The sequence below is a fragment of the Flavobacterium sp. CLA17 genome (genome assembly GCF_013112255.2).
Taxonomy (GTDB): domain Bacteria; phylum Bacteroidota; class Bacteroidia; order Flavobacteriales; family Flavobacteriaceae; genus Flavobacterium; species Flavobacterium circumlabens.
On the sequence record NZ_CP068294.1, the window covers coordinates 1,384,113 to 1,441,783 of the forward strand.

The 57,671-nt window shown below is 37.7% G+C and carries 39 protein-coding genes, 4 tRNA genes and 3 rRNA genes (2 of these 46 cut by a window edge); 28 read left to right on the plus strand and 18 right to left on the minus strand.

The window, feature by feature from the left end:
* Positions 1–1,970: the 3' portion of a radical SAM protein gene (locus HAV12_RS06190; protein WP_171568886.1), read on the plus strand. Its footprint begins 256 nt before the window's first position; 1,970 of the gene's 2,226 nt are visible here — the last part of the coding sequence; its start codon lies beyond the left edge, outside the window; the stop codon is at positions 1,968–1,970.
* Here the strand turns inward: HAV12_RS06190 and HAV12_RS06195 are convergent, their stop codons facing one another.
* The 3 genes from HAV12_RS06195 to HAV12_RS06205 are packed head-to-tail and all read right to left on the minus strand — an operon-like array spanning position 1,971 to position 4,735.
* Positions 1,971–2,735 carry an MBL fold metallo-hydrolase gene (locus HAV12_RS06195; RefSeq protein WP_171568887.1) on the minus strand — a complete coding sequence of 255 codons (765 nt, stop codon included), beginning with the start codon at positions 2,733–2,735 and terminating at the stop codon, positions 1,971–1,973.
* A gap of 57 nt (positions 2,736–2,792) precedes the next feature.
* Complete coding sequence (locus HAV12_RS06200; RefSeq protein ID WP_171568888.1) at positions 2,793–3,476, minus strand: response regulator transcription factor; 684 nt, start codon at positions 3,474–3,476, stop codon at positions 2,793–2,795.
* Positions 3,473–4,735: a sensor histidine kinase KdpD gene (locus tag HAV12_RS06205; RefSeq protein ID WP_171568889.1), complete on the minus strand. Its 1,263-nt coding sequence runs from the start codon at positions 4,733–4,735 to the stop codon at positions 3,473–3,475. The genes HAV12_RS06200 and HAV12_RS06205 overlap by 4 nt, the downstream gene beginning before the upstream one ends.
* 162 nt (positions 4,736–4,897) lie before the next feature.
* On the opposite strand from HAV12_RS06205, the gene HAV12_RS06210 reads away from it, so the two are divergent.
* Positions 4,898–5,320, plus strand: coding sequence for a DUF1573 domain-containing protein (locus tag HAV12_RS06210; RefSeq protein ID WP_171568890.1), 423 nt, complete (start codon positions 4,898–4,900; stop codon positions 5,318–5,320).
* A gap of 152 nt (positions 5,321–5,472) precedes the next feature.
* Entirely contained in the window at positions 5,473–7,050 is a 1,578-nt protein-coding gene (locus HAV12_RS06215; RefSeq protein ID WP_171568891.1) for a murein L,D-transpeptidase, read from the plus strand.
* Between the two features lie 118 nt (positions 7,051–7,168).
* On the opposite strand, the gene HAV12_RS06220 is transcribed toward HAV12_RS06215, so the two are convergent.
* Positions 7,169–7,672: a C40 family peptidase gene (locus HAV12_RS06220; protein ID WP_132037965.1), complete on the minus strand. Its 504-nt coding sequence runs from the start codon at positions 7,670–7,672 to the stop codon at positions 7,169–7,171.
* A gap of 234 nt (positions 7,673–7,906) precedes the next feature.
* Between HAV12_RS06220 and HAV12_RS06225 the strand changes: the two genes are divergently transcribed.
* The 6 genes from HAV12_RS06225 to HAV12_RS06250 all read left to right on the plus strand — a co-directional run bounded on the left by HAV12_RS06225 (position 7,907) and on the right by HAV12_RS06250 (position 15,952).
* The gene (locus tag HAV12_RS06225; protein ID WP_240345239.1) at positions 7,907–8,962 is read left to right on the plus strand and encodes an SGNH/GDSL hydrolase family protein; all 1,056 of its coding nucleotides are present in this window, start codon (positions 7,907–7,909) and stop codon (positions 8,960–8,962) included.
* On the plus strand, positions 8,952–10,331 hold the full coding sequence (locus HAV12_RS06230; protein WP_171568893.1) for a sialate O-acetylesterase: 1,380 nt from the start codon (positions 8,952–8,954) through the stop codon (positions 10,329–10,331). The genes HAV12_RS06225 and HAV12_RS06230 overlap by 11 nt, the downstream gene beginning before the upstream one ends.
* Positions 10,332–10,688: 357 nt before the next feature.
* Positions 10,689–12,983, plus strand: a complete 2,295-nt coding sequence (bglX, locus tag HAV12_RS06235; RefSeq protein WP_171568894.1) for a beta-glucosidase BglX — start codon at positions 10,689–10,691, stop codon at positions 12,981–12,983.
* A 359-nt stretch (positions 12,984–13,342) separates the two neighbouring features.
* Entirely contained in the window at positions 13,343–14,299 is a 957-nt protein-coding gene (locus tag HAV12_RS06240; protein ID WP_171568895.1) for an aldo/keto reductase, read from the plus strand.
* Between the two features lie 4 nt (positions 14,300–14,303).
* Positions 14,304–14,885, plus strand: a complete 582-nt coding sequence (locus HAV12_RS06245; RefSeq protein ID WP_240345240.1) for a Crp/Fnr family transcriptional regulator — start codon at positions 14,304–14,306, stop codon at positions 14,883–14,885.
* 98 nt (positions 14,886–14,983) lie between these two features.
* Positions 14,984–15,952: a zinc-binding alcohol dehydrogenase family protein gene (locus HAV12_RS06250; RefSeq protein ID WP_171568896.1), complete on the plus strand. Its 969-nt coding sequence runs from the start codon at positions 14,984–14,986 to the stop codon at positions 15,950–15,952.
* 75 nt (positions 15,953–16,027) lie between these two features.
* Here HAV12_RS06250 and HAV12_RS06255 read toward each other — a convergent pair whose 3' ends face one another.
* From HAV12_RS06255 to HAV12_RS06285, 7 genes are all read right to left on the minus strand, one after another.
* Positions 16,028–18,016 (minus strand): glycoside hydrolase family 97 protein, encoded by a 1,989-nt coding sequence (locus HAV12_RS06255; protein WP_171568897.1) that lies wholly within the window; start codon positions 18,014–18,016, stop codon positions 16,028–16,030.
* Between the two features lie 66 nt (positions 18,017–18,082).
* Positions 18,083–19,384 carry a cellulase family glycosylhydrolase gene (locus HAV12_RS06260; RefSeq protein ID WP_171568898.1) on the minus strand — a complete coding sequence of 434 codons (1,302 nt, stop codon included), beginning with the start codon at positions 19,382–19,384 and terminating at the stop codon, positions 18,083–18,085.
* A 139-nt stretch (positions 19,385–19,523) separates the two neighbouring features.
* Positions 19,524–20,756, minus strand: a complete 1,233-nt coding sequence (locus HAV12_RS06265) for a glycoside hydrolase family 26 protein (RefSeq protein ID WP_171568899.1) — start codon at positions 20,754–20,756, stop codon at positions 19,524–19,526.
* 18 nt (positions 20,757–20,774) lie between these two features.
* Positions 20,775–21,965 (minus strand): AGE family epimerase/isomerase, encoded by a 1,191-nt coding sequence (locus HAV12_RS06270; protein ID WP_171568900.1) that lies wholly within the window; start codon positions 21,963–21,965, stop codon positions 20,775–20,777.
* A 6-nt stretch (positions 21,966–21,971) separates the two neighbouring features.
* The gene (locus tag HAV12_RS06275; RefSeq protein ID WP_171568901.1) at positions 21,972–23,162 is read right to left on the minus strand and encodes a glycosidase; all 1,191 of its coding nucleotides are present in this window, start codon (positions 23,160–23,162) and stop codon (positions 21,972–21,974) included.
* 29 nt (positions 23,163–23,191) lie between these two features.
* Complete coding sequence (locus HAV12_RS06280) at positions 23,192–24,583, minus strand: MFS transporter (RefSeq protein WP_132037955.1); 1,392 nt, start codon at positions 24,581–24,583, stop codon at positions 23,192–23,194.
* A 38-nt stretch (positions 24,584–24,621) separates the two neighbouring features.
* A complete protein-coding gene (locus HAV12_RS06285; protein WP_171568902.1) occupies positions 24,622–25,758 on the minus strand; it encodes a glycoside hydrolase family 26 protein in 1,137 nt (378 codons plus the stop codon).
* Between the two features lie 302 nt (positions 25,759–26,060).
* On the opposite strand from HAV12_RS06285, the gene HAV12_RS06290 reads away from it, so the two are divergent.
* The 8 genes from HAV12_RS06290 to HAV12_RS06325 all read left to right on the plus strand — a co-directional run bounded on the left by HAV12_RS06290 (position 26,061) and on the right by HAV12_RS06325 (position 38,410).
* On the plus strand, positions 26,061–26,939 hold the full coding sequence (locus HAV12_RS06290) for an AraC family transcriptional regulator (RefSeq protein ID WP_089478690.1): 879 nt from the start codon (positions 26,061–26,063) through the stop codon (positions 26,937–26,939).
* Positions 26,940–27,250: 311 nt separating this feature from the next.
* On the plus strand, positions 27,251–30,418 hold the full coding sequence (locus tag HAV12_RS06295) for a TonB-dependent receptor (RefSeq protein WP_171568903.1): 3,168 nt from the start codon (positions 27,251–27,253) through the stop codon (positions 30,416–30,418).
* An 11-nt stretch (positions 30,419–30,429) separates the two neighbouring features.
* Positions 30,430–31,989 carry a RagB/SusD family nutrient uptake outer membrane protein gene (locus HAV12_RS06300; RefSeq protein ID WP_171568904.1) on the plus strand — a complete coding sequence of 520 codons (1,560 nt, stop codon included), beginning with the start codon at positions 30,430–30,432 and terminating at the stop codon, positions 31,987–31,989.
* Between the two features lie 19 nt (positions 31,990–32,008).
* On the plus strand, positions 32,009–33,070 hold the full coding sequence (locus tag HAV12_RS06305) for an IPT/TIG domain-containing protein (protein WP_171568905.1): 1,062 nt from the start codon (positions 32,009–32,011) through the stop codon (positions 33,068–33,070).
* Positions 33,071–33,154: 84 nt separating this feature from the next.
* Positions 33,155–34,402: a fasciclin domain-containing protein gene (locus HAV12_RS06310; RefSeq protein WP_171568906.1), complete on the plus strand. Its 1,248-nt coding sequence runs from the start codon at positions 33,155–33,157 to the stop codon at positions 34,400–34,402.
* 95 nt (positions 34,403–34,497) lie between these two features.
* Positions 34,498–35,730: a glycoside hydrolase family 27 protein gene (locus tag HAV12_RS06315; protein WP_171568907.1), complete on the plus strand. Its 1,233-nt coding sequence runs from the start codon at positions 34,498–34,500 to the stop codon at positions 35,728–35,730.
* 12 nt (positions 35,731–35,742) lie between these two features.
* Positions 35,743–36,702 carry a glycoside hydrolase family 5 protein gene (locus HAV12_RS06320; protein ID WP_171568908.1) on the plus strand — a complete coding sequence of 320 codons (960 nt, stop codon included), beginning with the start codon at positions 35,743–35,745 and terminating at the stop codon, positions 36,700–36,702.
* 631 nt (positions 36,703–37,333) lie between these two features.
* Positions 37,334–38,410 carry an outer membrane beta-barrel protein gene (locus HAV12_RS06325; RefSeq protein ID WP_171568909.1) on the plus strand — a complete coding sequence of 359 codons (1,077 nt, stop codon included), beginning with the start codon at positions 37,334–37,336 and terminating at the stop codon, positions 38,408–38,410.
* Positions 38,411–38,734: 324 nt separating this feature from the next.
* Here the strand turns inward: HAV12_RS06325 and HAV12_RS06330 are convergent, their stop codons facing one another.
* The 5 genes from HAV12_RS06330 to HAV12_RS06350 form a co-directional block, all read right to left on the minus strand.
* Positions 38,735–39,640, minus strand: a complete 906-nt coding sequence (locus tag HAV12_RS06330) for an N-acetylmuramoyl-L-alanine amidase (RefSeq protein WP_171568910.1) — start codon at positions 39,638–39,640, stop codon at positions 38,735–38,737.
* 33 nt (positions 39,641–39,673) lie between these two features.
* Positions 39,674–40,228: a hypothetical protein gene (locus HAV12_RS06335; RefSeq protein WP_171568911.1), complete on the minus strand. Its 555-nt coding sequence runs from the start codon at positions 40,226–40,228 to the stop codon at positions 39,674–39,676.
* A 41-nt stretch (positions 40,229–40,269) separates the two neighbouring features.
* Positions 40,270–41,583: a 30S ribosomal protein S12 methylthiotransferase RimO gene (rimO, locus tag HAV12_RS06340; RefSeq protein ID WP_171568912.1), complete on the minus strand. Its 1,314-nt coding sequence runs from the start codon at positions 41,581–41,583 to the stop codon at positions 40,270–40,272.
* A 244-nt stretch (positions 41,584–41,827) separates the two neighbouring features.
* Entirely contained in the window at positions 41,828–43,408 is a 1,581-nt protein-coding gene (locus HAV12_RS06345) for an OmpP1/FadL family transporter (RefSeq protein ID WP_171568913.1), read from the minus strand.
* Positions 43,409–43,461: 53 nt separating this feature from the next.
* A complete protein-coding gene (locus tag HAV12_RS06350; protein WP_171568914.1) occupies positions 43,462–44,481 on the minus strand; it encodes a hypothetical protein in 1,020 nt (339 codons plus the stop codon).
* A gap of 101 nt (positions 44,482–44,582) precedes the next feature.
* On the opposite strand from HAV12_RS06350, the gene proS reads away from it, so the two are divergent.
* From proS to rrf, 10 genes are all read left to right on the plus strand, one after another.
* On the plus strand, positions 44,583–46,061 hold the full coding sequence (gene proS / locus HAV12_RS06355) for a proline--tRNA ligase (RefSeq protein WP_171568915.1): 1,479 nt from the start codon (positions 44,583–44,585) through the stop codon (positions 46,059–46,061).
* Between the two features lie 77 nt (positions 46,062–46,138).
* Positions 46,139–46,210, plus strand: a tRNA-Glu gene (locus tag HAV12_RS06360).
* Between the two features lie 43 nt (positions 46,211–46,253).
* Positions 46,254–46,325 (plus strand) — tRNA-Glu (locus tag HAV12_RS06365).
* Between the two features lie 116 nt (positions 46,326–46,441).
* Positions 46,442–46,693 (plus strand): 30S ribosomal protein S20, encoded by a 252-nt coding sequence (gene rpsT, locus HAV12_RS06370; protein ID WP_132037938.1) that lies wholly within the window; start codon positions 46,442–46,444, stop codon positions 46,691–46,693.
* Between the two features lie 606 nt (positions 46,694–47,299).
* Positions 47,300–47,536, plus strand: a complete 237-nt coding sequence (locus HAV12_RS06375; protein ID WP_370528479.1) for a DUF4294 domain-containing protein — start codon at positions 47,300–47,302, stop codon at positions 47,534–47,536.
* Positions 47,537–48,470: 934 nt separating this feature from the next.
* Positions 48,471–49,984 (plus strand): 16S ribosomal RNA (locus HAV12_RS06380).
* A 121-nt stretch (positions 49,985–50,105) separates the two neighbouring features.
* Positions 50,106–50,179, plus strand: a tRNA-Ile gene (locus HAV12_RS06385).
* A gap of 98 nt (positions 50,180–50,277) precedes the next feature.
* A tRNA-Ala gene (locus tag HAV12_RS06390) sits at positions 50,278–50,351 on the plus strand.
* A gap of 185 nt (positions 50,352–50,536) precedes the next feature.
* Positions 50,537–53,420, plus strand: a 23S ribosomal RNA gene (locus HAV12_RS06395).
* A gap of 150 nt (positions 53,421–53,570) precedes the next feature.
* Positions 53,571–53,680: ribosomal RNA gene (gene rrf, locus HAV12_RS06400) — 5S ribosomal RNA — on the plus strand.
* The 16S, 23S and 5S rRNA genes sit together here with 2 tRNA genes alongside, the layout of an rRNA operon.
* Positions 53,681–54,005: 325 nt before the next feature.
* Here rrf and HAV12_RS06405 read toward each other — a convergent pair.
* Both HAV12_RS06405 and HAV12_RS06410 read right to left on the minus strand, forming a co-directional pair.
* Complete coding sequence (locus tag HAV12_RS06405; protein ID WP_171568916.1) at positions 54,006–54,419, minus strand: response regulator; 414 nt, start codon at positions 54,417–54,419, stop codon at positions 54,006–54,008.
* Between the two features lie 8 nt (positions 54,420–54,427).
* Positions 54,428–56,140: a PAS domain-containing sensor histidine kinase gene (locus HAV12_RS06410; RefSeq protein ID WP_171568917.1), complete on the minus strand. Its 1,713-nt coding sequence runs from the start codon at positions 56,138–56,140 to the stop codon at positions 54,428–54,430.
* 167 nt (positions 56,141–56,307) lie between these two features.
* Here HAV12_RS06410 and typA point away from each other — a divergent pair, with 167 nt between their 5' ends.
* Positions 56,308–57,671, plus strand: partial view of a translational GTPase TypA gene (gene typA / locus HAV12_RS06415; protein ID WP_127339470.1) — the 5' portion only. It continues 433 nt past the right edge of the window; the window shows 1,364 of its 1,797 coding nt (coding positions 1–1,364); it begins with the start codon at positions 56,308–56,310; the stop codon falls past the right edge of the window.

Here is a 57,671-nt window from a genome sequence, read left to right on the forward strand (position 1 = left end):
AATACATCAAAACAATCGATGCCGTTATTCCCTTTTTGCAGGGGAAAAATCCAACTTTGGCATTGCAGATTTGTCAGGAAGATTTTCTGCCGGAAGCTTCGCGGTTTGCACAATTGGAAGAACTCGACTGGGCATTCGGAACCATGGGAACTCAAGACAAAGCGAAACATTTAGCGACTTTGTATCTCGAAGATATTTCGGATTTTATTGTGGAATGTGTCGATGAAAATTTTGGTTTCAGCCGCTACGCCGAACGTTTAGGCCGAAGTGCCAATTCGTTTGATGAATTGTACGAAGCCCTGCAGCAAAAACCGACGTATATTGATGCCATTTTAATTTCCTTATTGAAAGCTAAAATCGAAGCAGTTCAGCCTACTTTATTTTTGATCTCCGTTCCCTTTCCAGGGAATTTATACAGTGCTTTTCGATGTGCGCAATGGGTAAAACAAAACCATCCCGAAATTAAAATTTCGATGGGTGGAGGTTTTCCGAATACCGAATTACGATCTCTTTCGGATGCCCGTGTTTTTGAGTTTTTCGATTTTATTACGCTGGATGATGGTGAAGTACCTATTGAAGAATTAATATTCAATTTAGAAAACCCAAATGCTGACACTTCGGGCGAAGTCGGGAAGCGCTACAAAAGAACTTTTTTGCTGGAAAACGGAAAAGTCGTTTACAAAAACAATTCCTTAAAACACGATTACAAACAAGCCTACGTTGGAACGCCCGATTATTCTGATTTGCCTTTGGATAGATACATTTCGGTAATCGAAATCGTAAATCCGATGCACCGAATGTGGAGTGACGGACGCTGGAATAAACTCACCATGGCCCACGGCTGTTATTGGGGAAAATGTACTTTTTGTGATATTTCTTTAGATTATATAAAAGTATACGAACCTGTTGCGGCCAATTTATTGTGTGACCGAATGGAAGACCTGATGCAGCAAACGGGTCAGAATGGTTTTCATTTTGTAGATGAAGCGGCCCCGCCGGCGCTAATGCGTGCTTTGGCGCTCGAAATTTTACGCCGGAAATTAGCCGTTACCTGGTGGACGAACATCCGTTTCGAAAAAAGCTTTTCTGCAGATTTATGTTTGTTGTTGAAAGCTTCAGGCTGTATCGCGGTTTCCGGTGGTCTGGAAGTGGCTTCCGACCGACTGTTGAAATTAATCGACAAAGGCGTAACCGTAGAACAAGTCGCAAAAGTAACCCGTAATTTTACCGAAGCCGGAATTATGGTACACGCCTACCTAATGTACGGATATCCGACACAAACAATTCAGGAAACGATTGACAGCCTGGAAATGGTACGTCAGTTGTTTGAAGCGGGAATTTTACAATCCGGATTCTGGCATCAGTTTGCCATGACGGCTCATAGTCCGGTTGGATTGTATCCGGAAAAATTTGGTGTAACAAAAGCAACGGAAACGATTGGAACTTTTGCGAATAACGATATTGACTATACCGATGCTACCGGTATCAATCACGATAAATTCAGTTTCGGATTAAAGAAATCACTCTTTAATTTCATGCACGGAATCTGCTTTGACTACGAATTGCAGGATTGGTTCGATTTTAAAATTCCGAAAACCAAAATAGATCCCGATTTTATTTTTAATGCGCTTCAGGAAGGAAATGATTTCACTACAAAACCCAATGCAAAAGTGGTTTGGTTAGGAGGGAAGCCCTCTTTGGAACATTTTACCAAATCTAAAAAAGGACAAACCTGGGAAATGATGATGTTGACTTTTCACGATAAAAAAGAAAGTTTTACAATTCAGACCAATAAAAATGAAGGCGACTGGCTGGTAGAAATCCTGAAAAAAATCACAGTTTCCAATAGTAAAAACTACACTTTTCAGGAAGTAAAAACAGATTTTGAAACCCAATTTGAAGATTTTGAATTGTTCTGGTATTCCAAACCTGTAAACACTTTACGCGAATTTGGATTATTGGTTTTGTAATCAATACTCCACGCATTCCCCATCATTCGGAACCACAGTTTTTGACATAAGATTATTTTGTATCAAAGCCTGTTTTAGCTCTTCTCGGGTAGTCGGACAATGGTTTAAGGCTTCTAAATGATTGGCGAAAACTTTCCCCGGCGCAAGAACGGCAAATTTCAAAATGTCATCCATTCGCATCAATAACGGCTGACCCAAATCTAATCTTGCCGTACCGCAGGCAACTGTTGCAATATCAGGTTTAAGCTCGGTTAGCACTCTTTGTACATGCTCTGTGAAAATCGTATCGGAACTTATGTAAACCGACTTTTCATTTTGAAGCTCGATATGAAAACCCATTACATTTCCCATCAGTTTGGCAATAAACCCATAACCGTGAACGGCCGGTATACCGGTGATTTTACCATCCAGAAAATACTGGGGCTGCCAGTAATCCAAAGTCTGAATAACGGTTAAGCCTCTTTGTGTCAGTGCTTTTTCATCTTTGATACTGCAGATTACCGGAATCGAATTTCTTTTCAGGAAAACTTCGCCGGCCTTATCAATATGATCCGGATGCAAATGTGTTATAAGGCAATGTGTTACCTTGCTTAGTATGTCCCTGCTGTTTTTTGGCAGTGCGGTAAGCGGGTTTCTTTTAGGCTTATAACGAAATAGCGTAAATGGCGCAATAGTTTTTCTTTTCCCCAGCATAGGATCAATTAAAATCACATGCTTTTCTGTTTCAATAACTAAAGTAGCGTTACGCAAATGATGCAGTCTCATATTCTGTAAGTTTGTCTATGTTAAAAATACAAAATTTTATACTTTTAAGTGTATAAATTACATTGTAAATCGAAAACCGATTCCATGAAGATTTTCAATTGAAATTCCTTTTTCGTTAACCAGAATCTTGCGAAGGCGGGAAATAAAGACATCCAGGCTTCTTCCCATAAAGTAATCATCGTCACCCCATAGTGAAGTTAGGATTTGCTGTCTTTTTAAAACCAGGTTTTTATTGTCGACAAAGAGCTTCAAAAGTTCGGACTCCCGTTGTGTCAGGCTAATTTTTTCTGTTTCATTAAAAAGGATAAAATTTTCGGTATCAAACTGATATTTGCCAATTTCGTAAACCGATTTTTTGATTGCGTTATTTTTTTGTGAACGCTTCAGGAAGATTTCTATTTTCAGCAGCAATTCCTCAATGCTGAACGGCTTAACGAGATAATCATCGGCACCTAAACGCAATCCTTTTATGCGGTCTTCTTTTAAAGTTTTGGCAGATAGGAAAATAATAGGAACATCAACATCAATTTTCCTGATCTCAGTTGCCAGTTCAAAACCATCCATTTTTGGCATCATGATATCCAGAATACAAATATCAAAAACTTCCTCTTTGAAAGCTTCTAAACTTAATTTTCCATTAGAACAATGTGTGACATCATAGTTGTTTTGTTCTAAATTATCTTTCGTCAGAAACGCTAATGTTTCATCGTCTTCGGCGTATAAAATTTTAAAATGTTTCATTTTCTATATGGAATTGTCAGCGTTATGGTAATGCCTTTTTCTAAATTATTCACGGCATTTATTTTCCAATATTGTAAGTTACAAATTTCTTTTACATAATACAAACCAAGACCAAATCCATTTACTTCGTTACTCTTCTCATTTTGAATGCGATAGAATTTGTCAAAAATAGAAGCTATATTTTTAGGCGAGATTCCAATTCCGTTATCGATGAATTCTAATTTTAAAAATTGATTTTCTTTTGAAATGCGAATCAGGATTTCCGGTTTTTCATTGCAATATTTTACCGCATTGTCCAGTAAATTATAGACTAAATTGGTAAAATGAAAAACATCTGTTTCTATGCTGTAATCAGGAGCATTTGTTTCTGTTTTTATAACGGCTTCCGGATATTTTAACTGAATGTTTGTAATCGTTTCTTCGATAACCGGAACAATTAAAACCGATTCTGTTTTTAATTCCAGAGACGTATGATCCGATTTGGCCACATTCAGGATTTTTTCAATGTGGTTGTTCAGTTTATGACTCTGATTGATAATGATATCGGTATAAGTGTGGAGTTTTTTATCTGCTTTTATGGCATTCTGTTCAATTAGATATTGGGAAGCAATTAAAATAGAAGATAAAGGTGTTTTGAATTCATGCGTCATATTATTGATGAAATCACGCTGCAGTTCGGAGTATTTTTTTTGTTGCAAAAGCGTAAAAATCGAATACACGTAAATCAGTAAAATAAGAATCAGCACGGTGGAAAGTACAAACCAAAAACGCATCGAACTGAATAAATAAGTCGTTTCATTGGGAAAACGAACGGCAAAATAATACACCAGGTTTTTATGCTTTGGAAAGTAAACCGTTTGTTTTGATTTTCCTTTCTGGGACAGCGAAATATAATTACCATACACCATTTCATCGCTCTGGCAGTTGTACATCGCATATTCAAAATCAGTCGTGATATTCATTTTTTTGAATTCTGATTTTAAATAAAATTCTAAAATATCAGGTTCAAAATCATTTTCGACATTTACGATATAATAATCATTGGCAATTTTCTGAACCGGATTTACAGCCGGCAATTCGTGATTAGTGCCTTCATATAATTTTCTGGCCACTTCCAGTAAAGCAATGTGCGCTTTCTGGCTCAGTTTTTTTTGTTCCAGATTAAAGGCCTCTTTGGTCCAAAGTAATTGTGCGACCAATATGCTGATAATGGCAACAAGTCCAAGAAGGATAATGCTATTGAGTTTGTTTATTTTCAAAAGAAATAGGTTTTACAAGTGTAATATTAGTCAAAATTTAAATGAAAAACACCCATTAACAAGTCGTTAACAAAGATTTGAAACCGCTTAACATGCCATTGGATTCTTACAAACTACCTTTGAAATATAAAATGTAACCATTAACCATTTAAATAAAATACTATGAAAATTATTAAAATTTCAATGTTGGCTTTAGCATTAGGATTAATGTCCTTTTCGGCTATTGCTCCGGTAAAAACATTAGTTTCTAATGTGAAAACAGAAACTACAAAAACTACAGCAACTACAATTGTATGGAAAGCAGAAACAATTGATGTTGGTGAAATTCCACAGGGAACTCCAAAAGCAATTGTTTATGAATTTAAAAATACCGGAAAAACAGCAGTTGTCATTACTAGTGTTCAGGGATCTTGTGGCTGCACAGCAACAGATTATACCAAAGAACCAATTTTACCGGGTAAATCGGCTAAGGTGACTGCAACTTACAATGCGGCTAATAAAGGCGGATTTACTAAAACCGTTACGGTAACAACAAGCGCGGAGACAACACCAAAAGTCCTTACATTAAAAGGAACGGTGATCTAAAATAAAAGGTTGAGATTATAAAGGGGGAAACTCCGGATATGTAATGTATCCGGAGTTTTTTTGTTCATAATGCTGTTGTTAAGTCCGGATTATTTTTTCTCCAAATAAGGCATTTTTGTAAAAACTTGTTTATTTTTATTAAAAATATGATTATGAAAATTTTGTACCCGCTTGTTACGTTGATGATGCTTTTAACTTTTGTTTCCTGTAATTCTAAATCGGGCGATAAAGAAGAAAAAAGTACTGCAAAGCAGGTAGTTCCGGAACTTAAAATCCCTATTGACAGTGTTGATATTTCTAAATTTTACCAGACCTATCCGAAATTAATTAAATTTCAGGGAGACGTTTCAGCGTTGTACAAGAAAAAGAATTCTACTCAGTTATGGCAGGATAATAAAGGAATCGTGGAGTTTGGAAGTACTTTATTCAATAAATATAAAGGCCTGGAAGCAGAAGGTTTAAAAGCCAATTTTCCGTATAATGAAAAAATCAATCCCATTTTTGAACGCATTTCAGACAATAAATTATCTCAGGTCGATACCGATCTGATGATTACAAATTTATATTTCTATTATGCTGAAAAAGTATTTAACGGTGTGGACGAGAAAACGTCAACTTCTTTACAATGGCTTTTACCAAGAAAAAAAGTAAATTATCAGGTGTTTTCGGATTCTATTTTCAAACATGCTACGATTAATGATGATAATAAAAGTAAAATGTTCAGTCAGTATTACAAACTGCGTGATGTACTTAAAAAATACAGGGAGATTGAGAAAAAAGGAGGCTGGAAAAGGATTGAAGCCGCGGAAGATTTCAAAAATTTAAAAGTTGGGGATTCAGCAGCGACCATAGCTCAAATTAGAGAAAGACTTTCTGTAACAGGAGAACTAAAAGAAAATAATAAAAGCGCCGTTTGCGATTCGACCTTAATTGCGGCGATGAAAAACTACGAAATACATCACGGAAAAACGCCTAAAAATATCATTTTAAAGGAACATATTGACGAATTGAATGTTCCCGTTGCCGACAGAATCAAGACGATTATCGTAAACATGGAACGTTGCAGATGGATTGATCCCGAATTGGAAAAGGGAAAGGAATATATCGAAGTCAACATTCCTGAGTTTAGATTATATCTGATCCGCAATCATGAAATTAGTTTTGTTTCAGCCGTTGTGGTGGGAAAAGCAATGACCAAAACAGTTATTTTCAGCGGTATGATGAATAATATTGTTTTCAGTCCGTATTGGAATGTACCTCAGAGTATAATTAATAAGGAGATTAAACCCGGAATGGCTAAAAACAAAAATTATCTGGCAGAAAAACATTTAGAATGGAACAACGGAGCCGTTCGGCAGGCGCCGGGCGTAAATAATTCCCTTGGTCTGGTAAAGTTTTTATTTCCAAATTCAAATAATATCTATTTGCACGATACACCTGCAAAAAGTTTGTTTGAAAGAGAAAACAGAGCTTTTAGTCATGGCTGCGTACGTGTTGCTAAACCAAGAGAATTAGCAATTGAGCTTTTGAAAAACGATCCCAAATGGACACCCGCACGAATTGATAAAGCAATGCATGCCGGCAAAGAAAGCTGGTATACGCTAAAAAAGAAAGTGCCCGTTTATATTGGTTATTTTACCGCCTGGGTAGACCGAGACGGACAATTGAATTTCTACAACGATGTCTACCACAGAGATGAAAGTCTACTGAAATTATTGACTGAAGAATAGAATAAAGGAGAAATAATTGCAAAGGCAAAAAATGCTGTGTCATGATTAAGGGCTTACAGACAAAACATTCAGAATTAATTCGTGTTAATTCGTGTAATCAGTGGCAAAAAAAAGCACTCTACTTCGATAAAACAGTAATACATTTATAAAAACGTTTGGTATAATGTTCCGTGTCTAATGCCGTAATCGTTACACTATTTGCTTTTCCGGAAGAAGCATGTATAAATTTGGAGTGCATGCCATCGGCTTCGCAAATAATGCCGAGATGCCCCACAACTGTTCTGTCTTTATAGCCGTAAAAAACTAAAATATCGCCAACCTTAAAATCTTCAGGAGCCAGCGCAACTCCCAGGTTTTTATAACTATTGGAACTTCTGGGTAAGCTGATATTAAAATTCTTAAAAACATAACTGACAAACCCGGAACAGTCGAATCCTTTTTTAGGGTCACTACTGGCATATAAATAAGGCGTTCCCAGATATTTTTTGGCATAATCAATGATGGAATCCCGGTTAGCGATTTGACTTTTTTGATTTTGTTGAAGAACGGTTTTATTTTCTTTTTCACAAAACGAAAGAAATAAAATTGAAAAGGCAAATACTATATAAATGGGGAATTTCATAAGAAGAGGGGTTTAATCGATAAAGATAGGATGTTGTTCTCTAAAATCAAAGTCATGATGCTAAGTATGATTAGAAACAGGAAATAAGAAAAAGAATATGGTATTTTTTTATTGCTTTTTGACATTTTAGTATCTTTCTGAACCCTTTACTTCTGGTATCTTTGTGAATCTCATTTATATTTTAACAGATAAATTATGTTTCTTAAAAAAATATCGCTTTTAATTTTGTTTTTGATGATTTGGACTGTTTCGACTTCACAAAACAAAAGCAACACATTTCTTTACGAAGGACGGGTTGATAAACTTCAGGATAATAATGTCATTTTGATTGGAACCGCTTCTTTGGTTTCATTCAATTTTACAGGTACTGCATGTTCGGTTTCTTTGCAAAGTGTTGATGCTTATGAGCACCATAACTACGTTGCCTTGGTTTTGGATGGAAAATATATTGGGAAATTGAGAATTGAAAAAGGTCCTGCACAATCCTTTCCGATAAAAATTACTTCAGCTAAGAAAGTTCATAATCTTACCATTTATAAAAATACCGAAGCACAAAGCGGAAACATTTTATTTGCCGGAACAACAGCGAAACTAACGGGTATTACTTCAAAAAAGAAAAAGAAAATTGAGTTTATTGGGGATTCAATTACCTGTGGTGCGGCGAGTGACGCTTCAGATGTGCCTTGTGATAAAGGAGAATATTTCGATCATCATAATGGTTATTATGCTTACGGTCCGGTTCTTTCCAGAGCAATTGATGCTGCTTATCTAATGAGCTCTGTTTCGGGAATCGGAATCTACAGAAACTGGAATGACGAAAATAAAGAAGAAGGTATTATGCCCGATTTATATGGGAATTTGTACTTGACAAAAGATCCTTCCAAACCTAAATATGATTTTGCTTTTCAGCCGGATGTTATCAGTATTGCGCTGGGAACTAATGATTTTTCAGGCGGAGACGGCAAGAAAGAGCGCCTGCCGTTTAATGCCCAAAAGTATATTTCGAACTACATTGATTTTATAAAAATGTTGTATACGCACAATCCAAAAGCACAAATTGTGATTACCAACAGCCCGATGGTTGGTGGCGAAAAAGGAGTTGTTTTTGAAGATTGCCTGCACAAAATCAAGGATGCTTTTAAAGAAGATAAAACGCATAAACCGATTGTGATTTTCAAATTTAAACCCATGACACCAAAAGGATGTTCCGGACATCCGGATGTTGCCGATCAAAAAGTGATGGCTGATGCCTATGCTCCGTTTTTAAAAAAATTGCTAAATGAAAAATAATATATTTAAGTTTGCTTTCTTTCTGTTGATTTCCAGTACTATGATGGCAAACGTTTCCCTTCCGAATATTTTTGGTGATAATATGGTTTTACAGCGCAATTCCGAAGTTAAAATTTGGGGCTGGGCAAATCCAAAAGAAGAAATCAAATTAATTTCAGGCTGGAACAATCAGGAATACAAAGTTGTGACTAACAATCAGGCACAATGGGAACTGAAAATAAAAACGCCAGAAGCCGGCGGACCTTTCATCATTTCGATAAAAGGATACAACGAAGTGATTTTAAAGAATATCCTGATTGGTGAAGTCTGGGTCTGTTCCGGACAATCGAATATGGAAATGTCGGTGAGCTGGGGAATTGAGAATGGCGAGGAAGAAGCAAAAAATGCCACGAATCCGAATATTAGATTTTTTACCGTTCCGAAATTAACAGCAACAACTCCACAGAATAATCTATTGGGAAACTGGACCGAATCGACTCCGGAAACCATGAAAAATTTCAGCGCTGTCGGATACTTTTTCGCGAAACGCTTAAGAGAAGATTTAAAAAATGTCCCAATCGGATTAATTTCCTCGAATTGGGGCGGAACTCCCGCAGAAATATGGATACCGGAAGAAGTAATCAATAACGATCCTCTTTTGTTGGAAAATGCCAAAAAACTGAACGAGCAGGAATACGGACCCAGACAACCCGGACGTGCTTACAATGCCATGATTTATCCTTTTGTTGGATTTAAAATCGCAGGAACACTCTGGTATCAGGGAGAATCGAATGTGGGGTCTGCCGTTTACGACAAAACACTTTCGGCTTTGATCACTTCGTGGAGAAAAGTGTGGCAGGATGATTTTCCGTTTTATTATGTGCAGATTGCGCCTTATAAAACAGGAAGCAATAATTTCTCGAATGTTATGGTAAGAGATTCCCAAAGAAAACTATTGAAAGAAGTTTCGAATACCGGAATGGTGGTCATAAGTGATGTTTCGGATACGATCGATATTCATCCTAAAAATAAAAAGGCGGTTGGAATTCGTCTGGCGAATTTAGCATTGAAAAACACCTATAAAACCAATTCTAATTTGGTTGAGAGTCCGCTTTTTAAAGCTTTTAAAACGGATAAAAATAAAGCGATCCTCTCCTTTGATTATGCGGAAGGATTACATTTTGCCGGTAAAACATCCAATCAATTTGAATTGGCGGGTGCCGATGGTGTTTTTTATACCGCAGAAGCGTTAATTAAGAACGATCAGGTGATTTTGACAAGCAAAAAAGTTTTGGTCCCGCTTAAAGTTCGCTTTGCATGGGGCAATACAATACAATCAGATTTGTTCAATAAAGTCAATTTGCCGGCATCCTGTTTTATTACGGAGTAAGAAGATTTTAGATTTTTGCCCACGGGTTTTACAGGTTTAAACAGATTGGCGCTGGTTTTTTTGTTGTTTTATCGCATTTTTTGTCATTTCGACGGAGGAGAAATCACAGTCATAATTCGACAAGGATTGACGATTATTTGTGAGGAGTTTCTAGTGTGATCCTTCGTTCCTCAGGATGACAAGATTGAGGAAATTGGGATAGCTCTTTAAAAAACAAAATTATCTCATTACCCATTCGCGTGAGGGATAGCAGCGGAAAGCCCACAGCCTGACGAAGGAAGTGCGAGGACTTGCAGCGGATAGCCCGACCCGGAGGGACACGCCCAAATTATGAAACTATTTGACCATTATACGATCATGAATAATAAAAAAATAATAACAATCGGGGTCTTTACCCTGCTTACCGTTGGAAATATGAATGCACAGAAAAAAGCCTATCTCGATAAAAACAAAACAATTGAACAACGTATTGATTTGCTTCTGCCCTTGATGACGCTGGAGGAGAAAGTGGGACAAATGAATCAGTATAATGGTTTTTGGGATGTTACGGGACCGGCTCCAAAAGGCGGAACGGCTGAGTTGAAATATGAACATTTACGAAAAGGACTGGTCGGTTCGATGCTTACCGTTCGTGGTGTAAAAGAAGTTCGTGCCGTACAGAAAATTGCCGTGGAAGAAACCCGTTTAGGAATTCCGCTGATTATTGGCTTTGATGTCATTCACGGATATAAAACGCTAAGCCCGATTCCACTGGCAGAAGCTGCAAGCTGGGATCTGGAAGCGATTAGGAAATCGGCGGCAATTGCTGCAGACGAAGCTTCGGCGTCCGGAATTAACTGGACTTTTGGCCCCAACGTAGATGTTTCGAACGATGCGCGCTGGGGACGTGTGATGGAAGGAGCAGGAGAAGATCTGTATTTGGGCAGTAAAATTGGCTATGCAAGAGTAAAAGGTTTTCAGGGAGAAACAATTGCCGATTTAGCTAAAGTGAATACCATTGCGGCCTGTGCGAAACACTTCGCAGCATATGGTTATGTTGAAGCGGGATTGGAATATAATATCGTGGACATCAGCAATTCTAAATTGTACAATTCGGTTTTGCCTCCGTTTAAAGCAACTGTAGACGCGGGAGTCCGAACGTTTATGAATTCATTCAATACCTTAAACGGAGTTCCGGCAACAGGAAATGTTTTCCTGCAAAGAGATATCCTGAAAGGAAAATGGAAGTTTGACGGTTTTGTGATTTCGGATTATGCTTCTATCCGTGAAATGATCGCACACGGTTATGCCAAAGACGAAGCCGACGCGACTTTGAAAGCAGTTGTGGCGGGATCAGATATGGACATGGAATCGTATTTGTATGTGACAAAATTAGCTGATTTAGTGAAGGAAGGAAAAGTAAAAGAATCTTTGCTGGATGATGCCGTTCGCAGAATATTGCGTGTGAAATTTGAATTGGGTCTTTTTGATGATCCGTATCGATATTGTGATGAAAAACGAGAAAAAGCAGTCGTCGGAAATAAAGCCAATACTGAAGGCGTTCTGGATATGGCGAAAAAGTCGATTGTACTTTTAAAAAATGATAAAAACCTGCTTCCGCTAAAGAAATCCGGACAAAAAATTGCCTTAATCGGAGCACTGGCAAATGATAAAAACAGTCCATTGGGAAGCTGGAGAATTGCGTCTGAGGACAATACGGCCGTTTCGGTTTTGGAAGGAATGCAGCAATATAAAGGCAATACGCTGACTTTTGAAAAAGGAACTGATCTGGTGGTTGGAAAAACGTCTTTCTTAAATGAAGTTGTTTTTAATACAACTGACAGAAGCGGTTTTGAAGCCGCTAAAAAAGCCGCAAAAGAAGCAGATGTTGTCGTAATGGTGTTAGGAGAACACGGTTTTCAGAGTGGGGAAGGGCGCAGCAGAACCAATCTTGATCTGCCGGGTCTGCAACAGGAATTACTGGAGGAAATTTATAAAGTGAATCCGGATATTGTTTTGGTTTTAAATAACGGGCGTCCGTTGACCATTCCATGGGCAGCGGAACATATTCCGACAATTGTAGAAGCCTGGCATTTAGGAACTCAAACCGGAAATGCCGTAGCGCAGGTTTTATACGGGGATTACAATCCAAGTGGAAAATTACCAATGTCTTTCCCGAGAAATGTGGGGCAAGTACCGATCTACTACAATAAATACAGCACCGGAAGACCAACAGACAGTGATAAAAATGTATTTTGGTCACATTATTCAGATGTAGAGAAAACACCTCAGTTTCCTTTTGGTTTTGGTTTGAGTTATACCAAATTCGACTATAAAAACCTGAAAGTAAACAAAGCATCTTTTGCAAAAGGAGAAACTGTTGAGGTTTCGGTTGAACTTACGAACTCCGGAAATTATGACGGAAAAGAAGTGGTGCAATTGTATATTCACGATGAATTTGCCAGTATCATCCGACCAGTAAGAGAACTAAAAGGTTTTGAATTAGTGGACTTGAAAAAAGGGGAAACGAAAACAATATTTTTTACGTTAACCGATGCAACACTTGGTTTTTATGATAATGAAGGAAACTATCTGGTTGAACCCGGAACTTTTAAAATCATGGTTGGAGGAAGTTCTGACAAAGGTTTAGAAAGCGGTTTTGAATTAAAATAAAAAAACTATTTTTCGATATTTAAACCCGACCCGTTTTTAAAAACCTGTCGGGTTTGTTTTTTTAAAAGAAGAAAATATTTTTCACGCAGATTTTTTAATCTCCATGATCTGCAAAATCTGCGAGAGTTTTGAAGCTGGATTTTTTACGATAATGAAGGAAATTATCTAGTTGAACCGAAAACGTAAACCCGACATGTTTTTAAAACCTGTCGGGTTTACTATTTTACGTTAAAGAAGAAAATATTCTTCTCGCAGATTTTGCAGATTCGGCAGATTTTTTAATCTCCATGATCTGCAAAATCTGCGAGAGTTTTTTGTATTTTTAAAACCTAAAAATTTCAAACCATTAAACCAAAAAAATGAAATACAACAGATGTGGAAAAAGCGGGTTATTATTACCTGAAATATCTTTAGGATTATGGCATAATTTCGGATCAGTAGATAATTTTGAAAACGCTGAAAGTATCGCTAAAGAAGCCTTTGATAAGGGAATAACGCATTTTGATTTAGCGAATAATTACGGACCGGTTCCGGGTTCTGCAGAGGAGAATTTCGGTAAAATTTTATGGCATAATTTTCAGGGAAACCTGCGCGATCAAATCGTAATTTCAACCAAAGCCGGCTACACCATGTGGGACGGACCTTATGGAGACTGGGGTTCCCGCAAATATTTATTGTCAAGCTTAGACCAGAGTTTAAAACGCATGAATGTGGACTATGTAGATATTTTTTATTCACATCGTCCTGATCCCGAAACACCAATTGAAGAAACAATGATGGCTTTGGATCACACCGTAAGATCCGGAAAAGCATTGTATGTTGGAATCAGTAATTATTCAGCAGAAGAAACAAGAGTTGCCGTTGATGTTTTAAAACAACTGGGAACACCTTGTTTAATTCACCAGGCCAAATATTCGATGTTAGAGCGTTGGGTAGAAAATGGTCTGCTCGATGTTTTAGAAGAAAAAGGAGTGGGCTGTATCGCGTTTTCGCCTTTGGCACAGGGTCTTTTAACGGATAAATATTTAAACGGAATTCCGGAAAATTCCAGAGCACATAATCCAAATGGACATTTAAAAGAAGATGAGGTTACATCCGAACGCATTCAGAAATTAGTGCAGTTAAACGAAATTGCTCAGAACAGAAACCAGTCTTTGGCGCAAATGGCTTTGGCCTGGCTGCAGAAAGACAAACGAATTACTTCTGTTTTAATAGGTGCAAGCTCTGTTCGACAATTGAATAATAATATTGACTGCCTGCAAAATCCTGACTTTTCTGCAGACGAAATAAATGCAATCGAAAGCATTCTGAAATAATTTTATGAACGCTTCCATGTTTGATCATCTTAAAAATAAATTCCCGATAGAAGACCAGAAATGGGAGCGTTACCTCAATTGTTTCAACAAATTGGAGGTTCCTTCCAAAACCGTTCTTTTAAACGAAGGCGAAATTTCAGAACGAATATTTTTTATTGAAAAAGGCTGTGTGAGATGCTGGTTTAACAGAGACGGAAAAGACCTCACCCTGCAATTTTTTTTAGAAGGCGGAATGGTGGCTTCTATTGAAAGTTTTAGAAAGAAAATCCCAAGTCCTGTGACTATCGAAACTATCGAACCCAGTGTTTTGTGGTATGTGGATAAAAAAGATATGGACAGCATTCTTACCGAATTAATTGAGATTCCCGAAATACGAGAGAAATTTATAGACATCCTCTTTGAACGTACCTTCGATTATATGAAACACTTCGTTTCTTTTATAAAGGATTCGCCGGAACAGCGCTACCAAAATATTTTAAAAGAAAAGCCACAGCTAATTCAACGCATTCCCCAGCATTATATCGCTTCTTATCTCGGAATAACTTCCGTTCATCTAAGCAGGATAAAAAATAAAATGCTGAAATAACCCCAATCTGCATTTGATAACATATGTTATCGTCGAACCTTTTACTGCGGGCTAATTTTGCTTCATAAAATTTAAATAACACTTAAAAATTTAAAAACATGAAAGCAGCAGTAGTTTATAAAAAAGGAGAATTGCCACAATACACTGATTTTCCGGATCCAATTGTCGAAAATGAAAACCAGGTTTTAATCGCTGTTAAAGCCGCCGCAGTTAAAAATTTAGACAAAAATATAGCAAGCGGGAAACATTACTCCGCAGACGAAAAAGAGACAGCAAAAGTGGCAGGAGGCGATGGTGTCGGTCTGCTTGAAGACGGGACCAGAGTTTATGCCTTAGGTGTGACCGGAATGATTGCTGAAAAAGCCATTATAGATAAAAATAAAATGGTAAAAGTTCCCGAAGGCCTTGACGATTGCACAGCAGCGGCATTACCGAATGCAGTTGCAGGTTCTGCCATGGCGTTGCGATTCAGAGCAGATATTCAAAAAGGAGAAACGGTTTTAATCAACGGAGCTACAGGAGTGACAGGAAAAATAGCCATTCAGCTGGCCAGACATTACGGGGCAAAAAGAATAACTGTTACCGGAAGGAATGAAGAAGCATTAAAAACATTGTTAAATTTAGGTGCAGATGAATATGTTGTACTGACGCAGCCGGAAGAAGAATTTATCGCGGAGATAAAAAAGATTTACAGTAATACACCAATCGATATCATAATCGATTATTTATGGGGACCTTCAGCGGAATTAATTCTGAAATCTTTAAAAGGGGATGGTTCATTTACTCCTAAAACCAGATTTGTTTCAGTCGGTTCTCTGTCCGGAGATACAATTCAGTTATCGTCGGAAATTTTAAGAAGTGTCGATCTTCAATTGTCGGGTTCGGGTTTTGGAAGCTGGACAAAAAAGGAAATGATGCAGTTAATAACCGAGATCTTACCGGAAATGTTTGACTTGGCGGTATCGAAAAAGTTAGTGATTGAAACGGTTGCTGTTGCTCTAAAAGACATAGAAAAAGTCTGGAGTGAAACTATTCCTGACGGGAAAAGACTGGTAATTACAATTTAAAAGTGTAGTTTTTAATGTAAATAGGTACAAATGTACCGCCTAGAACAATGTATTTCTGCGCGGTACGTTTGTTTTTTAATTTTTTAACTGAATAATAGCAGCCAGTCCGCCACCGTTTGCTAAATGAAATTTTAGTTTTGTGTCAGCATCTATCGTTATGATTTCTCTTTTGTAATCTGTCGCAGCTTTATCAGCATTTAAGCCGTCGGAGAAAATTTCAGCTTCAAATTTTTTGCCTTTTTCAAGGAAAGAAAAGTCAATGGTAATATCTCTGGAATCCCAGTTGGTAATGGCACCTAAATACCAGGTTGTATTTTTTCTTCTCGTTATTGCTACGAACTTTCCAACTTCTCCGTCTAAAGCTACGGTTTCGTCAAAAGTGGTGGGTGTTTTGGCTATAAAATTGGTGCTTTCCTGTTCCTTCATGTAGGCCGTGGGGCTATCGGCCATCATTTGCAGAGGCGCTTCAAAAATAGTGTACAAGGCCAGTTGATGGCATCTGGTTCCCTGACTCATTGGGTTGGAATGACTGGGTTTGAATTCGTTTTTGGTGGCATTTCGCATCGCACCGGGCGTATAATCCATAGGTCCGGCCATCATTCGGATAAACGGAATGGTGCAGTCATACGTCGGAACATCGTCATTGGGTGTCCATTTGTTGTTTTCTAAACCTTTTACACCTTCAAAATTCAGGATATTGGGAAAAGTACGCTGAATTCCGGTTGGTTTATACATCCCGTGAAAATCCAAAAGCAATTGATGATCGGCTGCTTTCTGAGCAATATCGTAAACAGAATGCACCATTTTGGCATCGTCACGATCCAGGAAATCAACCTTAAATCCTTTAATTCCCAAATCGGCATAATTCTTAAGGATTCCGTCTGTGTTTTTGGTTAAAGCCATCCACGAACTCCACAAAATAATTCCCACATTTCGTTCTTTCCCGTAAGCGATTAAGGCTTCCAGATCAACATTTGGGTTGTGTTGCATAATGTTTTCTTCGAGGCTCCAGCCTTCATCCAGAACCACATATTCCACTTTGTTTTTGGAGGCAAAGTCAATATAGTATTGATACGTTTCCGTATTAATTCCGGCTTTAAAATCAATATTATAAATGTTCCAGTCGTTCCACCAGTCCCAGGCTACTTTTCCTGGTTTTATCCAGCTGAGGTCTTTTATTTGGGTCGGTTCCGATAATTTCTGAACCATGTCATTATTGGCTAAAGCGCTGTCATTTTCTGAAATGACAACAATTCTCCACGGGAAATTCCGGGTTCCTTTTGTCTGAACCAAATAATCGGCTCTTTCGGTAATCAATCGGTTAATGTTGTTGAATCCGCCATTTTTTTCCTGTAAAGGATAGTTGGAAAAACGACTTTCAAAGCCGGATTTAGCCGAAGTGTTGGTTACAAATAATCCGGGATAATCTTCCAGATTGGCTTCCAGAAACACTGCTTTTTTATGATTTTTATAGTCGACTAAAAAGGGTAAAAATGCCAGCGTATCTTTTGCAAATCCGCTGATTTTTTTGTTTTCGTAATGGGCTTCAAAAGAGGAAATATAAGGATCTTTTGGGTTTCTTAAATCGCGGACATACGGCATTAAGGTATTGTAATCCTCATCGAAATTCAAAACCACTTCTTCCGATTTTACAGTGATATCTTTTTTCTTTTTTGTATTAAAACGATACGCAACGCCATCATCGAAAGCACGATATTCAATACTAAAATCATTTTTGAAGTTTAAAATCAGCTGATTGTAATTATTCTTTACCGATTTCTTTTTGTAAAACGGAGATTCAAACGAAGTATCAACTGTTGCTGTCTTTGAATTTAAAACTAACGCCTCTTTTCCTAAAACCGGATTTTCGCCCAAAGTCATTGACATTGCCGAAGGAGCCAGGATAATATCTTTTTCATGTAAAATCGTCCAGGTAATTTTGTCGTTCACCAGAATTCTGACTTCAATTTTTCCGTTGGGAGATTTCAATATAAATTCCTGCTTTTTCTGTGAAAAAGAAAGATTTACAATCAGGACAAGAAGTATAATAGATAATTTTTTCATGCTGGATTTTTTTACCATTTAAGTATTATAAGTTCATTTAAAAAGCTTCATCTATAATGTCTTATCTTACTTACGGGGTTTGATTTTTTTTAAATCTAAATTATATTTTTTTACAATCTCCAAAGTCGATTGATCCGTTGAAAAAACCGAATTCAACCCTTGTGGTTCCTGTGGAGGATCTGTAGTCAGAGGATTTCCGGGATTCCATTTTCCATCTGCGGTAACGGCTTTTCCTTCGCCGCCGAATCCCCAGAAGTTGGCTGCCTGCAACGGACCGTTATTTGCCACACTTTCGGCCACACGGCTAAAGATATAATTGTAAAAAACATCTCTGTTGGCAACAGAAGAACTGCTTACCAGGCTTTCGTTTTCTCTTGGCAAACCAAATTCCTCAATAATAATGGGACGTTTCAGGTCGTTGGCCACTTTTACATGTTTATCGATATAAATTCCGGCATTTTCAAGCGTTGTTGGCAACGTTTTTTCGGCATTATCCGCTTTAAACCAGCCCCAGTTCTTTGGCCAGATGTGCATGGTCAGATAGTCAATATGCGGATTTTGATGGGTTCTTTCAAAAGTTTCCATACTGTCATTCGAACTGTTTAAACCTTCTGAACCGGTTGAAATCAAATGATTTTGGTCTAGGCTATCTATTAAATCGACAATACTATTGAGCCAGACGGTAAATTTAGCTTCGTTTTCCGCTGTAAAGGTACGTGGTTCATTTCCAACCTGCCACGCCATAATCGTATTATCTTCGGTATATTTCTTTTCAGAATATGTATTTGTTCTTCCAATGATAAACTTTACATGATTGTTCAGGCTTTCCATGCAAGGCGTACAACTGTGAAATTGTTCCGTGTACGACATAAATTGCGGCCAGGTATTCGGAGCGATATTGGGAACGGGAATCGGGCCTTTTCCATTCCATTCTAAATACTGCGACATTCCGCCCGACCATTCCCAGTTATTAGTCAAATACAAAACCGCATACATCTTGCGTTTGCTCATTTCATGAATCAGAAAATCCAGACCGTCCAGTAAATCGGCATCATATTTTCCCTGCTCGTATTGTAAAGCGGGACGAACGGTGAAATCGTATTTTCCGCCGTCTGCACCCACTAAAATCCGCAGATTGTCAATCCCTTCTTTCTTCAGTAAATCAAGTTCACGTAACAGTCTTTTTCGGTCTCCGATTTTTTTAGAAGCCAGAAGACTGCCGTACCAATAATTGGTTCCAATGTAGGAATAGGGTTTATTGCCTTTGTAAAATTGAGTTCCTTTAACGGTAATCCTTTCCTGAGCCTGGCAGGCTAGTGTCGAAAGAATTAAAGCGAAACTCAGTATTTTGAGGAAATTATTTTTCATAACTTATTTTTTAAGGAGCTTTTCTACTCATTTTTGTCATTTCGACGAAGGAGAAATCACATAGGGAGAGCGACGTACTTTACGGATTCAGTGCATGTGATTTCTCCTTCGTCGAAATGACACGGAGTATACTTATTTTTTATTTTGGTAACTCGTACATTTTAGGCAAAGAATTCACCAATGCAGCTCTTGTTTTTTTGGTGAAAGTATTGAAATCACCCGTATTAGAAACGGAACCATTCGGAACGTAATAGCCGTCTTTGTTGTTATTCCAAAAAAGCACATAACTCACTTCAACACTATTGGATGTCAGTGCGCTGTACAAGTAAGTAGAAAACCAATCTTTAACCGGAACAATTGATTCCGTAACGCGGTAACCGGTCTCGGTCAAAGCAGCAATTTTTACTTTGTTTTTGGCTAAATCAGATATTATTTTTAGTTTAGAATTGGCTGTGTTTGCTCCGCTCTGTCCTTTATTATCGAAGTCACCATAATTATCCATTCCCAAAACATCTACATATTTATCGCCCGGATAGCGGCTTAGATAATTACTTTCAGTGGTGTACGAGTTGTCCGGAGAAAAAGCGTAGAGAATGTTGTGAACCCCTTTTGTGTTTTTTAAATAATCCACCGTAAACTTATAGGCAGTTTTGTATTCTTCAGGAGTGCAAAAACTTGCTCCCCACCAGAACCAGCTTCCGTCAAATTCATGAAAAGGCCTGAAGATTATCGGGATTAATTCGCCGTTCGTAGCTTTTAAGTTTGAAACCACGCTGGCTATTTTATCGAGTTTTTTCTTGTACCATTCGTGATTTACTCCGCCAGGCAAAATGCTTTTGAAAGCAGTAGTTTTTTGTTCCGTTGTCATGTCGGAAACATAAAAAGAATCTTCTTTGTTGGGTTCTCTCAGGTGCCAGCAAAAAGTATTGATCATGCCTTTCGCATAAGCCGCTTTTGTATCATTTACCATTTTTTGTTCCTGTTGGAAAAACCAGTTATCCGGCTGATTGTTGTTATTTTTGTCCGTAATAAACATAAAATCGGAACCTAAAACGGCAGGATCAAAACCGGTATTTTTTTTAATATCAGAATCCCCGCCTGCATCTCCGTAAAAACTGTTAAAGGCATCTTGCTGACCAATAGCTGTTTTCGTTTTTGCGAGTTTTTTTAAATTATAAAATAAAGCCACAGTTTCTTTGGTAGCAGTTGCATCCACCATATAAGTGCTGACGTTTGTGGTCGTTAAGGGATCGCTTTGCGTTGGCGGATCTATGATGACTTCGTCGCCGGTGTTTTCGTTGTCAGAAGAGCAGCTTATGACTGTCAGCATCGATAAACTTATAAATGCGGTTTTAAGAAAAGTGGTTTTCATGGGTTAGGTTAGGTTAGGTTAGGTTTTTATTCTGTGAATAAGTTCTAAACAGGCTCGGCTATTGTGATAGGGACATTTCCAGAAACCAGCCTTATCCTTTTCTATTAAAGAATAATCCCGGTAAATGCCCCAAAACCATTCTCCGTTTTTAGCATCCAGAATGTGGTTTTTAATAAAATCCCAGTTTTTGAAAACAATGTCTGCATAATTTTCATCACCGGTAAGCTGATACGCGTTATAAAATCCAATTAAGGCTTCGGCCTGAACCCACCAGTGTTTTTCGGCAACCAATTCGTTCTTTTCAGCATCAAATTCGTACCATAAACCGCCATCGGAATCCAGGCCTTCTTTGGTCACTTCTGCCATCTGAACGGCATGTTTTTTATAGGCAGCAATCAGCGCCTGATCTTCCGAAATCTCTGCACACTGCAATAAAAGCCAGGCTGCTTCGATATCGTGACCGTAGGAGATAACGTCCGGTTTTTCGATCCAGTTTTCATCAAAGAATAAACGTAAATGCCCGGTTTCGGTATTGATGAAATGTTTTTCTATGGTTTGTAAAAGTTCAATAATATCGTTTTGAAGCGTTTTGTCTTTCCATACTTTGAACAAATTGGCATAGGCTTCTACAATGTGTAAATGCGTGTTCATGGTTTTCTTTTCGTTGGCATCTTTGTCGCTCAGACGCAGATCTTCTATGGGCTGCCAATCTCTTGTAAAAGCCTCAAAATATCCTTTTTTTTCCGGGTCGTAACTGTGCTTCTGAATTTCTAAATATAAATTGATGGCTATTTCTAACGCTTTTTCTTCTTTAGAAATAACATAATATTCGGATAATCCGTAAATAGCAAAAGCTAAAGCATAAATTTGGTTTTTAGTATCCTTTGGCGTTTTATCGGCATTGATACTCCAGAATAGACCACCAAATTCGGTATCGTAAAAATGATTCGACAAGTATTCAAAAGCCCTTTGTGCTATTTTTTTATGTTCTTCTTTTTGAGTAACCTGATAGCCTGAAGAAAAGGACCAGAGGATTCTGGCATTCAATACAGCACCTTTTTCAGCACCTTCAATGCTATTTTCGTTATGGTCGATCTGCCCGATGAATCCACCATTTTGGGTATCGATCGAGTTTTTGGACCAATAGCTTAAAATGTTTTCAAGCTCCGATGATAATTCGGTTTTGAGTTGCTTTAGTTGTGCTGACACTATTAATTATATTGCGTTATTTTTATCGATTTGACTGATGATTGTATGTACTGAACCTGCCGAAATAAAGGTGTCTTCAGGAGTATTCATTACATAATCAATTAATTTTTCTACAGATGAAACGGCCACATGCATTCTCGTGTCTGATGAAGCGTAATAGATAAATACCGTTCCGTCAGTGTCTTCAATCCAGCCATTTGTAAATAATACATTTGATACATCGCCGACTCTTTCAATTCCTTCCGGGCCCATAAAATGTCCGGCAGGAACGTGGGTGACTTTGGTAATGTCATGCAAATCTGTCATGAACATATATAAGGTGTAGCGTAAGCCTGCGGCGGTATTTCGAACGCCGTGTGCTAAATGCAGCCATCCTTTTTCTGTTTTGATGGGAGCAGGGCCGGCACCGTTTTTTAATTCATAGATCGTATGGTATTTTTTTCCGAAGATGATTTTCTCGTCTTTTACAACCGGATTTGTCATATCTTCGATATAACCTAAACCAATTCCGCCGCCATTTCCAACATCAATAAAACCATCTTGCGGACGGGTGTACAAGGCATATTTTCCGTTTACAAATTCAGGATGTAAAACGACATTGCGCTGCTGGCCTGTATTTGAAATTAAATCCGGTAATCTTTCCCAATTCACTAAATCTTTGGAACGAACGATTCCTGCATTGGCTATAGCCGAACTGGTATCGCCTTTTGGTGCTTTCGGATCTTTTCTTTCGGTACAAAAAATGCCGTAGACCCAACCGTCTTCATGGTTAATCAAACGCATATCGTAAACGTTGGTGTCCGGTTCTTCGGTTTGTGGAATTACACATGGTTTTTCCCAAAACTTAAAATGATCCACTCCATTTGGGCTTTCCGCTATTGCGAAGAATGATTTTCTGTCAATTCCTTCTACACGAACGGCAAGCAGGTATTTTCCATTCCATTTTAGGGCACCTGCATTAAAGGCGGCGTTGATTCCGATTCTTTCCTGCAAGAAAGGATTGGTTTCTTCGTTAAGGTCAAAACGCCAGTTCAAAGGGACGTGGGCTGCTGTAACCACAGGATTTTTGTAGCGTTGGTATATACCGTTTCCGATAATGTCCTGAGGAGCATTTTTTTGCTCAATCAGTGTTGTATGTTCTTTTTCTAATGCTACTTTTCTATCCTGAAATGTAGTTGAAGTGGCTATTGCTGTCATAATAATCAATTTCTGTATCTGTATTGGTTTTAATGGGTCTGGTCTCTTTTTTCGTTTAAATCCTGTTCTATCGTTTGTAATTTTTCTTCCGATAAAGGATAAAACAAAATAAAAGCTACTGATATAATGGCTGCGATTGCAGGGAGTATGCTTAACATTAATTGTATTCCGTTTTGGGTAACGGCGGTTTGCTCTACATTGGCCTGAAAGCCATAATAGCCCAAAAGCCATCCGGTTCCGGCACCGCCAATGGTCCAGCCGAATTTTTGTGACATTGAAGAAGCGGAGAATACCAATCCGGTTGCCCTGCGTCCTTGTTTCCATTCCGAATAATCGGCACTGTCAGCATACATAGACCAGATTAGCGGGAAAATACAGCCTGCACAAATACTGATCAGAACCTGAAAACTCATAATCAGGAGTACATCTTCTTTTCCGAAGAAATAGAAAATTAAACTCAGAAGTGCTGCTAAAGCCATGGCGCCAAAAAAAGTTTTCTTTTTGCCTATTTTGTTGGCAATAGGAGTTGCAATGATTACTCCGATGATATTGGCAGCCTGCCCCAGCACTAAATAAATGGAGGTTGGCGTCATGTGAAAATCAGTTCCAAACAATGAAAAGTCAAAGTTTACACTGCCGCTTACATAATATTTAAAGTAATAGACTGCGGCTCCGTCACGGATTGAATTGAATACCAAGGCACCAATTCCGGCTCCCAGTAAAATCCACCAGGGCTTATTTTTAAGTAAATCTCTTAAGTCTTCTTTTAAATCGTTTTTTTCGTCGGTAATTGGTTTTACCCTTTCTTTTGTGAAGAAAAAGCAACCCCAGAAGAAAGCTGTTGTGATCACACCAAATATCGAAATTGTAGCCAGCCATCCCGATTTAGAGTTCAGGCTTCCACCAAAGTAATTTACCAGAGGTTCAATTAACCAAAGCGCCAAAAGACTCCCGCCAAAGGCAAAAACCATTCGGTAAGAGGAAAGTGTTGTTCTTTCTTTTCGGTCGGACGACATGACACCCAAAAGGGATGCATACGGAACATTGATTAAAGAATAAATCATCATCATTGCCGAGTAGGTTACATAGGCATAGATGATTTTTCCTTTTTCGTCAAAATCAGGGGTGTAAAAAGTCAGTACTCCGATGATGGCAAAAGGTACAGCGACCCACAATAAATAAGGTCTGAATTTTCCCCATTTGCTTTTGGTGCGGTCGGCGATGATTCCAACAATCGGATCGAAACAGGAATCCCAGATGCGGGTAATCAGAAACATGGTTCCGACTACAGCCGGTGCCAATCCGAAAACATCGGTGTAGAAAAATAAAAGGTACATGCTGAAAATTTTCCAGAACATGGAAGATGCAGCATCTCCAAGACCGTAACCTACTTTTTCTTTTAAACTAATTTTGTCGTGCATTAGGTTTTTTTTTAAGGTTGTGATTTAATTTGGGGGAATTATTTTAATTTTTTCGGAAGATCTTTTTCGAATAAAGTTTTGTCCAGCTTGTAAAAATTGACAAAATCTTTCTCACTTAGCTGCCCGGAATAAGGAACATAATAATGCATTTTTTGTTCTTTTTCCTGCCAGCCGTAGTTTCTCCACAATAAAACATAAGAAATTTTATAGTCTCCAATGGCTTTTAGTAAGGTTCCTGTCCACCAGTCAGCATCGGGAACGGCTTCATATCCGGCCTCTGCCAGCGCAATGGGTTTATGTTTTTCTAAGCCGATTTCATTTAAGATTTTAAATTGTGCCTGAACTCCTTCTATAAATTTTTTGCCCTCTTTGTCATCAGTGTTCTGGTAGGCATCAAAACTCAGCATATCGACATAATTATCGCCCGGATAATTCGTTAAAAAGTCTTCTTTAGAACCAAAACTGCCGGTATTGTAGCTGTAAATTAAATTATGAACGCCTTTTTTTTGCAGGTATTCGAAAGTAAATTTCCAGACGGCTTTAAATTCTTCGGGAGTGCAATTGCCTTTTCCCCACCAAAACCATCCGCCGGTAAGTTCATGATACGGTCTGAAAAGAATCGGAATGGCTTTCCCATTTTTATCTTTTAAGGACAAGAAAAAAGTGGCCGCTTTGTCCAGCCATGAAGTAAATTTTTGATGATTTTCTCCGCCGGGTAAAACGGTCTTTAATGAATTTGGAGTGTTGTCCCAAGCATTTTTTCCTGTTGCAGGATTGTCAAAATGCCAGCTTATGGTCGAGATTCCGCCTCTTTGATTGGCTTCCTGGATGTATTGTTTCATTTTAGCAAAAGGAACTCCGTCTATATTATTGGTATCGTCTTTTTCTAAACCGGCAATGTCCCATCCGTATACCGCAGGATAATCCCCCGTAACCTCTTTTACATCGCTTCGTCCGTCTTCATATTTCCAATTTACACCGTATGCCAGATCATCCTGATGTCCAAACAGAAAGCCTTTTTGCGTTAACTGATTCAGGTTTTTATATAGTGAAACAGTCTCAGGTGTTGCTTTTTTATCTGAAAGTGACAAATTAGTATTACTGCCAATAGGCTGTGAAGAACAGGAAGTCCCCATGAATACTGAGGTTATAAAGATTAAAATATTTTTTTTCATTACGAATAAGTTTGTTTTCAGTGTAATACGTACCAATCATTAAATTAATACCGGGCCCTGAACTGTTTGTTTTTTCAATCGATAATTCAGTATCGTTTGTCGCCTAAAATTATTAAAACTTTAAAAAGATATTATATTAAAAATGATTAATGTTTATTATTAATGTTCTTTTTATAAAATTGATAATTCTATTTTTCAAAGATAAACGGATGTTTATCGCATAATTAATATTATTTTATCAATTATATATCATATTATTGCAAATAGAAAAATTAAATATCACCTCTAAAAACCGATTTAAGATGAGTAGTTCTAAGAATTTTTACAGAGAAATTGCGCCGCTTTCGGCCGGAGACAGTTTTTTAGTTTTCGACAGAGTAAAAGATAGTTTTGATTTTCCGGTGCATTATCATCCGGAATTTGAGATTAATTTTATCTTAAACGGAAAAGGAGTAAAGCGTGTTGTAGGAGATAACATAGAAGAAATTGACAATGTCGAACTGGTTTTAATTGGCCCTAATTTATATCACGGTTGGGAGTTGAATAAATGTACAAGTAAAAAAATTCATGAAATTACAATTCAGTTTCATAATGATCTTTTTCATGAATCTTTTCTTTCCAGGCGTATTATGAATCCGATTCGCGATATGTTTAATCGTTCTATTCATGGTATTTTGTTTTCTAAAAAAGTGGCCGAAGAATTGACACCAAGATTGGTAAGGCTCTCTAAATTAGATGGTATGGATTATTTTTTGGAAATTACCTCTTTATTGTATGACCTGGCGAACTCCAGAAATCAGCGTTTGCTTTCTACCTATACCGTAGATTATGATACGTTTGATGACTATGATAAAATGAAGCTGGTTTATGAATATGTGCAGAAACATTTTGCAGAAAAGATTACACTGGAAGATGTTGCTAATGTTGCCAGTATGTCTATTATTTCATTTAATCGGTTTATAAAAAAACGCACAGGTAAAACTTTTGTCAATTATATAAATGATATCCGTATCGGCTATGCGGCCCGTTGGCTGGTAGAAAAGGATATGAGCGTTTCTGAAGTAGCTTTTAAATCGGGCTTTAATAATATTGCGAACTTCAATCGTAGTTTTAAAGCTACTAAAAATTGTACGCCAAGTCAGTATAGGGAAGATTTTTCTGGATTAAAGCGTATTTTATAGTGATACTTTTTTTTCATAAACAAATATTATTTTTAACGAAATCGTTTGCATTTTAAGCGATTCATTAATTTTAATTTATAATTTGTAATCAAATACCCAATGGTGATTGCGAATAACGCAATTTTTAATGACATTTATTTTTATATGTGTTTTTTTAAACCGATATAGTAAAAATATTATCATCAAATGATATAATACTATCGATTTAATGTTTCCTTCTGTTATAGATTTGTTAAATAATTTAAGAATACAATAACCTACTCTTATTGCTTACTTATAACAATACTAATTTAAACTAACCAAACATTATTATGAAAAAACTAATGACTAATTTCATTCATTGGAATGCTAACCACATAGCGGTTCCTTTGATTTTATTTTTGTTACTGACGAGTAATATAATTACAGCCCAGGTAAAAGTAACAGGAGTGGTTGCCGATGATAAGGGACTTTCTATACCCGGGGCAAATATTACAGTAGTTAGTACTAAAAAAACGACTTCAACAGATTTTGACGGGAAGTATGTAATTGATGCTCCTGCTAATTCGAGCATTTCGGTTTCATTTATTGGATACATTACTCAAACTATCAATGTAAAAAACGGTGGGACGATTAATGTTGTGCTGAGACTTAACGCTGAAGATTTACGTGAAGTACTTGTAAATGTTGGATATAGAAGTCAGAAGAGAAAAGATATTACAGGTGCAGTTTCTTCTGTTTCATCAAAAGATCTTAAGGATTCCCAACAAGTTACTGTAGAGCAAATGCTGCAAGGTAGAGCTGCTGGGGTTGTCGTGACCAATAATTCAGGGAAACCCGGAGGAAGTGTTTCGGTAAAAATCCGTGGAAATGCTTCTTTAGGAGGTAGTAACGAACCTTTATATATAATCGATGGTATTCCGATATCGGGTGATGCTACCAGTCAGGCTACCGGAGGAACGATCGTGAGTGGTTATATCGGAACAAATACAGGGAGTGTGACCAATAGCCCCCTCGCATTTTTGAATCCGAATGATATTGAAACGATGGATATCTTAAAAGATGCTGCTTCTACTGCTATTTACGGTTCAAGAGCTTCTAACGGAGTGGTCATTATTACGACTAAAAGAGGTAAAAAAGGTGCCGGAAGAATAACATACGATACTGCATTTTCGGTACAGGATGTAACCAGATTGCTTAAAACAATGAATTTAAGCCAGTACGCTACTCAGCAAAATGCATTAGCAGAATATTATGGAGTGGCACCAAGAGACGAATTTGCTGTGCCTTCTGTTTTGGGTAAGGGAACTAATTGGCAGGATGAAATATACAGAACAGCCTTAATGACAAGCCATCAGTTATCTTTTTCAGGAGCTAACGATAGTACAAATTATTATGTTTCCGGATCCTATCTGAATCAGGACGGTGTGGTTATCGGATCTGATTTTAAAAGATATACTTTCAAAACCAATTTTGAGTCAAAAGTAAAAGACTGGTTAACAATGGGAGTTAATTTAACAGCAGGGATCACGAATCAGAACATTACCATTGAGGGGTATAGTGATGGTATTATAGGTACAACTATATTATCGACTCCGGATGTTGCCGTTAGAAATTTAGACGGCAGTTATGCAGGACCTCCTAAGGATGGTTCGCAGGGTGCGTGGATTAACCCGGTTGCAAGTACTTTGATGAATACCAATTATTTAGTACAAAAGAATTTTCAAGGGAATTTTTATTCCACTTTTAAATTGGCTAAAGGATTAGAATATCGTTTCGAACTGGGAGCTAATACTTCACTTCAGAATTTCGAAGCATTTCAGCCCACTTACGTTTGGGGAGCTGCTGTAAATAAGGTAAATCAGCTTCAGGAAAGAGCAAATACCTGGTATCAGTTGAATATTAAAAATATGTTGACGTACAGATTTTCTACAGGAAAACACAGTTTTAATTTCATTGGGGCTCAGGAAGCAACAGATGCAACCTGGTTTGGAAATAGCCAGTCTGTGAGCGGATTATTAAGTAATGATGTTCATTCTATCAATCTGGGAGATCCGGATACATTAGTAGCAAGCGAATACAAAGGAAGTAATGCGCTGTATTCTTTTTTCGGGACTTTTAATTATAGTTTTGATAACAGATATAGTATTCAGGGTACGATAAGAGCTGATGGCAGTTCTAATTTTGCCAAAGATAAAAGATGGGGTTACTTTCCTGCAATCTCCGGAGCATGGAATCTTTCTAATGAGAAATTCATGGAAAGCACAAAAGATTACATAGACAATATTAAATTCAGAGTCGGCTACGGTGAAACCGGAAATCAGGTTGTTGGTGGAGGATTATACCTTTCTAACATACAAACAATCAAATCGGCTTTGGGTAATTTCTTTACCGCAGGTAATATCGCAAATCCGGGTCTGACCTGGCAAACTGCAGAAGATACCAACTTGGGACTTGATTTTAGTTTGTTTAAATCAAAACTGAATGCCAGTGTAGACGTTTACAGAAAACAATCTTCAGGATTTTTATTTGTATTGCCGTTGCCAACTTATGTTACAGGTTTAGAGCAGTATCAGGGTGGTTTAGCCGCTCCTACGGTAAACTTGGGTAGTATGAGAAATGAGGGTATAGAAGCTACATTAAAATATTCTAATAAATTCAGTTCTAATTTTTCCTGGGATGTAACGGCTATTTTCTCTAAAAATAACAACAAACTATTAAGTTTAGCTGAAAATTTTGATTTAATAAAAGAAGTTCAGGTGAACGGGTATACTACCAAAACAGTTACGAAAAGTGAAGTGGGTCAGCCAATTGGTCAGTTCTACGGATATCAGACTGTTGGAATCATCCGCACAAACGAACAACTGGCAAATGCTCCAATACCATTTACAGGTAACAAAGCCACAAAAAGTGTTTTAGGAGATGTTGAATATGTAGATCAGAATAAAGATGGTTTAATTGATGAAAAAGATTTGACTTACATCGGAAACCCAATGCCTGATTTTACGTACGGTCTGAACAATACATTCAAATATAAAAATCTGGACCTTACTGTTTTCCTTCAGGGGTCTCAGGGAGGTAAAGTGATGAACTTAACCAGAAGAGCGGCAACAAAAAATCAACGCCTTTACGAAAATCAACTGGCAGAAGCAGCTGATTTCTGGACACCTGATAATCCGAATGCTAAATATCCAAGACCTGACGGCGGAGACGGACATCCTAATATCGCCATATCAGATCGTTATGTAGAAGATGGTTCTTTTTTAAGAATTTCACAACTGACTTTTGCTTATAACCTGCCATCTGATATTCTTTCTAAAACGAAATTAAGCAAACTAAGATTTTATGCAAGTGTTCAGAATTTGTACACTTTCACCAAATACACCGGTTATGATCCTGAAATTGGAGACTATAACCAGAATGCTTTATTAAGCGGAATTGATTCAGGGCGTTATCCTACCAATCGTACCATTACGTTTGGAATGAATGTTGAATTTTAATAAAAACTATTATGAAAATATATAAAATAAATTTTAAAAGCTTAGCACTAGTTGCTTTGCTGGCTTTATCTGCTTCATGTAGTGAGGATTATTTAGACCGACCTACTCAGGACGGATATGTAAGTGATAATTTTTATACATCAGATGAGCAGGTACAACGTACTACTTATGGAATGTATGGAAGAATGTGGGCGCCATTTTTTACAAAATGTTTTTTCGCACTTTCAGAAATGTCTTCTGGGAACTGCTGGTCAAATGTGGATGGAAATGAGGTAATCCAGTTCAAATTAACTTCGGATAGTTTCATTTTATCCGATCCGTGGAGATCTTGTTTTGGTATCGTAGCACAATCAAATGATTTGATCAATAATCTGAATACCAATGCAAAAGCAGGGGTGAGTCCGGATGTGATTAAAAACACAATCGCTGAGGCGCACTTTTTCAGAGCAGTTTCTTATTTCTATCTGGTACGTTTATTTGGTCCCGTGCCGATTATCGAAGATAATTTAGCATTGGCAAAAAATCCTATGGTAAACAACAACAGAATCGAAGATGTATATAAGTTTATCGAAAATGATTTGAAATATGCAGCTGCAAATCTGAAATCAAAAGTGAGGTTAAGAGGTTCAAGTACTGTAAATGTATTTGTGTCACAAGGTACTGCAGAAGCATTTTTGGCAAAAATATACCTGTATCAAAAAGATTATACAAATGCCAGAGCTATGGCAGAAAAAGTAATTAATTCAGGAGAATTTGGACTTTTACCTAACTATGCAGATTTGTTCCTGACCAGTAAAAATAATAACGAAGAGTCTATTTATTCCTGGCAATGGTCGGGGGCTGTAAATGAATATCAGGCAGGAAATCCTTCTAATGTTCAGTATGGTTTAGAAATTTTAAATAATGCATCTTACGGAGCAGTATATGTTCCGTCTAACGATATTCAGGAAGCTTTTGAAGTGGGGGATTTAAGAAGAAAAGAATCGTATATGATCTATGGAGATACATATCCTGGATTACAAGCAGACGGTGTCGTTGGTTTTACATTAGATAAAACAAAATATCCAAACGTATTAGATGCAACTGGTGCGGCAGTAAAAAAATATGTGGTAGGTGAGGCTACGGGAGAGACAGGACCAGCAGATAATTGGGCTTCTATGAGTAACTGTAATTACATCATGCGTTATGCCGATCTTCTGTTAATTCACGCTGAAGCAATATTGGCGGGTGCCAATGAAACAAGTGATGCGAATGCAAAAGAATCTTTTAATAAAATCAGAAGAAGAGCTGGTTTAAGTGAATTAAATACGAATACGCCATTAACCAAAAAAGCCTTGTTTCAGGAAAGACGAGTTGAATTTGCTTTCGAAGGAGAGTTCTGGTATGACTTAGGAAGATTGCCGAGAGCAGAAGCTATTGACATCATTTCGAAACAGGACAGAGGTTCTGATTATGAAGGAGTAAAACATTACACACCGGTTGAAACCGATTTTGTTTTCCCTAAACCGGCAAATGATGTTAGAAAAAATCCAAAGTTAAAAGAGGCTCCGGTTTCTTATGTTTTTAAATAAACTTTAAAGCGAAACAATTATGAAAAATATAAAAAAAATAATGGTATTGAAGTTTTGTTTTTTGGCTTCAATCTTATTGCTTAGTTCGTGTTCAAACGATGAAGGAAGTTCTTCATCAGGGAAATTAGCCGTAACAGGAATTACGAAATCAGTTATTGATGATCCTTTAGTAGAGGGAGACAGACAGGTAGACGTTCCAACTGATGTGATTAATGCAGGGAATACCTATATTATTAGAGGTTCAGGGTTTTCAACTTTACAATCCATATCCTTTAATGGTTTAGAATCTTCTTTTAATCCGACATTGGTAACCGATAATGTTATTGTGGTTTCTGTAGATCAGGACACTCCGTACTTCAATGAAATGGATGAATTGAAGATTGTTACTAAAGTAGGAACATTGAAATATACGGTAAAAGTAAGGCCTCCTTCTCCAAGTATTTCAGGTTTTCCTATTAATCCAAATCCGGGAGATATCATTACGATCAAAGGAGAGTATTTCCTGCGACCAATAGTTAATTTTGGAACCACAGCAGTTGAACCAATTTCATCGACCTTAACTGAAATCACTGTAAAAGTACCCGCAGATATATTATATAAAAAATTATCTGTTACCAATGTTTCCGGAACTACAGTGGCAGCACAAACTTTTGGCAGTGCTATTTATGATGATGCTTATACTTCGTTAAGATCTTATGATGGTTTATGGGATGCAACAAATCCTTATGACATTGCGTATGATAAAGATCCAAGGCAAGGTTCAAAAAGTATTTCGTGGAAAGCCGGTCAATGGAACGGATTGTATATCGGAATTGATAACTCAAAATTTGATATCTCTAAATATAAAGGAATCAGAATAAGTCTTAAAGGACAGAATTCGGGTTCAGTTGGTGTATTTATTAACGGAAATGATAAAATAAAACCGGTTATTAATTTTACATCTGAGTGGACAAATATTGAAATCCTTTTCAATGCGTTGGACAGCCCAACTGAATTAACACAAATCACATTTCAGGAATTTGGAGGTAAAGAAGGAGGAAATACAATTTTTATTGATGATTTAGGTCTGATATTAAAATAGTAAGAATTTTTTAAAAGAGTCCTTTAACAGGATTAACGGATTCTTTTAATTCTTTTCATTGAAAAAATATAAAAAAGAAAACTTATGAAAATAATATATAAACTAAAACAGATAGCAGTATGTGCATTTTTAGTTGCCCTGGCTGCTTCTTGTGATAATGATCTTCCGGGCGTAGGAGGTGCAGAGCAAAATTACAATACAGCTTATGGCCTGATAAAAGCGAATACTAATTTGTTGCTTTTTAATAAAGCAATCCAATTAGCAGGTTTGGAAGCTACTTTAAATACAAATGAAGATTTTACTTATTTTGTTCCAGCTGATGCTATTCTGGAAGCTTACCTTGTGAAAAGCGGATACGTAAACTCATTGGGTTATCCGGATATTACTTTAGTACCGGTTGATGTTTTAAAACAAATCGTACTGAGCCATGTGGTAAAAGGAGCTAAAAAAAGAGTAGGTAAATTAGACGGCGTAACTGCCGATTATCTGGAAACAGGCGAATTGACTACATTGGCCAATACCGCCAATCCGGATTTGTACCTGTTAGGTGTAAATGTGACTGGTGGAGTTTTGAAAGTGAATGGCTCTGATAAACCTGCAACTGGGTTGGATTATTATGCAACAAACGGTTTTGTTAATGTTTTAGATAATGTAATAGCATTGTCTCCGCCTACACCAATTGTTTCCGCTCTTTCTCAATCCTTTGCATCACCGGGAGATGTGGTAACCATCACCGGATCCCATTTTGTAAAGGTAAAAAGTGTCACATTTGACAATAAAGAAGTCGTATTCAAATCGATATCAAAAACGCAAATTGAAGTAACAGTTCCGGCAGACTTCGGGTCTTATGCTCTTGTAAAAGTGCAGACAGAATATGGTGTATCCAATATTGCCACAATTGGTGTTAAATTTTTAATGTATGGTGATAATTTCTCCGGATCTCCAACTCCTGTTTCTACATGGCAGTGGGGCGGCAGCGAAAATTTCCAAAGTACCGAAAATGTAAACAGAGGGGCCTATTCTATTAAGCGTACTACCGATAGCTGGAGTGGTTTGTATATGCAGTACAATCCGGTAAATGTTGCAGACTATGGTTATTTAAAATTATCCATATATGCCACGGTAAGTACCAGAGTTTTATTCTCAATTGGTGGTACAAATGATGCTGATGGAAAAGCAGTTGATATCAAAGCAGGAGAATGGAATAATATCTCTATACCGATATCAGAGCTGCACCCCGAAAAGTTAGGAGCCAATGTTAATTCGTTGTTCATAAAAGAATATTCAGGATTGCCGGGAATTCTATATCTTGATGATATTGGATTTTTGTAAAAAAGTATTTGTTTTATTTTGAGTTTGTTTGAAGTATTCCCTAATCACTCGTTAGGGAATACTTTTTTATACTAATTAATTGAAATTTTTTAAGGATGAAAAAGATAGTTTTAATTCTGGCCTTTAGTGTTTCCTGTTTAGGTTTTAGCCAGGGAAATACACATACACAAGCTGGTGGTAAATTTGAAGGTTTGGCTATGACACCTCCAATGGGCTGGAATTCATGGAATACTTTCGGAACCAGTATCGATGAAAAACTGGTGAAAGAAACGGCAGATATTATGGTTTCATCAGGAATGGCAGCGGCAGGATACAATTACATTGTACTCGACGATGGCTGGATGACCAGAGAACGTGATGCTAATGGGGATTTAATTCCTGATCCTGTTAAATTCCCAGGCGGAATGAAAGCAGTAATTGATTATGTACACAGCAAAGGACTAAAATTTGGTTTGTACAATTGTGCCGGAACGCAAACCTGTGCCGGTTATCCCGGGACTCGCGGTTATGAATACCAGGATGCACGATTTTATGCCAAATTAGGAATTGATTTCCTAAAGTACGATTGGTGCAATACGCAGGGAATTACCGCCAAAGAAGCCTATACCACAATGAGTAATGCCATAAAAACTGCCGGAAGACCAATGGTTTTCAGCCTTTGTGAATGGGGTGATAATAAGCCCTGGGAGTGGGGAAAACCAGTTGGTAATCTATGGAGAATCTCCGGGGATATTTATCCATGTTTCGATTGTGAGTTCAAACATCCGGAAAATTGGTCCTCGTGGGGATTCATGAAAATTGTTGAGATGCGAAAAGATATTCGTAAATATTCAGGCCCCGATCATTGGAACGATTTTGATATGATGGAAGTGGGAAATGAAATGAATGATACAGAAGATAAATCTCATTTTGCGATGTGGTGCATGATGGCCTCACCGCTTGTTGCAGGAAATGATTTTAGAAAAATGTCTAAAGAAACATTGGCAATCCTTACCAATAAGCAACTAATTGCAGTAAATCAGGATAAATTAGGAATCCAGGGTTTTAAATACTCGGCCGAAGACGGATTAGAAGTCTGGGTAAAGCCTTTATCAGATGGAAATTGGGCAGTTACGTTTTTAAATAGAAGTGATGTCGCTAAAAAAGTCAATTTCGATTGGAAAAAACACACCATTAAAGACACTGATTTTGGTTATGAAGCCGATTTCAGCAAAACGGTATTTAAACTGAAAGACTTGTGGAAGAACAAAGAAATTGGTTCCACAAAAAAGAATTTTGTTGCAGATCTTGCTCCTCATGATTCAGTTACATTAAGATTAATCCCGTAAACTCCAATAGTTATGAATGTCAAGAATAAATTATTCAGCATTGCTTTATTGTTACTGTTTTCTTTTTCAAATGCTCAGGTTAAAACTCATGGGCAGCTTAGCGTTGCGGGAACTCAATTAGTAGACAAATCTAATCAACCTGTTGTTTTAAGAGGAATGAGTTTTGGCTGGCATAGTATGTGGCCCAGATTTTATAATGAAAAGGCGGTTAAGTGGCTGCAAAAAGACTTTAATTGTAATGTCGTTCGCGCCGCCATGGGTATCGAATTAGGAGAGATGTCCTATATGAAAGAGCCACAATTTTCAAAAGATAAAATTGAAGCTGTTATTAAAGGAGCCATTAAGGCTGATATTTATGTAATAGTCGACTGGCACAGTCATAATATCAACTTAGAAGAAGCGAAAGCCTTTTTTGCGGAGATATCCAAAAAGTATTCGAAATATCCCAATATTATATATGAGATCTTTAATGAACCCGATTATGAAAGCTGGGCTGAGGTTAAAGCGTATTCTGAAGAAGTAATTAAGGTGATAAGAGAAAATGATCCGAACAATATTATTCTGGTCGGTTCGCCACATTGGGATCAGGATGTTGATCTCGCAGCAGCAGATCCTATTTTAGGAGTTACTAATATAATGTATACTATGCATTTTTATGCGGCAACACATGGAAAGAATTTGAGAGATAAAACAGATGAAGCTATAAATAAAGGGTTGCCTGTTTTTATATCAGAATCTGCAGGTATGGAGGCTTCCGGTGATGGACCTTTAGATCTGAAAGCCTGGCAGGAATATATAGATTGGATGGAAGCAAAAAAGTTAAGTTGGATTACATGGTCAGTATCTGATAAAGACGAAACCTGTTCCGTTTTGAAAAAATCCGCAAAATCAGAAGGAAAGTGGAAAATAGAAGATTTAAAAGAATCCGGAATCAGGGCGCGTGAATACCTAAGAAAATACAATCCGAAATAAATCCTGTTTTTTTAATGTAAATGAGCTTAACGCTTATTCATAGAGACGCACAATAGTGCGTCTTTTTTTTTGTGGTACTTAATATAATTTTGACAAATTATTATCTGTTAATGAGTCGGTCAATCCAGTATTGTAAAAGAGTTTTTGCAAGCTCGTTTTTGTAGGAATTTAGATTATCTAACTTTAGGAGGTGTATTTGTTATATAAATGTTTTGTCTAATGACTTTTTTGTTTCTATTTTTAATTTTACCCCAAGTTTTTTAGGGGTCAATTTTATTTTGAGATGTTTTTTGTCTGTTTTAGGTTGTTTTTAATCAATTATTTTTAGTTAAACCCTATGTTTTTAGTTTAAATGGGCTAAAAACGGTTATTAAATTTTCAAAATTAATTCAGTATTAATGTCATATCACGATTATTGTTAAGCTAATTTTTGTAATCCGTAATTCTTTCCCGAAAACATCAAAAAAAGAGTTGGCAGTTCTTCTACTCTCACAAAAGTTAATAAATTCGCTAATGTAAATGAAGAGGTTTGAGGGGGGAGTTTGAGGTTTTAGAAATGACTTATACTATTAATAGATATATAAAAGATTAACTAACCAGAATCAATTAATAACTAAAAACCAATTAAAACATGAAAAAAGTATTTCACATTTTAGCCGCGATGTTAACCAGTTCTTTTGCTTTTGCACAAGATGATACTGAAGCTTCAGTTTCACCGGCAACCACTTGGGGAGGATCAGCAGACGCTTACTATAAATATGATTTTTCTAAACAAATGAATGGATTAACGAGCTTTACCAACTCACAGGATTCATTCGAACTGGGAATGGCTTCAGTTCAGGCAGGCCATAAATTCGGAAAAGCTTCTGTTTTTGTAGATTTAGGTTTCGGAACCAGAGCAGAAGAGTTTTCATATAACGAAGAGAATACAAAATTCATCATAAAACAATTATTTTTCACTTATGATGTTACAGATAAATTTAAAGTAGTAGCAGGTAGTTTTGGAACTCATATCGGATATGAATTGCTGGATGCTGTAAGCAATAAAAACTACAGTATGTCGTATGCGTTTTCATATGGACCCTTTTTTAATACAGGGGTAAAAGCACAATATACAGCCGGAAAGTTTACGGCCATGTTCGGGATTACGAACCCTACTGATTTTAAATCGGCAATGGATGCCGGATCTACTCAGAAAACCTATGTGGGCCAGTTAGGATACGTTGCCGAAACAGGGAGTGCCTATTTGAATTTTACATCAGGAAGTACAAATCCGACTCCGGGTACTATAATTCCACCGACGGACGAAAATAAAACACAGATTGATTTTGTAGCCTCAAAAACAATTAGTGATAGTTTCGGACTTGGCTTTAATGCTACTTATGCGAAAGTAACAAATGATTTTAATAGTGACCTGGATGGAGAATGGTTCTCATTGGTAGGATACGCGAATTACGCCTTTAAAGAGTCTTTGAGCCTGGCGTACAGAGTTGAATATTTTGATGCTAAAGATGCTTTGAATTTAGGAACGCTTAATGGTTCCAGTGTATTTGCGAACACACTTTCACTAAACTATAAAGTTGGAAAATTGACCATAATTCCTGAGCTAAGATACGATGCAGCATCCGAAGATATATTTTTAGACAAAGATGCATTACCAACAGGCGGATCATTTTTTGGACTAATTGCAACAACATACTCTTTCTAAGAGATAAAGATTGATATTTTTTTTTTTTGGAGCTGTCGAAACATACTAATGTTTTGGCAGCTTTTTTAATTGTAGTACCTTGATATGTAATTCCAATATCTGTCAGGACTTAATTGCAGAAGTAAAGAGTAGCCGCCAGACTTTGATTCAACAGAATTAGCATATTTAATCTTGCTATATTGATGATCTTTTAAAATCTCACATCTCAACGCGGCAATTTACGCTTAAAATCTTGTATCTAACATCTTGCATCTAACATCCAAACATAAAAAAAACCGCATCTCTAAATATGGAAATGCGGTATCTTATATAAAATAACTTAAACTACTGTAGCTGTTTTTTGTAAATAGAGTAAATAGTATCTATTGTTTTTCGGTCTAAAGTTGAGGTAGTATCAGTTTGAATATAATGTAACTTAAAAGCCATTATCGCTGCTGACAGATTTTTGGTATTGTAACCAATAATGCGCAAACCCTGTTCTATTTTAAAATCAAAAGGAGCTTCTTCCAAAACTTCATCCGGCCAGATTCCGAATCCTTTTTCTGCCAATGTCTTCCAGGGAAACAAAGCGCTTGGGTCTTGTTTTCTTCCTGGAGCAATATCTGCATGGCCCAGTATATTTTGAGTCGGAATGTTATAATCTTTTTTCAGTTTAGTCAAAAGAGCAACCAAACTGCTGATCTGTGCCTCTGTAAAAGGTTTAAAGCCATTGTTGTCTAGTTCTATTCCAATAGAACTTGAGTTGATATCTGTGTTTTTTCCCCAGGTAGATGCTCCTGCATGCCATGCTCTTAGATAATCATTCAGCATCTGAACTACTTTTCCGTTTTCAGAAATCACATAATGAGCACTCACTTGTGTTTTTGTTTTTGTAAAAGTATTTATGGTTTGCTGAACAGAATCCTGTGCTGTATGGTGAATAATAATAAAGCTTGGTTTTCTTAAATTAAAATTTACAGTACCGATCCATTCTGTATTAATACCATTCAATAAAATAGTGGATCCTGTTTTTGATAAGGTATCTTTAACAATCCCTAATTGTTGAGCATATGTAGTATCAATAACTACCGGGCTAACCGCAGGTATGTTTTGAGTTTCTTTACTTGTAATTTGATTTTCTAAAGTCTTAAGTTGCTTATCGTAAACTTTTTCAGTGTTTTTGTAAGGATTTGTCGAGCACGAAGTAACAATAATTGCTAAAAGCAGATAGCATAAATGTTTTTTTATCATAATTAATTACATTTTGGAATTAAGTTAAGATAATTATTCTTGAACTTTTCCTGTTTCTATGTCTTCTTTTATTTCTTTATTTTCCTTATTCTCTTTAGAGTCTTTTTTCTTTTTTGACTTCGACTTTTTGATTTCTTTGAAATTAGCCATAAAACTGGTGTATTTTTCGATCTGATCAGGATTAAGAAAAGCAGTTATTTTCTTTGTAGTGCTTTCCTGTAAAGCTTTCAATTGCTCCATTTTCACATCCTGGCTGCTGCTTTCATTTTTTAATAGAATACCTTGTTCTCTCATACTGTCAGCAAAAACATTTGTGATTGCTATAGCCTGAAGTTCATCAAGATTTACAACTGGTTTCATTTGCTCTACAAATTTAGCTGCAGTTTCTTCAGCAGGAATTTCTTTAGGTTTGCTCTGGCCTTGCGGTCCAGCCTGCATCATACTTCTGTCCATTCCCATTCCGCCGCCTCTTCCGTAACCACCTCCGCCACCGTAGCCGTTATTATATCCGTTTCCGTATTGAGCAGAAACAGAAGTAATGCACAATAACGTGAAAACTAAAAGAAATAAAGATTGAATAGGTTTCATAAGATTGTTTTTCAAAAGTTAGCAAAATATCTATTGTAAATTTAAGCAGGTTCTCCGTATAAATCAAATTCTGTTGCTTCAATTATCTTGATATTAACAAAATCTCCTGTTTTTACGTAATGTTTGGCAGCGTCAATTAATACTTCGTTATCCACATCAGGACTATCAAACTCCGTTCGGCCTACAAAATGCGCTCCTTCTTTTCGGTCAATGATACATTTAAAGACCTTTCCAACTTTTTCCTGATTTAAATCCCATGAGATTTGAGATTGTAATTCCATGATTTCATTAGCTCTCGCTTGTTTTACATCTTCCGGAACATCATCTTCAAGTAAGTAAGCATGCGTGTTTTCTTCGTGTGAATAAGCGAAACATCCCATTCTGTCAAATTTCATTTCCTGAACAAAATCTTTCAAAATTTCAAAATCTTCCTGTGTTTCACCCGGATATCCAACAATTAAAGTCGTTCTGATTGCCATTCCGGGAACAGCAGCACGGAATTCTTTTAATAATTGAGTTGTTTTAGCTTGCGTAGTTCCACGACGCATCGATTTCAGGATAGAATCCGAAATGTGTTGCAATGGAATATCAATATAATTACAAATTTTAGGTTCGCGTTTCATGATTTCTAAAACGTCCATTGGGAAACCGGTAGGGAAAGCGTAATGCAGACGGATCCACTCAATGCCTTCAACTTTTACTAAAGCTTCCAGAAGTTCGCCAAGATTTCTCTTTTTATAAAGGTCAAGACCATAATAAGTTAAATCCTGAGCAATCAAAATAAGTTCTTTAACTCCGTTTTTAGCCAGGCCTTCTGCTTCTTTAACTAATTTTTCAATTGTTTGCGAAACGTGTTTACCGCGCATTAATGGAATTGCACAGAAACTGCAGGGTCTGTCGCAGCCTTCTGCAATTTTTAAGTAAGCGTAGTTCTTAGGAGTTGTAGTTAAACGTTCTCCTAATAATTCATGTTTATAATCGGCTCCTAATGCTTTCAGTAACTGAGGCAGTTCGGTTGTACCAAAATATTGATCAACATTCGGAATTTCTTTTTCTAAATCAGGTCTGTAACGCTCCGATAAACATCCGGTTACAAAAACTTTATCAACAAGTCCTTTGTCTTTTTTATCAGCATATTCCAAAATCATGTTTACCGATTCTGCTTTGGCATTATCAATAAAACCACAGGTGTTAATTACAATGATGTTTCCTTCTCGCTCTGCAGGCGCTTCATGTTCAACATCTTTTCCGCTTGCACGAAGCTGCCCCATCAGGACTTCACTGTCATATACATTCTTCGAACACCCAAGAGTGATTACGTTAATTTTGTTCTTTTTTAAAGACTTGGTTCTCATACTTTTATAAATTGGAGTGCAAAATTACACTTTTTTATTCAAACACCGCTTGTTTCCCTTTCTTTTAGCTGTTTTTTATGAAGGTTTCGATAGTTATCAGGACTGTTCTCCGCTGTATTTTTTTTTTTTTTTTTTTTTTTTTCATGGGGAGGAAGTCAGGAAAAGGATGTCGCTTTCATACGGGCTAAAAAAAATCCGTCAAGCAATGCCTGACGGATCTTTAAAATCATCTATTTATTCTTAATTACAATTCAAATAATAAAGTCAAGGAAACATTGTTCAGTTTCGATGAGATGTTTGCGCCATCAGTAAATCCTTGCGCAAAGAAACCCTGATTTGATTTTCTTTCTAAGTACGAATAGGCTAAATCTACTTTGGTAGTGCCAAAGTTATAGCCTAAACCGCCTGAATAACTGGTTAAATCGCCAATTGTTGTGCCGTCTTTATAAGGGCTCCCTTCAAAACGATAACCACCACGTAAACTTAATTGTTTGATTTTATATTCTGCACCAACCCGTAGCTCTCCTGTAGAAGTTAACTCGTCGCTTATCTGGTTGTTTAGGCCTCTGAAGCCTGCGTCACTTGTTGGTTTGTATTTTGTATTTCCATAATCTTTAATGGCATAATCCACACTGATTAAGCCTGATTTTCCAAATACATAAGCAGCGCTAAAAGTTGTTTTTCCCGGAGTTTGTAAAGTGTAAGGTTCGTAAACATTTACAACATTCGGATTAACTGGTTTGTCTATAGGCTGGCCTCCTGCAGCCTGACGTGTGGTATAAAGGCTTTGGGAAATTTCATCATACAGTTCGTACCAGGTGTTAGATTCATAAGCTAAACCAAGACGAAAAGATTCCGTAACCTTAGCAATAGCGCCAAGTTGAAAAGAAAATCCATTACCATAAGTATATTGGTCATTGTTGAAACGTAAACTGGATATGGTTTCACCTGCAACTAATGGTTTGTTATTGTCTTCATAAAAAGTACTCGTTCTTCTGTAGTCTGTAACATGCACATTTAAATTGGCTCCTAAATACAAACGGTCTTTGTAGGATGTTGCAATATTGAAACTTGCTTTACTATTGTAGCCTGTTTCGTAAACTTCGTTTTCCTGATAGTAATCACCTCCTGCAGGAACATTAGTTTTGTAACCGCTGTTCGGATTGTTAATGTTGTCTGCGATTATTATGCGTCCCTCATAACCTAACATTGCTTGTTGGGCACTGTAGCCCGATAGATTTGGGTACTGACTGTTTGGTAAATTACTGCCTAAAAAACTGTATAAATTTCCTATTGATTGATTGTTACCTAATCCAATTAAACTCTGAGGGACAGGTCCGCCGTTATTGCTATTGTTAGCATAAGTTAAAAAATACTCATCTATAGAATTGTTTGGATTAGTTCCTGCCGAAACAGTATTATTGTCAAAATTGTTGGTGTTCTCGTAAGAAGCTCCAATAGCAATTTTTGTCCAGTTGCTGTTTGGGTTTCGGTCATGAAAAACAAAAACACCACCAGCCTGATTCAGGAGAAAAGAATTTTTGTCGTCACTGGTATTTGTGCCAAAATAGTTGGAGTTATTTTTAATACTCTGATTGCTTAAGGTTATTCCTGTCTGATTATTGGCAAATATCGCCGATCCGGCAGGGTTTACACTTAAGGAAGACAGGTCGCCGCCCACTGCTCCAAAGGCTCCGCCCATGGCTCTGAACCGGGCAGTTCCCGTAAGGTTGTCTTGCGCATAACGAACAGCGTCTGAAACTTCTTGTGAATGTGAGACGCTAAAAGATAGTCCTGTTATTAATAGGAATACTATTTTCTTCATTGGATTCAGTTTTTAGATGATTGTATTTAGATGTAACGAAACAGAGAAGGAAGTTATCTTCTTCCGCCACCGCCACCACCGTACGATCTTCCACCGCCGCCACCGCCACCGCCGGAAGATCTCATGCTTCCTCCGCCACTATTCATAGAGCGTGATGGGCTGGGAGAGTAGCTTCTTGTTGGGCTGCTGTTTGTATTGTTATAGTTTCTGGTTGTTGGTGTGCTGCTTGATCTTCTGTTAGAGTAATCATAGCTGTTATTTTGACCCTGTGCATTACTTCTTCTGTTTGTATAGGTAGGGTTTGTTGTTGTTCTGTCATTCACAGAAGAACTTCTTCGGAAATCTGTATACTCGCGTCTGTTCGTTGTGTAGTTTCTGTTAGTATAACTTCTGTTTGTATTGGTAAAGTTTCTATTGGTATAATTTCTGTTGCTATAGCTTCTATTTGTGTAATTTCTGTCTGAACTATAATTTCTTCCTCCGTAGTAAGAAGCAGAACCTCTTCGTCCATAGTTATAGGCGTAATTGTTGTATCCGTATCCAGGTCTTCCCCAATATCCGGGATAGCCGCCCCATGCATATCCTGGATAGCCTCCCCATCCGTAGCCAGGGTAGCCCCATCCGTAATAAGGATATCCTCCCCATCCCCATCCGTAACCAGGGTAACCCCATCCATAATAACCTCCCCATCCCATGGAAATTCCCCATGACCAGGAAGTATCAGGATAATAATTAATAGCTACTTCAGTGTTGCTGCTTCCCCATGCCGGATAGGCGGTAGTAGTTGCCGTTTCAGTACTGTCGTTAGCAGCATAATTACCATAACTGTCTACATCTGTAAAAATTTCAGTAGGCTGATTATCGTCCTGTAAAGATTTGAAGTAATCCTTATATTGATTGTTAGTGTTGGAGGTGGTTGTTTGTGCGTAAGTGTTTCGTGTGTTACCATAAACACCGTCATTGTCATAATAAGATGTATTTTGGTAAGAACCACACGATGCAAGTAGAAAACTCAATAATCCAATTAAGTAAAAATGACTTGAGTTTTGGCGAAGAGAAATAGAAGTTTTCATATCTGTGGTGTTTTTTATTGTTGCACATTACAAAAATAGTTAGTTTTGTCAAACTATTTAGTTAAAATTATTAAAACAAAATTTGTGCCAAACTATTCAATATGAGTAAGAACCTCACTACAAGATCAGAAGATTATTCAAAGTGGTATAACGAGCTGGTTGTTAAAGCAGATCTAGCCGAAAATTCAGGAGTCAGAGGATGTATGGTTATTAAACCGTACGGATATGCTATTTGGGAAAAAATGCAGGCTGAGTTAGACAGAATGTTTAAAGAAACAGGACATCAAAATGCGTATTTCCCTTTATTCGTGCCCAAAAGTATGTTTGAGGCGGAAGAAAAAAATGCAGAGGGATTCGCAAAAGAATGTGCTATTGTCACACACTACAGATTAAAGAATGATCCGGATAAGCCCGGAAAATTAATGGTTGATCCGAATGCAAAGTTAGAGGAAGAACTTATTGTTCGTCCAACGAGTGAAGCGATAATCTGGTCTACCTATAAAGGATGGGTACAATCTTACAGAGATTTACCTTTATTAATTAATCAGTGGGCAAACGTAGTTCGTTGGGAAATGCGTACACGTTTGTTTTTGAGAACGGCTGAGTTTTTATGGCAGGAAGGTCATACTGCCCATGCTACAAAAGCGGAAGCTATTGAAGAATCTGAAAAAATGATGAATGTTTATGCTGATTTTGCTGAGAACTTTATGGCAATTCCTGTTGTAAAGGGTATAAAAACGGAAACAGAACGTTTTGCAGGTGCTGATGAAACGTATTGTATTGAAGCATTGATGCAGGATGGAAAAGCATTGCAGGCTGGTACATCACACTTTCTTGGGCAGAATTTTGCAAAAGCTTTTGATGTAAAGTTTGCTAACGCAGAAGGTAAGCAGGAACATGTATGGGGTACTTCATGGGGGGTTTCTACTCGTTTGATGGGAGCCCTGGTGATGACGCACTCTGATGATCAGGGGTTGGTTTTGCCTCCAAATTTGGCGCCAATACAAGTTGTTATTGTTCCTATTCATAAAACTGATGAGCAATTAGAACAAATTACTACTGCAGTTAATGAATTAGTGGCGAAGCTTAAAAAACTAAAGATTTCGGTTAAATATGATGACAGAACGACTCAAAAGCCTGGATTCAAGTTTGCTGAATGGGAATTGAAAGGAGTTCCGGTTAGAATTGCTGTAGGACCAAAAGATCTGGAGAATGGAACTTTTGAGGTTGCAAGACGCGATACTTTGACAAAAGAGACCGTTTCCGGTGATGGAATCGTAAATTATATAAATGAGCTGTTAGAGCAGATTCAAAGCGATTTATTTAATAAAGCTTTAGGCTATCGTAATACTCATATTACGGAAGTAAATAGTTTTGAGGAGTTTAAAGAAATTTTAGATGGAAAAGGTGGTTTTGTATCGGCTCATTGGGACGGAACAGCAGCTACTGAAGAGAAAATAAAAGACCTGACAAAAGCAACGATTCGTTGTATTCCTTTGGATGCGTTGGAAGAGGCGGGAACCTGTGTGTTTACTGGGAATCCTTCGTCTAAAAGAGTGCTTTTTGCGAAGGCATATTAAAAAAAATAATTTTTTTTTGCTTCAGCTATTGTGCATCTTAAAAATAGATGTATCTTTGCATCCGCATTAGAGAAGCAGGCCCGTTCGTCTATCGGTTAGGACGCATGGTTTTCATCCATGTAAGAGCGGTTCGATTCCGCTACGGGCTACTACTTTTACTGCGAATTAAGTTATTAAACTTGATGTCATAATGGCCCGTTCGTCTATCGGTTAGGACGCATGGTTTTCATCCATGTAAGAGCGGTTCGATTCCGCTACGGGCTACAAATTTCAATTGATAAAAATTGAAAAAATAGAAGGGTGATTGGTCCGTTTGTCTAGGGGTTCAGTTCTCTTACGGACTACTAAAAAGAATTATAAAAAGGTAAAAACATAATAAAATGGCAAATCATAAGTCAGCTTTAAAAAGAATTAGAAGTAACGAAAAAAGAAGAGTTCTTAACAGATATCAACATAAGACTACTCGTAATGCTATCAAAGCATTAAGATTAGCTACTGAAAAATCTGATGCTTCTTCAAAATTATCAACTGTAATTTCTATGATTGATAAATTAGCTAAAAAGAACATCATTCATGATAATAAAGCTTCTAACTTGAAGTCGAAATTAACGAAACATGTTGCTAAATTGTAATTAATTACAATTTCCTAAATGCAAAAAAAAAGTCCTCTTTTAGAGGGCTTTTTTTGTTTAAAATAAATTGTCCCGGGCTAATCTTAAAGTCAGTGGAGTTGCAAGATTAAATCAATGCGAAATTTAAAATTGAGGTGCGGAACTTAGTCACGATGATAAAGAAACTGTATTCTTTATATCTTATGAATTGAGATGTAAATGTTTTTGAATTAAAAGATTTTGCCAAGGTATTTGTGATTCTGTTTCTAAAAACAATTCAATATTTCTTTATGATTATTCATTTTTATTAATGTCTTGTTGAATGATTCTGGATTGGATTAATTAATTTTTCATGTCATTTGAGGCGGTTTGATAAAAGTTGTTATTTGTCAGTTGTTTTCTTGATGATTATATAGTTCCTGAATCGAATTCTTGATTTTGATATGGAGGCAGTCTTCGTAATAGTTTTAGTTTTTTAATTTGTTTTAATTTTTGAAATTCTCAATGTTAAAATCGTGCAGGGTAAGTTGAGTAACTTCATTTAGTCTGTCCTTTTTCTTTTTTCTTTTTTTTCTAAAGCTAGAAATTAAATCTTGAATTTCGGACACGATTTACGAACTAGTCCGAATGCTAAAAAGTGGTTTCAAGGCTTTTGTGTCCAATACGACCGCCAATTTATTTGACATCAGTTTAAAAACCGAGTACAAGCCCTATGAGTCCAATGAAGACTATCTGATAGAAACCATTCTTGTAAGAGCATTTGAGTCCGGTCGATTAATGAATCAGAAATCTGCAAATCCCGTAAACTATGACGATCTTATGAATCATTGGGAATCAAAAGCGAAAACACTCAATAAAAAATAGACTCCTATTATATAAGGTATTATTTCGAATATGCACCCCGACAGTTTTTTGAAAACCTGTCGGGTTTGTTTTATAGGTATATAATTAATTTAAAGAAAAAAGGATTTCCATTAGGTGGTGGTTTGAAAAGAGGTATATATAAGTATAAATAATAAACTTTGCGCCCTTGCGCCTTTGTGTGAGCTAAGACTTTAAAGTCGGCTTTTTGAGAGGCTCCGTAACAATAGAGGCGAGATAACCCCTGTCTGCCCCCAAATAAAGACAAAAGAGGCTATTTTATTAAAAGAGCAGAAAAGCGCTTTATAATGGGAAGACCCGCTAAAAAGGGAGGCTAAGATAAAGTGTTAGTTGGATTAATCGCAAAGAGCTGTTGAAATTCCTTACAAATGGTAAAAATGTTTAATTTGTAAAAACTCTGTTATCAGAGAGTTAAGAAAAAGTTTTGAAAAAGATGTAAATTATATAAGTAAAAGCCTTGTAAATGTAAATAAAGGGACTACTTTTGCACCCGCAACAGCGACAGACGTTCATCGAAATACTGACAGGCATTACAAATCAAAGGGAAAATTTATTTTCAAAAAAGATTTAAAAAAGCTTGTGAGATTTGAAAACAGATGTTACATTTGCACCCCGCAAAACACGGAAAGTTCATTGATAGATTGGTAGGGATTTGGAGGATGCGAGACTTGAAAAAAGTTTCAAAAAAAATCTTCATAAAGTTCTTGCTAATTAAAAAAGAAGTTGTAGTTTTGCACCCGCTTTGAGAAACAAGCGAAAAGAAGAAATACACGTTCGTAGACATATTGAATTGACAGCCGCTTTAACAGAGATGTTAAGGCAAAAGAATAAAGAGTAAGATAATCGAGAGATTAGAAAGAACCGATAGAGACTGATTCGAATAACAAAACGATCTGATTAATCAGATCAACAATATACGATGAAGAGTTTGATCCTGGCTCAGGATGAACGCTAGCGGCAGGCTTAACACATGCAAGTCGAGGGGTATGGTTCTTCGGAACCAGAGACCGGCGCACGGGTGCGTAACGCGTATGCAATCTACCTTTTACAGAGGGATAGCCCAGAGAAATTTGGATTAATACCTCATAGTATAATGACTCGGCATCGAGATATTATTAAAGTCACAACGGTAAAAGATGAGCATGCGTCCCATTAGCTAGTTGGTAAGGTAACGGCTTACCAAGGCTACGATGGGTAGGGGTCCTGAGAGGGAGATCCCCCACACTGGTACTGAGACACGGACCAGACTCCTACGGGAGGCAGCAGTGAGGAATATTGGACAATGGGCGCAAGCCTGATCCAGCCATGCCGCGTGCAGGATGACGGTCCTATGGATTGTAAACTGCTTTTGTACAGGAAGAAACACTGGTTCGTGAACCAGCTTGACGGTACTGTAAGAATAAGGATCGGCTAACTCCGTGCCAGCAGCCGCGGTAATACGGAGGATCCAAGCGTTATCCGGAATCATTGGGTTTAAAGGGTCCGTAGGCGGTTTAGTAAGTCAGTGGTGAAAGCCCATCGCTCAACGGTGGAACGGCCATTGATACTGCTGAACTTGAATTATTAGGAAGTAACTAGAATATGTAGTGTAGCGGTGAAATGCTTAGAGATTACATGGAATACCAATTGCGAAGGCAGGTTACTACTAATTGATTGACGCTGATGGACGAAAGCGTGGGTAGCGAACAGGATTAGATACCCTGGTAGTCCACGCCGTAAACGATGGATACTAGCTGTTGGAAGCAATTTCAGTGGCTAAGCGAAAGTGATAAGTATCCCACCTGGGGAGTACGTTCGCAAGAATGAAACTCAAAGGAATTGACGGGGGCCCGCACAAGCGGTGGAGCATGTGGTTTAATTCGATGATACGCGAGGAACCTTACCAAGGCTTAAATGTAGATTGACCGGTTTGGAAACAGATCTTTCGCAAGACAATTTACAAGGTGCTGCATGGTTGTCGTCAGCTCGTGCCGTGAGGTGTCAGGTTAAGTCCTATAACGAGCGCAACCCCTGTTGTTAGTTGCCAGCGAGTCGTGTCGGGAACTCTAACAAGACTGCCAGTGCAAACTGTGAGGAAGGTGGGGATGACGTCAAATCATCACGGCCCTTACGCCTTGGGCTACACACGTGCTACAATGGCCGGTACAGAGAGCAGCCACTGGGCGACCAGGAGCGAATCTATAAAACCGGTCACAGTTCGGATCGGAGTCTGCAACTCGACTCCGTGAAGCTGGAATCGCTAGTAATCGGATATCAGCCATGATCCGGTGAATACGTTCCCGGGCCTTGTACACACCGCCCGTCAAGCCATGGAAGCTGGGGGTGCCTGAAGTCGGTGACCGCAAGGAGCTGCCTAGGGTAAAACTGGTAACTAGGGCTAAGTCGTAACAAGGTAGCCGTACCGGAAGGTGCGGCTGGAACACCTCCTTTCTAGAGCCTTAGTGTTAGCACTTGTGCACGCTGAGGAAAAAAGAAGAAGCTTTAAAGGTTTTAATTTTAAGACTATTTTACTCTTGCTGTTAGTTCAAATAATAAATTTTAGGAATAAGAGTGTCTCGTAGCTCAGCTGGTTAGAGTACTACACTGATAATGTAGGGGTCGACAGTTCGAGTCTGTCCGAGACAACTATTTAAACTTAAAAAAAGGAAATTTTAGAAGTTGAAAGATTAAGGATCAAAAAGTTCATAATTTTTAATTCACGATTTTTAATTTTTAATTAAAAAGGGGGATTAGCTCAGCTGGCTAGAGCGCCTGCCTTGCACGCAGGAGGTCAACGGTTCGACTCCGTTATTCTCCACAAAAGGTTTTAAGCTATATGCTTTAAGCCGTAAGCAAAAAAGCCTAAGGCGTAATGCCTAAAGCTTATAGCTAAACAAAGTTCATTGACATATTGAGATAAGAAATAATAAAAAGTAGAAAGCGTTTTTTACTATTTATAGTAAAAGACAAAAAAAACGGTCATAATTGATTTTATGATTGGTACAATAAGCAAAATAAGGGCGTATGGGGGATGCCTTGGCTCTCAGAGGCGATGAAAGGCGTGATAAGCTGCGAAAAGCTACGGGGACGGGCACACACCGATTGATCCGTAGATACCTGAATGGGGCAACCCACTATGTTGAAGACATAGTACACCGATAGGTGGGCAAACCCGCTGAACTGAAACATCTAAGTAGGCGGAGGAGAAGAAAACAAAAGTGATTCCGTAAGTAGTGGCGAGCGAACGCGGATTAGCCCAAACCAATGTTGTTACGGCAATGTTGGGGTTGTAGGACCACGACATTTTATGTACAAAGAATTAGAATTTACTGGAAAGTAAAGCCGGAGAAGGTGATAGCCCTGTATAAGTAATGAGTATAATAGATAGTGGTATCCTGAGTAGGGCGGGGCACGTGAAACCCTGTCTGAATTTGGCGGGACCATCCGCTAAGGCTAAATACTCCTGAGAGACCGATAGTGAACCAGTACCGTGAGGGAAAGGTGAAAAGAACCGTGAATAACGGAGTGAAATAGATCCTGAAACCATACGCTTACAAGCGGTCGGAGCCCTTTCGTGGGGTGACGGCGTGCCTTTTGCATAATGAGCCTACGAGTTAACGTTGCTGGCAAGGATAAGTGGTTAAGTCACGGATCCGTAGCGAAAGCGAGTCTGAATAGGGCGCTTTAGTCAGTAGTGTTAGACGCGAAACCGTGTGATCTACCCATGGGCAGGATGAAGCTGTGGTAACACACAGTGGAGGTCCGAACCGGTTGACGTTGAAAAGTCTTCGGATGACCTGTGGGTAGGGGTGAAAGGCCAATCAAACTCGGAAATAGCTCGTACTCCCCGAAATGCATTTAGGTGCAGCGTTATTTTAGTTATATAGAGGTAGAGCTACTGATTGGATGCGGGGGCTTCACCGCCTACCAATTCCTGACAAACTCCGAATGCTATATAATGATTGATAACAGTGAGGGCTTGGGTGCTAAGGTCCAAGTCCGAGAGGGAAAGAACCCAGACCATCAGCTAAGGTCCCCAAATATATACTAAGTTGAAAGAACGAGGTTTGTCTGCCCAGACAGCTAGGATGTTGGCTTGGAAGCAGCCATTCATTTAAAGAGTGCGTAACAGCTCACTAGTCGAGCGGACGAGCATGGATAATAATCGGGCATAAGTATATTACCGAAGCTATGGATTTAGAGTTTACTCTAAGTGGTAGGGGAGCATTCTAACAGGGTTGAAGGTGTATCGTAAGGTATGCTGGACTGGTTAGAAAAGAAAATGTAGGCATAAGTAACGATAATGCGGGCGAGAAACCCGCACACCGAAAAACTAAGGTTTCCACAGCTATGCTAATCAGCTGTGGGTTAGTCTGGTCCTAAGGCGAACCCGAAAGGGACAGTCGATGGCTAACGGGTTAATATTCCCGTACTACTAATTACTGTGATGGGGTGACGGAGTGATGAAAGCGCCGCGAACTGACGGAATAGTTCGTTGAAGTACCTACCTATAAGCTGCGCAGGCAAATCCACGCGGCTTGGGGAAATACGATAGTACTCGGAGTCTTCGGACAAAGAGATAGTGCGCCTAAGGGCTTCCAAGAAAAACCTCTAAACTTCAGGTAATTAGTACCAGTACCGTAAACCGACACAGGTAGTTGAGGAGAGAATCCTAAGGTGCTCGAGAGATTCATGGCTAAGGAATTAGGCAAAATAGACCCGTAACTTCGGGAGAAGGGTCGCCCTGTAGCAATACAGGGCCGCAGTGAAGAGGTCCAGGCGACTGTTTATCAAAAACACAGGGCTCTGCAAAATCGTAAGATGAAGTATAGGGCCTGACACCTGCCCGGTGCTGGAAGGTTAAGAGGAGATGTTATCTTCGGAGAAGCATTGAATTGAAGCCCCAGTAAACGGCGGCCGTAACTATAACGGTCCTAAGGTAGCGAAATTCCTTGTCGGGTAAGTTCCGACCTGCACGAATGGTGTAACGATCTGGACACTGTCTCAGCCATGAGCTCGGTGAAATTGTAGTAACGGTGAAGATGCCGTTTACCCGCAGTGGGACGAAAAGACCCTGTGCACCTTTACTATAGCTTAGTATTGACCTTGGATAAATGATGTGTAGGATAGGTTGGAGACTGTGAAGTGGCGTCGCCAGGCGTTGTGGAGTCATTGTTGAAATACAACCCTTTGTTTATCTGAGGCCTAACCCCACAAACGTGGGGGACATTGCTTGGTGGGTAGTTTGACTGGGGTGGTCGCCTCCAAAAGAGTAACGGAGGCTTCTAAAGGTTCCCTCAGTACGCTTGGTAACCGTGCGTAGAGTGCAATGGCATAAGGGAGCTTGACTGAGAGACATACAGGTCGATCAGGTACGAAAGTAGAGCATAGTGATCCGGTGGTTCCGCATGGAAGGGCCATCGCTCAAAGGATAAAAGGTACGCCGGGGATAACAGGCTGATCTCCCCCAAGAGCTCATATCGACGGGGGGGTTTGGCACCTCGATGTCGGCTCGTCACATCCTGGGGCTGGAGAAGGTCCCAAGGGTTGGGCTGTTCGCCCATTAAAGTGGCACGCGAGCTGGGTTCAGAACGTCGTGAGACAGTTCGGTCTCTATCTACTGTGGGCGTTAGAAATTTGAGTGGATCTGATTCTAGTACGAGAGGACCGAATTGGACAAACCTCTAGTGTATCTGTTGTTCCGCCAGGAGCATCGCAGAGTAGCTACGTTTGGAAGGGATAAGCGCTGAAAGCATATAAGCGCGAAACCCACCACAAGATGAGATTTCTTTTAAGGATCGTGGAAGATGACCACGTTGATAGGCTATAGATGTAAAGGCAGTAATGTCATAGTCGAGTAGTACTAATAATCCGTAAGCTTATGTACACCCTTTTCCCGGGCCGCAAGGCTCGGGGAGAAACTTTCTAAAATAAAAAACTTTCTTTATCTCAGTATGTTAAGATATTATTGCAATTTTTTTAATTTTTAATTCTAAATTTTTAATTAATTGCAAGTTACCTCAAGTAACAACGACCTTAAGGTGGTTATTGCGGCGGGGCTCACCTCTTCCCATCCCGAACAGAGTAGTTAAGCCCGCCTGCGCAGATGGTACTGCAGTTATGTGGGAGAGTATGTCGTCGCCTTTCTTTTTAAAATCCTCATCATGTATTTGATGGGGATTTTTTGTTTTATGCTGAATCGTGGAATTTAAACGCAAAGTCCGCAAAGGAGTTTTTGGAGTTTGTGAATGGTATTAAATTGCAAGGGATGCAAGGCTGGAGGGGCTGTTTGGGATTCTTTTGAAAACAGATCTCAAATTGCCCTTAAACTGCGTTAGGGATCGCAGCGGTATCCTTTTGCGGGGAACGTGTATCTCTAAAAGCACCCCAAAACCAATCCCGCAAAAGATTTAGTGAAGAGCCCGGCCCAAAGGGAAACGCCATTGGAAAAATTATAAATTGAAGAGATGTACTATGGTTCTATCTTTTTTTTAAGATACTCAAGCATAGGCTGTGTTATTGGCTTGGAAAGAAAGTCTATAATGATTGGATATTTCTTTGCTTTGGCTAAGTCTTCAGGGTCAATAGTGGAAGATAATACGATTACCTTTGCCTTGTTAAATTCGGTGTAATCCGAAGAGGTGAAGTGATCGAGAAATTCCCAGCCGCCCATAACAGGCATGTTTAAGTCTAAAAAAATTAACTCCGGCTTTTTATTGATTGTATTTTTACTGTTGTTGTATTTTAAGATGTTAAAGTGATGTAATGCTTCTTCACCATTTTGTGCTGTGATAACTTCTTTTGAAAAACAAGATTTTGAAATTACTTTTTTGCATAACATTAAGGTGATCGGGTCGTCGTCGATGCATAAAATTTGCTCAAGCATAATTGATGTTAATTTTTAAATGTTATAGTAAATGTAGTTCCTTTATTAACCTCACTTTCGATACTTATTGTTCCTCCCATAGTTTCTACCTGGGATTTTACAAGATATAATCCTAATCCTTTACTGTCAGGGTAATTATGAAATCTCTGATAGAGTCCGAAGATTTTATCTCTGTTTCGCTCTAAATCTATACCAATTCCATTGTCCTTAAAGGTTAATATAGCTTCATGATTAATTTGTTCGGCTATAATTGATATTTTTAATTTTCTATTTTCTGATTTGTATTTAATCGAATTAGTTAGCAAATTAAGCAAAATGCTTTCTATATATGCTTTATTTGTGTTTAATAATGGAACCTTGTCAAATTTGAGTTTAATGATGGGTTTGTGAAGTTCTATCTGAAAAGATAACTGGCTGAAGACGTTCTCGAAGACTTCTTTTAAAGAAACTTCTTCTTTTTGCATCGAAGGGTTGTCTTTAATGATGATGACTTTTACTAAATCGTTTATTGTTTCGTTTAATAAATGTGTTGATTTGTTGAATCCTGTTAAGATTTCTTCCAGTTCAGGATTTTCTACCGGGATGTCCTCTATGAGATTTAAAAGACCAATTAAGTTGGATAATGGCGCGCGCAGATTGTGCGACGTTATATAAGAGAATTGCTTTAAGTCTTTGTTGTTTTGGGTCAGTTCACGAATAAGATGCTCTTTTTCTGTTTCTAATTTTTTTTCGTCGGTAATGTCTCTCTGGATAGAGATCCAGTGGGAAATTACGCCATCATTATTAAAAATTGGAATCATAGAAAACCGTACCCAATATTCTTCTTTTTGTTTGGTATAGCTAATGGTTTCTATTAAGCATTCTTCTTCGTTTTTGATCGCTCTTAATAGTTTTTTTAGTTCTTCGGAATCTGAATTTGGTCCTTTGTTGAAGATATTTGTTGATTTCCCTATTATCTCATTAGGCTGATAACCTGACATTTGAGAGAAGGCCGGATTGATGTAAACTATTTTTGGAATTCTTCCGTTTGCTGAATTGGCTTCCGTAATTAATATCGAATCTTTAGATTGTGTGATTACGGTTTCTAAAAGTTTTAATCGTTGTTCTTCTTCTTTTTGCTTTGTGATATCCTGAATGGCTCCAATCATCCTGATGGCTCTCCCGTTTTCGTCTTTCAGTAAAAAGCCACGGTCCAACACGTATTTATAAGTTCCGTCGGCACATCTGAAACGATATTGATCTTGCCATTTTTCGGTTTTCTGTTCAATAAATGAGTAGAGTTTAATTGACATCCTGATACTGTCTTCGGGATGGATTTTATCGAACCACCATTTTGATGTTTTTCCTACTTCTTTCTGTTTGTATCCAAAAACACTTTCAATGCCTTTATTCCATCCAATACTGTCTTCCTGGATTTTCCAGTCCCAGATCGTATCACTGGTTGCTTTTGCTACAATGTCATATTTTTCATTTGACTCTTTGATTTCTTCATTTGTTTTTTTTAATTTTTCAAAAACAGCGATATTTTTACTTTCATTTTTAGAGAGTATATATCTGAAAATTAGACCGGTAATGAGTATGAATAAAATGTCTTTTATGAAAAATAAATAAAAATATTCTTTGGAGGAGATAAAACTGGTTAGCAATTTATGACAGAGAATAGCCATAAATAACGAAATGATAATATAAATTAGAGTAATTGGGATAGTTTTACTTTTCATTACTCAAATATAGTTAAATTAACCATAATTAAACAATAATTGAACTCATTTTGGCCCCTAAATTTACATTGGATTAATCAACTAATTACTTGTCTATACGCAAACTATCGCAGAAACGTTTTTTATATCAAAATAAAGTGTACCTTTGCACCCATTAAAAATCTCAGATGGAATCTATTAGAAACATTGCAATTATTGCCCACGTCGATCACGGTAAAACCACTTTGGTTGATAAAATTATGTATCACTGTCAATTATTTCGTGACAACGAAAATACAGGTGATTTAATTCTTGATAATAACGATTTAGAGCGTGAGAGAGGTATTACTATTACTTCGAAAAACGTTTCTGTTCAATATAAAGGAACAAAAATCAATATTATTGACACTCCTGGCCACGCGGATTTTGGAGGTGAAGTTGAACGTGTATTAAACATGGCCGATGGTGTATGTTTGTTAGTCGATGCTTTTGAGGGCCCAATGCCACAAACGCGTTTTGTACTACAAAAAGCTATTGATTTAGGTTTAAAACCTTGTGTCGTTATCAACAAAGTTGATAAAGAAAACTGTACTCCTGAAGAAGTTCACGAGAAAGTTTTTGACTTAATGTTTGAATTAGGTGCTGAAGAATGGCAGTTGGATTTCCCAACAGTTTATGGTTCTGCTAAAAACAACTGGATGTCTGATCATTGGGAAAACGTAACTGATAATGTTGAAGCATTATTGGATATGGTTGTTGAAAATGTACCTGCTCCTAAAGTTTCTGAAGGAACACCACAAATGTTAATTACTTCTTTAGATTTCTCAGCCTTTACAGGTCGTATTGCTATTGGTCGTCTGGAAAGAGGAGTTCTTAACGAAGGTATGCCAATCTCATTAGTAAAAAGAGATGGTACTATATCTAAATCCCGTATCAAAGAACTTCATACTTTTGAAGGGCTTGGTCGTAAAAAAGTACAACAAGTTATTGCTGGAGATATTTGTGCAATCATTGGAGTTGAAGGTTTTGAAATTGGTGATACTATTGCTGATTTTGAAAATCCGGAAGGTTTAAAAACGATTGATATCGATGAGCCTACTATGAGTATGTTGTTTACAATTAATGACTCTCCTTTCTTTGGTAAAGAGGGTAAGTTTGTAACTTCTCGTCATATTAGAGAGCGTTTGACAAAAGAATTAGAGAAAAACTTAGCAATGAAATTGGGTGAAACTGATTCTGCTGATAAGTTTATGGTTTTTGGTCGTGGAGTACTTCACTTATCTGTTCTTATTGAAACAATGAGAAGAGAAGGGTATGAGTTACAAATTGGTCAGCCACAAGTTATTATCAAAGAAATTGATGGTAAAAAATGTGAGCCTATTGAGGAATTGACTATCGATTTACCAGAAACTCTTTCAGGTAGAGCGGTTGAGTTCGTTACAATGCGTAAAGGTGAAATGCTTAGTATGGAAACTAAAGGTGACCGTATGATTGTAAAATTTAATATTCCATCACGTGGAATTATTGGATTGCGTAATCAATTGCTTACTGC

Coding starts and splice junctions, on each gene's coding strand:
- HAV12_RS06195 (WP_171568887.1), bottom strand. CDS start 2,735: ATGAGACTGCATCATTTGCGTAACGCTACTTTAGTTATTGAAACAGAA.
- HAV12_RS06200 (WP_171568888.1), bottom strand. CDS start 3,476: ATGAAACATTTTAAAATTTTATACGCCGAAGACGATGAAACATTAGCG.
- HAV12_RS06210 (WP_171568890.1), top strand. CDS start 4,898: ATGAAAATTATTAAAATTTCAATGTTGGCTTTAGCATTAGGATTAATG.
- HAV12_RS06215 (WP_171568891.1), top strand. CDS start 5,473: ATGAAAATTTTGTACCCGCTTGTTACGTTGATGATGCTTTTAACTTTT.
- HAV12_RS06220 (WP_132037965.1), bottom strand. CDS start 7,672: ATGAAATTCCCCATTTATATAGTATTTGCCTTTTCAATTTTATTTCTT.
- HAV12_RS06225 (WP_240345239.1), top strand. CDS start 7,907: ATGATTTGGACTGTTTCGACTTCACAAAACAAAAGCAACACATTTCTT.
- HAV12_RS06230 (WP_171568893.1), top strand. CDS start 8,952: ATGAAAAATAATATATTTAAGTTTGCTTTCTTTCTGTTGATTTCCAGT.
- bglX (WP_171568894.1), top strand. CDS start 10,689: ATGAATAATAAAAAAATAATAACAATCGGGGTCTTTACCCTGCTTACC.
- HAV12_RS06240 (WP_171568895.1), top strand. CDS start 13,343: ATGAAATACAACAGATGTGGAAAAAGCGGGTTATTATTACCTGAAATA.
- HAV12_RS06245 (WP_240345240.1), top strand. CDS start 14,304: ATGAACGCTTCCATGTTTGATCATCTTAAAAATAAATTCCCGATAGAA.
- HAV12_RS06250 (WP_171568896.1), top strand. CDS start 14,984: ATGAAAGCAGCAGTAGTTTATAAAAAAGGAGAATTGCCACAATACACT.
- HAV12_RS06255 (WP_171568897.1), bottom strand. CDS start 18,016: ATGAAAAAATTATCTATTATACTTCTTGTCCTGATTGTAAATCTTTCT.
- HAV12_RS06260 (WP_171568898.1), bottom strand. CDS start 19,384: ATGAAAAATAATTTCCTCAAAATACTGAGTTTCGCTTTAATTCTTTCG.
- HAV12_RS06265 (WP_171568899.1), bottom strand. CDS start 20,756: ATGAAAACCACTTTTCTTAAAACCGCATTTATAAGTTTATCGATGCTG.
- HAV12_RS06275 (WP_171568901.1), bottom strand. CDS start 23,162: ATGACAGCAATAGCCACTTCAACTACATTTCAGGATAGAAAAGTAGCA.
- HAV12_RS06280 (WP_132037955.1), bottom strand. CDS start 24,583: ATGCACGACAAAATTAGTTTAAAAGAAAAAGTAGGTTACGGTCTTGGA.
- HAV12_RS06285 (WP_171568902.1), bottom strand. CDS start 25,758: ATGAAAAAAAATATTTTAATCTTTATAACCTCAGTATTCATGGGGACT.
- HAV12_RS06290 (WP_089478690.1), top strand. CDS start 26,061: ATGAGTAGTTCTAAGAATTTTTACAGAGAAATTGCGCCGCTTTCGGCC.
- HAV12_RS06295 (WP_171568903.1), top strand. CDS start 27,251: ATGAAAAAACTAATGACTAATTTCATTCATTGGAATGCTAACCACATA.
- HAV12_RS06300 (WP_171568904.1), top strand. CDS start 30,430: ATGAAAATATATAAAATAAATTTTAAAAGCTTAGCACTAGTTGCTTTG.
- HAV12_RS06305 (WP_171568905.1), top strand. CDS start 32,009: ATGAAAAATATAAAAAAAATAATGGTATTGAAGTTTTGTTTTTTGGCT.
- HAV12_RS06310 (WP_171568906.1), top strand. CDS start 33,155: ATGAAAATAATATATAAACTAAAACAGATAGCAGTATGTGCATTTTTA.
- HAV12_RS06315 (WP_171568907.1), top strand. CDS start 34,498: ATGAAAAAGATAGTTTTAATTCTGGCCTTTAGTGTTTCCTGTTTAGGT.
- HAV12_RS06320 (WP_171568908.1), top strand. CDS start 35,743: ATGAATGTCAAGAATAAATTATTCAGCATTGCTTTATTGTTACTGTTT.
- HAV12_RS06325 (WP_171568909.1), top strand. CDS start 37,334: ATGAAAAAAGTATTTCACATTTTAGCCGCGATGTTAACCAGTTCTTTT.
- HAV12_RS06330 (WP_171568910.1), bottom strand. CDS start 39,640: ATGATAAAAAAACATTTATGCTATCTGCTTTTAGCAATTATTGTTACT.
- HAV12_RS06335 (WP_171568911.1), bottom strand. CDS start 40,228: ATGAAACCTATTCAATCTTTATTTCTTTTAGTTTTCACGTTATTGTGC.
- rimO (WP_171568912.1), bottom strand. CDS start 41,583: ATGAGAACCAAGTCTTTAAAAAAGAACAAAATTAACGTAATCACTCTT.
- HAV12_RS06345 (WP_171568913.1), bottom strand. CDS start 43,408: ATGAAGAAAATAGTATTCCTATTAATAACAGGACTATCTTTTAGCGTC.
- HAV12_RS06350 (WP_171568914.1), bottom strand. CDS start 44,481: ATGAAAACTTCTATTTCTCTTCGCCAAAACTCAAGTCATTTTTACTTA.
- proS (WP_171568915.1), top strand. CDS start 44,583: ATGAGTAAGAACCTCACTACAAGATCAGAAGATTATTCAAAGTGGTAT.
- rpsT (WP_132037938.1), top strand. CDS start 46,442: ATGGCAAATCATAAGTCAGCTTTAAAAAGAATTAGAAGTAACGAAAAA.
- HAV12_RS06375 (WP_370528479.1), top strand. CDS start 47,300: ATGCTAAAAAGTGGTTTCAAGGCTTTTGTGTCCAATACGACCGCCAAT.
- HAV12_RS06405 (WP_171568916.1), bottom strand. CDS start 54,419: ATGCTTGAGCAAATTTTATGCATCGACGACGACCCGATCACCTTAATG.
- HAV12_RS06410 (WP_171568917.1), bottom strand. CDS start 56,140: ATGAAAAGTAAAACTATCCCAATTACTCTAATTTATATTATCATTTCG.